The following is a 56,796-nucleotide window of genomic DNA, read 5'->3' on the forward strand; positions in this document are numbered from 1 at the left end:
AATCCTTTGCCGAGCCGATAAGTCGGCAAGGGATTGCCGACCTACGTTCTTCCCGCCCGACACGAAGCCGTACACCGGGATGAAAAACGCTCTAGGATGCCTCCGGAGCACCAGCAAGCTCGCATCGAGCCCTCGTTTCACCCGGACTGTTCAACCGCCAATGCCTTACGAGCGAGATGATAAACGAGCAGAGGCAAAGGCATGCGCAGCCAATGGCCCCGAACATAAAGCATCCACCGGGCAATCCCCGTGAAACGGTCGGCGACTGTGGAATGCTTCGGCCGAAGCGCCCGTAAGAACAGCGCATCCATCAGGCTGAGCAATGGCCGCGCCGGCGATCCCACCGCAGCCTTGGCCTGAATCCGCGGAGGAATTCGCGTCCCCAGTATCTTCTCCGTATAACGAAAAGCGTAAAACAAAGGCCTGGCAAGACCGACCTCCACGGCTCGTTCCATCAGACGCTCCCAAAAGCTGTCGTCAGCGGCTGCGAAGTGCGTAAGCAGGGTATCGATATCGGCGAGGTCTCTAAATCCCGAATCCAGTTCGCCTTCCAAAAAAAGATGAGTAGCACTGTGCAGCACCATATCTTCGGGCGCAAGCACAAACAGCCTGTCATGTCCCGGCAACGGCGCTGCCGCAGCGAGCATTTTTTTCGAATCGGCCCGAATCCTGGAAGTAATCGGTGTAATAGCATGATGTACATCGATAACCGTACCACGCTTAATGTGCTGCATCGGTGGGATTTCGTGCATCCATTGGCGATAGTAGCGCTGGTCATAAGCATCATGATGCGTGCTTATCCAGCCATGCAGCATCAGCGCCGCTTCGACATCGGCCAATCGCTCGCGCGGCACCAGTATGTCGATGTCAGCAAACACACGCCCCCGTGCTGCCGGTAGGCCGGCCATTGCGTAGGCCGCCCCCTTGAGCAGGACGATTGGAGCCTGAGTTCTAGCCAGGGCCTTTCGGATTTGCTCGACCTCAATTTCCACGGCCTGGTTTTGCCGGCGTGCAACCAGGTGCGCAGAGATCAGATGTCTGCGGGGAGCCTCCGGGATTAGATCGAGCAAGCCATGGTCTTCGAGTCGGGCCGCTAACTTGGCGAGTACCTTTGCCGCCCTGCACTGGCGGATAACGATGTCCCAGTCGCCGAGAGAACAATCGATTAGAGTCTCGGTGCATGTCAGCGCCTTGGCGGCGGCGACATTCATCGGGCCTGACATAGCGGAGGCGCCTTCAAATCAGCAAATATCGAGATGGCATCATCCAGCTTACTATAGGTAAATTCATAACATTCAGCCTGATCGACTATGCCTATCAAAGCATCAAAGCCTATTGCACCCAGTAAGGTGTAATTAAATGAGTTTTCGGCGAGACGCACGACTGTCCGAGCCTTGGAGTGAGGCCGCAACCGAACGGCAGCATCGCGCTCGTAACGAGGAAAGATGACCCACGCAGGACAAGCCGTTTCGCGAGAACGGAGAATGCTGCCGACCGGCGCTTTCATGTGAGTTACTGTCCCTTTGCGGGTATCTTTTACTACCGGCCCAATCACTGCCGAAGGATTGAAATGGCGGATAATTTCGATCGAATCATTCTTGAGCCCGATCGGGCGGGGAATAGGCGTTATCCGAAGCGTTGCCGGATCGATAAGAGCCAATTCATCGGAAAGCAGCCTCCATCCGCGACTGACCAAAGCGGCGCAGAGTGTACTCTTGCCCGAACCCGGGGGAGCCGCCAAAATTGCCGCACATCCCTCCCGCTCAACGACCGCTGCATGAATCATCAGAAACCGATGGCAATGGTTCGCTATACACCAATTAAGCCCCCATTCGAACATGGGATAAGCTTGCTCGTAAGGCAAAGGCTTAAATGGAACCGTGCCGTCGAATTCAAAGCTGACCTGAGGGCGGAACCAGCGATACGCCGATCGAGGTCGCCGCAACGATACGTGGAAATCTGCAAACGCGCTTGAACCTGGTACCGGGTACTCGCTGTAGTAAAGCTGTAAGCCGGCTAAAACGCTAGGAATATCGGTATAGATTCGGACAACAAACGGAGCAAGTTCTAGAGTTACGCCCTTGTCCGAAAATTGCGCGGACAGGGTCTCGTCGAAGGAGTTAAAAGAGCTCAACTGGCAATTATTTCAATTAGGCCAAGACGCTGAAATTCTTCTAATGTGATGTCAAGAACTCGAATCAACTCCTGTTCGTCGAGATCACCTTTTGCGTTTATTCTGGCAAGAATGGTTGAAGTCTTAAGCGCCTTCTCAGCCTGCAGCATTTCTAGAATCTGAGCACTCAATTTCGGCACTGCGTAAGTGTTACAGCTGGCTGCATCGAATACCACGCATTCGTCCTGCCAAAGCGGCGACATCTTCAGGCGGACCGCCGAACAAAGAGTGACCACGCGTAAGGTCATGAAGATTAAAAGCAGTTTATACCAAACCCATCTAATCCTTAGACAAACCCCATGGTGCTTTGTAGATAAAAAATGATTTCCGCTACTCCCCATTTAACACCATTCGTGGGCTGATACTCCGTTAAAGGACCTTTCGCAAACATCTCTTTTGCTTGATCTACCGAAACTGGATACTTCGAATCGGCATTTGCGTTATAAATCGCCGCAATAATGAATTGGGCGAACTGGGCGGCTTGCGGATCGGGCTGCTTTTCCGGAAACGCCAAAAGTTCCCATACAGACGCAAGCCGAGTTTGATCTACAGTCCCGGCACCGTTTGTTGGTAAAACTGGTATAAAAGTAGTAGTGGCGCCAACATACACATCCACGGTTGTACCAAAACTGGATATCTTTGAAGCGGGAGGATTCGAGTCCGATGAAAAAAATGTGTCAAACGAAGGGACACCGCTCCCGGTACAGCCGATCGGATTTCCACTGCCGTCTTGTATCTGCAGTTGCGGTGCATCCAATCCACCTAGAGGCCATGAACCGAACGAAGCACACATCACCAAATAGGAAGGCGGTTTTCCATTGCAGGAATAAACCGGCTCCTCTGTTTGGGGACTGGTGTTTCCAGATGCATGCCGGGATGGAGTGGCACAAGCATTAGCCAACGGCGAATAACCAGAAAAGCTCATCAGGACAGGCGTGGTCAGACCAATTCTCGTCAAATTGCGCCGCGTTTGATCAATTTCCTTTTGCTGCGTTGATGACCGCAACTCAGACTGTTCTTCATGAAGCATATCTTTAGCCATTGTTAGTGCGAATTTGGGATTATCAAAAACTCTATTGCAACTTACGCGCCGATCACCCTAATAAATTGATTTCTTGGCAAAATTTGCTCACATACGCAACAATTTTGGCACATTTGTAAAACTTTCTGACATTTGCCAAGATTTGGAGCGAAAGTCAATCAAACTTTACTTCCCGGTAATCTAGTTTAACAGCTGAGTATCCGCCACCCGGACATATTTGCAACTTTCGATCAGAAGCGTGCGTTCGCGATTTAGCCAGGCTTGGAGAACAGCCGGTACGAAGATTTTATTCAACAGCGTCCTGCTACCCTATAACTCTCCCGACTTCGACACACAGAACGACCTTGCTTTCACATGTTTACGTAGTTCGGTCCCCCGCCCCCTTCTGGAGGCACCCAGTTGATGTTCTGTGCCGGATCCTTGATGTCGCACACTTTGCAGTGAACGCAGTTCTGCGCGTTGATCTGGAATCGGGCCGGCTGTCCCGGCGCCTCCACGATTTCATAAACCGCCGCCGGGCAATAACGCTGCGCCGGCTCGTCGTACAGCGGCAGATTCCGCTCGATCGGGATGGCCGGATCGGTCAGAACGAGATGGCAGGGCTGGTCTTCCTCGTGATTGGTGTTGGATAGATAGACCGAGGATAGTCTATCGAAGCTCAGCACGCCGTCGGGCTTCGAATAATCGATCTTACGACTGTCCGCGGCTCGATCCAACGAGGCGTGATCCGGAACGCGATTGTGCAGGGTAAACGGCAGCTTTCCCCGGAAAACATTCTGATCGATCCAAATGAACGCGCTTCCAACAAGCGTTCCGAATTTCGCCAACGCGGGACCGAAGTTCCGGCCCCGGAACAGCTCCTGATCGACCCACGATTGGCGATAACGGCCGCCCATATCCGGAATTCCGCCCGTTTCCAGCGCCTCGAACACCGCCTCCGCCGCCAGCATGCCGGTCTTCATGGCGGTATGATTGCCCTTGATCTTCACCGGGTTGAGAAAACCGGCATCGCAACCCGCCATCACGCCGCCCGGAAAAGACAGCTTCGGCACCGACTGCCAGCCGCCCTTGTTCACCGCGCGGGCGCCGTAGCCGATCCGGGTTCCGCCTTCGAGGAACCGGCGCACCACCGGATGGTGCTTCCAACGCTGCATTTCGCTGAAAGGATTCAAATAAGGATTACGGTAATTCAAGGCCACAATCAAACCGAGCGAAACCAATCCGTCCTCGCCGTGGTAAACGAAGCCGCCACCTTCGGTTTCGTTGTCCAAAGGCCAGCCTAAGGTGTGAACGACCCATCCGGGCCGATGACGCGACGGATCGATGCGCCAGATTTCCTTGATGCCGATGCCGTAATGCTGCGGATCGACGTCCCGCCGCAATTCGAAGCGCTCCATCAGCCGCTTGCCCAAATGCCCGCGGCAGCCTTCGGCAAAAATCGTGTAGGGCGCTCGCAGCTCCACGCCCGGCTGATAGTTCGGCTTCTTCGAACCGTCCCTGGCAATGCCCATGTCGCCCGTGACGACGCCGGCTACTGCGCCCGCGTCGTCATAAAGCACATCGGCCGCGGCGAACCCCGTGAATATCTCGGCGCCAAGGGCCTCGGCTTTTTCCGCCAGCCATCGGCACAAGCGGCCCAGGCTGATCACGTAATTGCCCTCGTTACGCATCGGCTTCGGCATCAGAAAGCCGGGCGCTTTGAACGAGCGCTTTTCGCTAAGGAGGTAATGCAATTCATCGTGTTCGACGGCCACGGTGACGGGCGCGCCCTGCCCTTTCCAGTCCGGGAAAAGTTCGTTCAGGGCGGTCGGCTCGAACACGGCGCCGGAAATGATGTGGGCGCCGACCTCCGCACCCTTTTCGACGACGCAGACCCGGAGCGACTTTCCGGCTTCATTGGCCAGCTGCATCAATCGGCAGGCGGCGGACAGTCCCGCGGGGCCGGCCCCCACGATGACGACATCGAACTCCAGACTCTCCCGATTCACGACTTATCCTTGGGCAGAGCATCGGCCAATGCCGGCAGCACCTCGAACAAGTCGCCCACCAGGCCGATATCCGCCACTTCGAAGATTGGCGCATCGGGGTCCTTATTGACGGCGACGATGGTCCCCGCATCCTTGATTCCCGCCAGATGCTGTATTGCGCCCGAAATACCGAAGGCGAGATAAAGCTCCGGCGCGATGATCTTGCCGGTCTGCCCCACCTGCAAGTCGTTCGGAACGAATCCGGCATCCACCGCCGCGCGGGAAGCGCTGACCGCCGCGCCCAGCCGATCCGCCAGGGCGTAGATCAAGTCGAAGTTTTCCTTGCTTGCCAGGCCGCGCCCGCCGGACACCACCACGCGGGCCGACTGGAGATCGGGACGCCCGCCGCCGGACGAACCTTCGACCCGGAGAAAACGCGTGTGGGTCGGGCAGTCGAAATCGAGGCTGATTTTTTCCACAGGCGCCGATCCTGTCTCGGCAACCGCCTTGAACGAAGCCGTACGCACGGTCGCGACGACGATGCCCGGCGGCGTTTCGATCGTTTCCAGCGCATTGCCCGCATAAATCGGCCGCTCGAAGACATTTCGGCCGAGCACCCGCATGATGTCGCTCACTTGCGGAACACCGAGCAGCGCCGCCGCGCGTGGCAGAACATCCTTGCCGAAGGTGGTCGCCGGCGCCAGCACATGGGTGTAGTCCTTGGCCAGCGCGGAAACTTGCGGCGCCAGAACCGCCGCCACGGGGTTCCGGTTGGCGGCATGTTCGACCAGCAACACCCGTGTCACGCCATTCAGCCGGGCCGCGGCTTCAGCCGGTTTGTTCTCCGCCTCGGCGAACACTGCCACATCGATCGTCTCCGGACCGAGAGCCAGCGCGCAGGCCACGGTTCTCGAAGTCGAAAGATTCAAGGTTTCGCCGTCGTGCTCGGCAATAACCAATACCTTGCTCATGACAACAGCCCTCGCTCGCGCAGCGCCGCTACCAGCTCGTCGACCGAAGCCACTTTCCGGCCGGCCTGGCGCTTTGGTGGCGGCGCGACTTTGAGCAGCCTGGCCTCCGGTACGAACTCGACGCCCAGGTCTTCCGGCGTAACCGTTTCGATCGGCAGGCGGCGCGCCTTCATGATATCCGGCAACTTGGGATAACGGGGAATATTGAGGCGAAGATCGGCGGAAATCACCGCGGGAAGGTCGACGGACAGATATTCGAGCCCGGCATCCACCTCGCGGGCGACGGTGGCGGACTTGTCATTCAACTCGATTTTGGAAGCAAAGGTCGCTTGGGGCCAGCCGAGCAGAGCCGCCAGCATCTGCGGAGTCTGGTTGCAGTCGTCGTCGATGGCCTGCTTGCCCATGAGGATCAAATCGGGATTTTCGCGCCGGGCAAGCCCGGCCAGGGCGCGTGCGGCATTGACGGGTTGAGGCGCTGCATCCAGGGGTATATGAATCGCCCGGTCCACACCGAGCGCCAAAGCGCTCCGCAGCTGCTCCTGGACCGCCTGCGGCCCGATCGAAACGGCCACGATTTGCGTCGCCTTGCCGGCCTCCTTAAGGCGAATCGCCTCTTCCAGGGCGATCTCGTCGAAGGGATTCATGCTCATCTTCACCCCATCCAGCATGACACCCGAGCCGTCCGGCTTCACCTGGATGCGCACGTTGTAATCCACCACGCGCTTTACACTCACCAATACCTTCATGCGCCACCTCGGATCGTCGGCGGGAGCGTATTCTTCGTCCCTAAGCCATATAATAACTTTATGACTCGAAAAAGCACTCTCTTCGACATGACGCCTCTCTCCCAAATCAGCTATATCGATTCGCCCAGCCAACTCCAAGATTTCTGCCGCGCCGTCAAGAACTCTCCATGGCTCGCCGTGGACACCGAGTTCCTGCGCGAGAAAACCTACTTTCCCAAATTCTGCCTGCTCCAGATCGCGACCGCCGACAAGGTCGCCTGCATCGATCCGCTCGCGCTCGAATCCTTGGAGCCGGTAGCGGATTTACTGTTCGATCCGGCCATCACCAAGGTTTTTCATGCCGGGCGACAGGATTTGGAAATCTTCTTTCATTTGTGGGGACGTTTGCCGACACCGATCTTCGATACCCAGATCGCGGCTCCCCTGATCGGCTTGCCCGAACAAATCAGCTATGCCGGACTGATTTCGGAACTGCTCGGAATAACCTTGGGCAAAGGACATGCGCGCACCGACTGGTCGCTCCGGCCCCTGGCCGATGCGCAATTGCGCTATGCGGCCGACGACGTCATCCATCTCGGAACCGCTTACCTGAAACTGTGCCAGCGACTGGAAGCCTTGGGCCGCCTGGACTGGCCGAAAGGCGATTTCGGCGCCCTGCTCGATCCGAAGCTTTACGAGAATGCGTCCGATCAAGCCTGGCAGCGTATCAGCGGACATTATCAGCTGAATGCGTCCCAGCTCGCCGTGCTGCAGGCGCTCGCGGCCTGGCGCGAGGACGACGCGCGCCAGCAGGATATTCCACGCAGTTGGCTGGTCAAGGACGAGGTTTTGTTCGATCTCGCACGGCTTCAGCCGACGAATGCCGACAAGTTCAAGCTGATCCGGGGACTGGAGGAACGGACGCTCAAGCGTTACGGCAGCCAATTGTGCCGGATCATCGACGAGGCGAAACATCGTCCGCCGCCGGCGGTTTCTCTCAGGCCGCGGCAGGCCAAAAAGACGCCCGAACAGGAAGCGCTGCTCGACGTATTGACCGCCGTAGTGCGTCTTCGGGCCGCCCAGCACACCCTGAACCCGGCGGTGCTCGCAGGCCGCAAGGACCTGGAACAACTGATGGATGACCCGGAGCAATCGAAACTGCTTCAGGGCTGGCGCAAGGCGATGGCCGGAGCGGAACTGGAAGCGCTCCTTCAGGGCGAACGGCAACTCAGAGTGATCAACGGCCGTTTACGGATGGAACCGCATGGATGACGCCCGCTATCCCGAACTGATCTCGGCGCTGCGGAACCCCGCCGCCTACGATCATCCCACGGAAGCCATCGAAATCCGGGAGACCCATATCTCCTGGGTTTTGCTGACCGCTCCACACGCCTACAAAATCAAGAAGCCGGTGGATTTCGGCTTCCTCGACTTCACCACCCTGGACAAGCGCCGCCGGTTTTGCGAAGAGGAACTCCGCCTCAATCGCCGGCTCGCGCCGGACTTGTATCTGGCCGTCGTCCCCATCGCCGGAGATCCCCGAAATCCGCGAATCGGCGGCAGCGGCACCCCCATCGAATTCGCCATCAAGATGCGCCGCTTCGACGAAGCGGCACTATTCGATCGTCTGTGTCAGGACGATCGCCTGTCGGCCGAACACATGGACAAGCTGGCCGAGACGCTGGCCCGATTCCACGCGAGCGTAAATCGCAGCACCATCGAAGACGCCCACGGACTCCCGGAACACATCTACGACGCCGCCGAACATAATTTCACCCACATCGAGCCCTTGCAGGACGATCCGGTCGACGTCGCCAAGCTGGAAGCCGTGCGCGCCTGGACGTCCGAGGCGTATTCGCGCTGCCGGGAGACCATGCTCGCCCGAAAAGCCGCCGGCTTCGTTCGCGAATGCCACGGCGATCTCCACCTCGGAAACATCGTGCTCATCGGCGACGAGCCCACGCCGTTCGACTGCATCGAATTCAGCGAAGACTTGCGCTGGATCGATGTGATGAGTGAGCTGGCCTTTCTGGTCATGGATCTGGAAGTCAAAGGCAAGCGGGATTTGGCTTTCCGGCTTCTAAACCGCTACCTGGAAGTTACCGGAGACTACCGTGGTCTCTCGCTCTTCCATTATTACCGCGTCTACCGCGCCATGGTTCGGGCCAAGATCGCCCAACTGACCCGCGCCTCTACCGGCGACACCGCGAAGCAGCAGGAGTTATTGGACCTGTACCGGCGCTATCTCGATTACGCATCCGGCCTCATCCGGCCTCAAAAACCGGCATTGCTCATCACCCACGGTTTCTCGGGCAGCGGCAAGTCCCACATCGCGGGCCAAATCGCCGAGCGCCTCCCGGCCATACGCCTGCGCTCCGACCTGGAACGAAAACGCCTGGCCGGCTTCGCCGAACACGCCAGCACCGCATCGACCCTCGACGCCGGCATCTACACCGCGGACATGACGCGCAGAACCTATAGCTATCTGCTGGATACCGCCGAAGATATCCTGAAATCCGGCCTCTCCGTCATCGTCGACGCCACGTTCCTAAAACACGAGCAGCGGGAAAGCCAGAAAATGCTGGCCGAACGGCTCGGCGCATCATTCCTGATCCTCGACTGCCAGGCACCGATCGCCACACTGAAAAGCCGCATCGAATCCCGCGCTCTGCTGGGCCGCGACCCCTCTGAAGCCGATCTGTCGGTACTAGACCGTCAGCTTGCGGCGCATGATGAATTAACCGAAGAAGAGCAGCGCGATGCGCTGATGATCGAGACCAGCGGAGCGGTTTCTGTTGACGAACTCGTTAAGAAGATCAGCCTGAGCACGAGTCGGCCCGCCAGTTAAGGACTTTCTAACGAAACGGAATGGTTCGATTGGCAGCGACGGACGAAAGCTAACAGTGTCGCCCGGCTTGCTGCCCCTCTGTCGTCCGGATAAAGCAAGGTGCATTTGCTATTCTGTTTCGGGTGCTTTTGAACGGCTGAATTCGTTTATTTGCAGCTATTCGCGAGTACCTTTTCGGGTTGAGTCCGTCAAGGTGGTGTAAATTCCGAGGGTGAACTCCGGCTCAGGAATCGTTGTTTAGGCAGCAGGGAGTGAAGTCAACTCCTCTGTGGCTGCTGGGTTATCCGCCATCGTATGCTGGGGCAGATAACGGTGTTGCAGCTGCCATTCTTCGTTCTGTTCCATGAGCACCGCGCCGATCAGGCGGCGGATGCTGGCCTCATTCGGGAAAATGCCCACCCCATTGGCCCGCCGTTTCACTTCCTTATTCAACCGCTCCAGAGTATTCGTGGAGTGGATTTTCACCCGGTGAGCCGCCGGGAAGTTCAGGTGCGCCAGCACATCGGTTTCCGCTTGATCCATCAGTTCCGCCGCTTTCGGGAAGCGCGGCCGGAGTTGATCCGCGACCTGTCGCCACGCCTTCTGGGCACTCTCGACGGCGGGCTGGACGAAGACCTGCCGCACCAGGGTACCAACCAACGATTGGCTGGTCTTGGGCACACAGGCTAGGAGATTGCGCAGGAAGTGAACCCGGCACCGCTGCCAACTGGCCGAGAACACCTGCTCAATGGCCGCCTTCAACCCCTCTTAGGGCTAGGAGATGACCAGTTGGACCCCGGCCAAGCCCCGTCGCCTAAGACTCCTGAGGAAGTCCACCCAGAACACCCGGGCCTCCGACTCGCCCAGGCCCAACCCGAGAATCTCGCGCCGTCCGTCCTGGTTCACGCCACAGGCGATTATGGCCGCCACCGACACCACCCGACCACCTTGCCGAACCTTGAGGTAAGTCGCATCCAGCCACAGATACCGCCACTCGCCCTCAATGGGCCGGGTCAGAAAGGACTCCACCCGCGCGTCGATGTCCCGGCACAAAGCCGAGACTTGGCTCTTGGAGATGCCCGTCATGCCCAGCGCCTGCACCAAATCATCCACCTTGCGGGTCGATATCCCGCCAATCCACGCCTCCTGAATCACCGCTACCAGGGCCTGCTCGGTCAGTCGTCGCGGCTCCAGAAATGACGGAAAATAGGTTCCACTCCGGAGTTTCGGCACCTTCAACTCCAGCGTGCCCAGGCGCGTATGCAGCGATCGCTCCCGATAGCCATTGCGATAGGCTTGCCGGTCTTCGGTCCGCTCGTGCCGCTCGGCCTGAATGCGATTCGACACCTCGAAGTCCATCAACCGCTCCAGAATCCGTTCCGTCAGAGTGCGCAAAAAATCCTCTCCGCCCTGTTGCCCCAACCACTCCACCAATGCCATACTCTCTTTGGCCATCGCCTGCTCCAAGGTTTCGGTTGTTACTCGTCATCTCAACCTTACCGGAGTTCGCGATGGCCTCCCATCTCTTTCCCTCGATTTACACCACTTCCGTGGACTCTACCACTCACTACCAACGCTTGAGCAATCTATCAATGCTGTATGCCCCGGAACGACACGAGCCGTTGCACCATCTCGCATGGGATGAAAGCGTTGCGTTGTCTGCTATCGAGCGCATTGTGCGAGACGTCGAGGCGCGGTACTCGGAGGATATGTACTGGCAACTGCATCCAGCAGATCGACAAGGGGATAGAGATACCCGGGCGTACGAGACTGCGCTATACGACGGCGCATGCGGGGTTTTCTGGGCATTGGAGTACCTGCAGACGGTTGGTGCGGTTCGTCTGTCCAGAAATTATTTAACCGGGCTGCCTGAACTCTTGTCGCGAAACCGCAAGCAGCTTGGAGATGCCGCGGAGCGCAATCGAGCTTCCTTTCTCCTCGGTGACACGCCGATTCAAATGCTTGCCTTCGGTCAGCAGCCAACACACGAACTTGGAACGGTCCTTGACGCGTTGGTTGCGAGCAACACCGAACATCCTGCACGCGAGTTGATGATGGGCTCCCCGGGTACGATGCTTGCGGCCTTGTTCCTGCACGAACGCACTGGCGAGCAGCGTTGGTCGAATTTGTTCCAAGTCACCGCAGAACGACTATGGGCACAACTTGAGTGGTCTCCGCAGTATCAGTGCTCCTATTGGGCGCAACACTTTGACCGCAATCCATCGACGTACCTTGGTGCTATCCATGGCTTCGTAGCCACAGCTCTGCCTTTGATTCGCGGGAGACATCTTCTTGGTACGGAGAGGTGGGACGCATGGGAGGCCTGCATCACCAACACCGTCCAGCACACCGTCGATCGCGATGGGGACCATGCCAACTGGCGCCCGCAGCTTGATCACACGCCGGATGCGAGCAAGAAGCTGTTGCAGTTCTGTCACGGCGCTCCAGGCTTTGTCATCTGTCTTGCCGGCATGCCAAGCTCTGCGCTTGATGAATTGTTGCTCGCTGCCGGTGAGACAATCTGGTCTGCTGGTCCACTAGTGAAGGGTTCGAATCTGTGCCACGGCACGGCAGGGAACGCCTATGCGTTCCTGAAGCTGTATCGGCGAACCCAAGACTTGATTTGGCTACAGCGTGCACGCGCATTCGCGATGCACGGCATCACTCAAGCAAGGGAAGAAGCCGCGCGCTACCGTCAGCATCGCTACTCCCTTTGGACAGGCGATCTGGGGCTGGCAGTCTTTCTCTGGGATTGCATTGTTGCTGAGGCAAGGTTCCCTACCCTGGATGTGTTCTATGCCCAGCACGGCGAGGCCTAACGAGTCAATTTGATCCCGTTCGTGCGCCTTCGACAGGCTCAGGAGAACACTCGACAGGCCGGTCCCGAGCCTGTCGAAGGACTTAATCAGAGCTTGCTTGATGTCGTTGGGACGCGTGGCTTACCTCCGTGTACAGGCGTCTTGCAGTCACGAGCGTCAGCGGCTCGACCCCGGCACGACGTAGTTCCGCTGAATGATCTTGATTGCGTCGCCTCGGGGACCATGTCCTCGGAGCCGCTGGGCCAACGGGCTCGTCGGCAAAGGATTGCCGACCTACATGCTGACCCCGTTGAAATCACCGTCTACGAAGGGGTCATCTACGAAGGGGTCAGGCTTTTCTACGAAGGGGTCAGGCTTTTTTTGTTTACTTTCGATTCCAACACGCCCCGACTATTCCACCCCGTATCCCCCGACGGTTCGCAATCCCAAATGCTCGACAAACGGAATGAAGTCTCGATCGGAAAACAGCTGGGCGTGTCCCTTTTCGATGCGGAATGTAGCGATGATGACGTCGGCGGTTTTGCGGGTGGTGATGCCCCGTTTTCTGAGTGCCCGATAATTCTCCACGTTTTTGTGCGCCTGTTCGGTGCCGAGCAAGTCATAAACGGTTAGCGACATCAGCAACCGTTTAGCCGTTCGGAAATGCCATCCTGGCGAAATCCTTGCAAGACCTCGGTTGGATCAAGTCGCCGATCGCCAGCGGTTCCACGCCGAGCAGTTCGTCGAGTATGGCAGTTTGGGGCGTGTCGATGCCGTTGAAGGAGGGCACACCGGGGTCAGATCTCACATTCCAACATTTCAGCACTATGGGATGGTCGGACACCGACTTCAGGGGCGCTATAAGGCGATATTGGTTCAGAAGGACACCTACTTGATACGGGTTGGCTGCTCAGCCAGTTTGGGCGGGAACGCAAGAGCGCGATCAAGTCCTGCCGTCGATTCGTAATGGACGGCAGAGGGCTGCCCAGTCCACTGGATCAGACCCACCATCAATTGCTATTGGGCGATAATGCGTTCGTCGAGCGATACCGGCAGAACAAAAGCCCGAAGAACTCCGGGCTCCAAAGCGCATCGGCGGTTTATCGCCCTGCCCCTTGACGACTATCGGCAACGCTATCCGGACAGGAATGAGGCATTGGCGCGGGCCTATCTATCCGGCGCTTACACTATGTCGGAGATCGGCACTCATCCAGGCGTTCACTGTAGGAAGCTCTGAACAAGTGGATTCCGTTCATGCCCTTCGACTTAGCTCAGGACAGGCCTGTCGACGGACTTAATCAGAGCTTCCTTAACTGGATTCAGGAGAAAACCGGTATCGATGCGGCCAGCGAGGTCCACTCCTCTCGGGGGCTCCTCGTTCACGTCTTCGGTCGCCTAGCGGCCGCCATCTTCTTATTGAACGTCTTACCGCAAAGCGCTTAATTTGCATTAAAGCGCGACCCGCCGGGACGCTGGCCGTTTACAGGTATTGCTTTACATTCGGCTCCGGCGCTTTGCTCAGGTTCTGTTGTCCGGTGCGCCGCTTAGCTAGACGTTGGGCATCTTGCAGCGGTGTCCTCGCGCCATTGACATTATGTAGCCGAGCGGCTACGGTTAGCCCATGATCGAAATCCGCAAGACAGACGTCTTCGCTCAGTGGCTCGATGGCCTGCGAGACATCCAAGCGAGAGCGCGTGTTCAAGCCAGAATTGAACGGCTCGCCGCCGGTAACTCTGGCGACGTTGAGCCCGTCGGCGAAGGTGTGTCGGAGTTGCGGATTAACTACGGTCCCGGTTACCGGGTCTATTTCAAAAAGCGGGGGCGAGAGCTCATCATTCTCTTGGCCGGTGGTGATAAGAGCACCCAAGCCAAGGACATCAAGGCCGCATTGCGTCTCGCTCGTAATCTTTCGGAGTAATTGCTATGGCCAAGACTACTACCACTCGCTATGACGTTGCTGAACACCTCAGAACCCCAGAGGAAATGGCCGCCTACCTTGAAGCTTGTCTGCAAGAAGCGAACGGAGACGCCGCCTTCATCGCAAAGGCCCTTGGCGACATCGCCCGTGCCAAAGGTATGGCGCAAGTTGCTCGGGATGCGGGACTTTCTCGGGAAAGCCTCTACAAGGCTCTCTCCGGCGAACGTAGCCCAGGTTTCGATACCATCCTCAAGGTCATTAGCGCCCTCGGGCTTAAGCTCCATGCCGAAGCCAACCATAGTTGAAAAGGTATCCAACCCATCGTTCGGGCAGTGAAAGGGTTAGGCTTTTGTTATTTGCTTCCGACTTCAATACGCCCCAGCTATTCGACCCCGTATCTCCCGACCGTTCGCAATCCCAAGTGCTCGACAAACGAAACGAAATCTCGATCGGAAAACAGCAGGGCGTGTCCGTTTATCTATGCAAAATGTAGCGATGATGACGTCGGCGGTTTTGCGAATGGTGATGCCCCGTTTTTTGAGTACCTGTTCGGTGCCGAGCAACTCATAGACGGTTAGCGACATCAGCAGCCGCTTAGCCGTTCGGAAATCGCCATCTTTGCGGAAGCCCTGCAAGACCTCGGTTAGAATCAAGCCGCCGATGGCCAGCGGTTCCACGCCGAGCAGTTCGTCGAGTATGGCGGTTTGGGGCGTGTCGCTGCCGTTGAAATAATCGATCCAGACGCTGGAATCGACCACGATCACCCGTCGGTTCTCATAGCGTCAAGGTCGCCTTCCCATTTGAGCTTTCCTTTGAACGCTTTGATCTGTTCCTGTTTTTCAAGCGGACGAGTGTCTTGAATCCAAGCTCTACCACCTCCCGTTTGGTTTTAAAGGCCGGTGGATTTCAGAGCTTCGTTCATTAGCTCGTCATCGATGACGATATTGGTTCGCATGCCTGATTCCGATGTGTGTCAAATATGGTCATTTTACACATTTCAAAGCTGCCCAATTCGGCAGGCAAGCCAAAGATGTGGGATAGGCATCTATCGCGGTCAGTCTTCACATTCCAACATTTAAAGAACCGTTCTCGTCGGGATCACCGTCTAGACCATTTTCATACCTGCTGTACGGGCACTCGCGAGTAGGTCGGGAATCCTTTCCAATCGCAAACGGTCGCTTTAGTCGCGACCCTTCCAATCGCAAACGGCCGTCCTGGGAGCGCCAGGACGCCCCTTCCAATCGCAAACGGCCGTCCTGGGATGACCGTTTGCGATTGGAGCGCCGAAGCCGCCCTTCCCGACGGTGCACAGTTGGGCCAACGTTTTCGTCGGCAAAGGATTGCCGACCTACAAATGCTGAGCCCGTTGAAATCACCGTCTATCGCCTGCCAAGGCCAGCCTTGATATCTATCCCGAGAGAGAAGGCACTCGGCGCGTCAGCCGTATAGTCGGGCGTGATCGGCACGATGGTGATGTACCCTCGCGTATACCACGTGGTGTCGGCGCCGGGCACCTCGGGCGTTTCGTCGGGGACAATCTTCGTGATCCCGCCCCGGAGCGTGGTTCCGACCGGTACATCGGCGCAGGGCTCACGACAGCCGATGTTGATGGTGACCGTATCGGCGCCATAGCTCACCACCAGATCGTCCGCAAAGGTGACCGTGCGACCCTGCCGTGTAACGACGACGCCGGCGGGCTCGGGTAACGGCGGGTAGTTGATGTTGAGACCTATCCCCCGTGGCAGCAGGCCCTTTTCGCCCTCCAGAGAGCCGGCCTTGCGTTCGAGGCGGGCAATGACGGCAACGAGAAAGTCCGCCACCTGCGCGAAATGGGCCTCGTTCGCTGTCTTGCAATCCGGTGTGGACTCGCCGCACAACGGATCGGTGCTGATCGCGATGGCGGGGACAGCGCCGTTGAGCATGGGGGATAGCGCGGCAATGGCGGCACCGACCGTACCCGAAAACTGGGTGGCGGCGCCGATATTGGCGCCCACGTTGATGCCGGACACCAGCAAGTCGGGCAACCGGCCGGTGCTTTGCCGGGCGATGTCGATGGCAACGAGCGCGCTGGTCGCCGGTTCGGCTCCTTCCGTCCCGTCGCCGATCGCAACGGAATACTCGAGCGCGCCCTCGTCGTCGCGTCGCTTGGTAATCCGGAGGTCAGTCAGGTTGATCGCCGCACTGCTGCCGCTTTGCTCATTGAGCGGGCCGGCGAGGATCACGGTGTGACCGGCGGCCGCCAGCGCCCGCTTGGCGGCTTGGATCCCGATGGCGTCCCAGCCGTCGTCGTCGCTGAGGGCGATGGTGAGTGCCCGGACGCCGGGCGAGGATACGAGCAACAAGGCGGCGAGTGCCGCGGCGACGATGCCTCGGTGCTTGAGGAAGCTCTGATCAAGTGGATTCCGTTCGTGGCTCGACAAGCCTGTCCTGAGCCTGTCGAAGGACTTAATCAGAGCTTCCTTGAGGTCGTTGGGACGCATGGTTTACCTCCGTGTATGGGCATCTTGCAGCCACAAGCGTCCACGGGGCCTTTCTGCGTTTCCGCGGGCGCTCGCAGCGGCACACTTCCTCAGCGGCTCGACGGCCGCGCCTTGCCATCGAAGATGATGACCAATGGCGTCAGCGTCTGCCTGGAATCGGCGCCGCGGGCCGTACCCGGAACAACGTAGTTCCGCTCGATGAACGCGACTGTCTCGCCTTTCGGAATCATCTCCTCCGTGATTTCAAAGCAGTGGGAGAGCCCCGAGCAGTCGCGCGCGAAGTACTGGACGTAAAACCGGTCGGTGTTGTCGACCGTTCCAGAAAACGCCGACGCGCTCCCCGCGAGATCTTCGTCGAAAACGTTCCCGATGCCCTGGAGAACCGACGAACGATTGAGTGCGATGGCCGAGTACGTCGCGTTTCCCGTAGCCGTTTTGAGAGTCCCCACGACGGCCAGCACCTGGCCCGAATCGATGCTCGAACGAGGACTGAGCCGCCAGTCTTCGTCCTGGTTATCGCCGAGGCAGTTCATGGGGCGTTCGAGGCAGTGTTGCCCGATGAGATCCACGGTCAGTTCCAGAGCCTGGAACGGCTGTTCGGGAGCGGAAGTCTGCCCCCAGTGCTTCTTGACCGCCTCGATCAGAGCCGCGAATTCACTTTGGAGCCCCAGCTCGGAGCGGGCGGTCCGCTCATCGTAATCGGGTTTGGGATAGGGTTCGGTCGGACGCGCCGTGTTCGTGTCCCTCACCCGGAGCACGGCCAGGGGAAGCTGCCGACGCCACTCATCACCCGCCTCCTCGTCCTCCGGACGCGTATAGCGGATCGTGATCCACAGGTCGTCCGCCTCGGGCCCGAGCCCTGCTCGGAAAATCTCCGTTGACACGGGGGTAGTAAACACCTGATTGCGATCGGGGACGCCCGCCCGCAGGAGCGCCTCGGTCACTTCCCGCTCCATCACCGCGTCCGGCGTGACGATGAAGAAGCGCTGCTGGTTAAAGGCCGCGCCGGACTGCCGCTCGATGACGACGTTATTAATGCTGTTGCCGAAGGTCGCGGACATCACCGAGCGGGAAGGGTTCGGCGACGGGGCGAAGAGCAGTTCCCCCAGGAAGGGGTCCGTGACCGACTGGAAGACTATATTCGCGGGGTCGATGCGCCCTTCGCGCGTGAAAACGTAGGTGTGCATCCCGAAGTATTTCGCGGGCGGCGGAAGCTGCGCCAGCACGACCAGCGCCTCGCGCTCATCGAGGCGGTATGTCCACCAGGTGTCGTCCGGCGTCGGCCCGAGCAGATCCTTGATGTGTTCGTCCACGAACTCGTCCGGCCAGAGCGGAACGGCGGGAATAACGTACGGTGACGCCGGATTGTTCCCGAGGCAGTTTCCAATCACGGCGATCGTGAACTGGCAATCCTCGATCGTGAACAGGTCCCAGAAGCCGCGTGTGACCTCGTAGCCTTTCGCCTCGAGGTCGGCTTGAAGATTCTGGACCTTCCGCTCCAGCGACTCGGGGAGCTGATTGTCGTTGCTCGAACCGTTGTTCCAGCCGTTCGCCGCGGACGCAAATCCGATCATCGCCGCGAGCGTGAAGTAAAGCGTGTGGGTTCTCATAAGTCCTCCTGACCGACCATCCTGTTGTCCTTAAGGAAGCTCGGATTAAGTCCTTCGACAGGCCTGTCCTGAGCCTGTCGAAGGGTCATGAACGGAATCCGCTTGCTCAGAGGCCCCTTTAACGGCTCGACGGCCGTTTCGCCCCGTCGAAGACGATGAGCGTCGGGTTCACGAGCTGCTTGGGGTCAGGACCTCGGGTCGACCCCGGCACGACGTAGTTCCGCTGAATGATTTTGATTGCGTCGCCTGGGGGGACCATTTCCTCGGTGATTTCGCGGCAATTCGGAAGGTTCCCGCAGTCGCGTGCGAAGTAGTAGACGTAGAGCTTGTCGGTGTTGCCGACCGTCTCCGAGAAGGCGGACGCGCTCCCCTTGAGATCGGGATCCGAGACGTTCGTGACGCCCACCAGAGCCGGGATCCGGTTGGGCGCCAGACTCGTGTACGTGGCGTTGCCGGTGGCGGTGCCGAGGGTGCCCGCGACGGCGAGGACTTCGCCCGAGTCGATGCTCTCCGTCGGGCTGATCTGGTAGTCTGCGTCCTGGGTATCGCCGAGGCAGTTCATGGGGCGCCGAACGCAATGCTCGCCGATAAGGTCCACCTTGAGCAGCAGGCTTTCGAACGGCCCGTCCTTGGCGTCGGGCTGTCCCCAGTGCTGCTTGACCGCCTCGACCAGATTCTCGACATTACCCTCGAACCCGAGCTCGGACTTGGCGATCCTCTCGTCCCGGACAGGTTTTGGGTAGGGCTCGGTCGGACGCGCCGTGTTCGTGTCCCTCACGCGGAGAATGGCGAGCGGGCGCTTCTGGCGCCACTCATCGCCGGCCGCCTCGTCTTCCGGCAGCGAATAACGCATCACGGTCATCAGGTCGTCCGCCTTTGAGCCGAACCCCAGCCGGCCGAGGTCCGTCGACACGGGCTCGACGAACACCTGGTTGCGATCCGGTACGCCCGCCCGCAGCAGCGCCTCGGTGAGCGCACGCTCCATCACCGCGTCCGGTGTGATGATGAAGAAGCGCTGCTGGTTGAACGCCGCGTCGGATTGCCGCTCGATGACGACGTTGTTGTTGCTGTTGCCGATGCTGGAGAACACCAGCGCACGGGACGGATTCGGCGACATCATGAAGAGGATGCTCTGCATGAAAGGATCATCGGCCACGGACTGGTAGATTTCATCCGTGGTGTCGATCTCCCCTTCGCGCGTAAAGATGTACGTCTGTATCCCGAAGTACCTTCCGGGCGGCGGAAGCTGCGCCAGCACGACCAGCGCCTCGCGCTGGTCAAGCCGGTACGTCCACCAGGTGTCGCCCGGCGTCGGCCCGAGCAAGTCCCTCATGTTCTGGTCCACGAACTCGTCCGGCCAGAGCGGAACGGAAGGGATGAGATAGGGCGCCGCCGGGTTGTTGCCGAGGCAGTTTCCGATGGTCTCGAGCGCGAACTTGCAGTCTTCGATCCTGAACAGGTTCCAGGCTCCCCGAGCGACCTCGTAGCCTTTCGCCTCCAGGTCGGTCCGGAGATTCCGGACCTTCTGCTCCAGCGACTCGGGGAGCTGATTGTCGTTACTCGATCCGTTGTTCTCACTGTTCGCCGCGGACGCAAATGCAATCATCGCCGCGAACGCGAAGCAAAGCATGTGGGTTCTCATGAGTCCTCCTGACCGACCTAGTGTCCTGAGTGAAACGAATGCGGCAAAGCGCCCCATGTTGCGGAAATGGATCAGAGCAGAAGCGCCTTGCATCAAAAAATTTTCATGCCGTCATAATCTGCTAGATTGCAAGGCTCGGCATTTGTTCCGCTTCCATGGATGAGGTCGGGTCTTGCAATCATGCCTCGACCTGACAAAAACGGAGGACTGCGTCAGTTCTTTACGTCATAGCCGAGATACACGGGCTAACAGGCAATGCCGTTACGTTAAGCCGAAGAACGCCCCCCGGCACGGAACCGTTTATGCGATTGGAATGCCGGGGTCCAGAGGACATGGATGGCAGCGCACCAATCGCGAATGATGCGCTTCACCTTCGTTCAGCACATCCTACGAGCCCGTAGGATGCGCTGAGGTACGACAAATCGGCAGGAAAGCCGATTTGCACGCAAAGCGCCCGAAGGGGACGGCACATGAACGTGCCGTATGACAAATTGGCCGGAAAGCCGATTTATACGGCGGAGCCGCCCGCAGGTCATGCGCACAGCCCGGCGTCCCGCCGGCGTCGTCATAACGACTTCAGATACTCGACTAGATCGCGTTTTTCCTGATTGCTCAGTCCTAAATCGAAGCGTGCGTCGTAACTGTCCACCACGTCCAGCAAGGTTTTGAACCGACCGTCGTGGTAAAAACGCCCTTTGTTCTCCGGACGCATGAAAAGGCCGCGTTCACGCACGAAAATCCCGGCCAGGTTCATCGTCTTGTAAGCGTCTCCGGGAGCACGATTCGCCTGAAAACCGTCGATCCTCATCTCGTCGGGTGTATGCAGGTTCCAGCCCGGCTCGGTCCACAGCGGCTCGACATGGCAACTCCCGCACTTGGCTTTGCCGCCGAACAGTTCGCTCCCCCGTTCGGCCGCCCCTGCATCGAAGTCCACGCCGGCTTTCGGCTTGGGTGCGGGCAGAGCCAGCTGAAAGAAATGGAGCGCCGGCAGCTTGGGAGTAACCTGATCCTCTTTCGGATCGACGGATATGTGGCCGAATTCTTTCGCGGCAGCGATCGGAAACTTATCGGCGTCATCCAGCCGGGGATCGAAGAAGGTACCGACCCCGCGCAGTTCCAATACCGCCACGAATGCATTCCAGTAGGTCACCGTACCCCAGTCGCCGGTCCAGGCGTGCTGATTGTAGCCGGCAAGCCCAAAGGCGTCGGGAATGAGCGTGGCAGCCGGCTTGCCTTCCGGGGTGAACGCCTTGCCGTCGAGGAGGAGTTGCGCATCGAACTTGCCGGGTCCCCAACTCTGTAGCACGTCGCGGACTTGGGAGTCGGTAATGTCGGGGTGAACGATTCTCAGCAAATCGACGATTGGTTGCAGGTTCGGAGCGAGGGCGATGATGGCCCCGACGTTGAGATCGTGATTCGCCCAGCCGTCCAAGCGCTCGCCGACGCCCGGAGCGAGCGAGTCATTCACGGTGGAGTGACAAAGGGCGCAGGTGAGACCCACGGATTTGAGCGAACCGTCGGAATTGAACGTGCCTTTGACGCCCAATACGGCGTCCTGCTTGATCAGGGCCAGCGTAACCGCGACGTCGCTCAAATCGACCGCCCCCTGCTCGAGTTGCTGGACGACTGATCCCGGCAGCGCCTCTACGTCGACCTTTAGCCCCAAGTCCAGGGCTTGTTGCGGTGTCAGTCCATTACCGATTCCGCCGAAGCGTTCCCCTTCGATGGCTTTATGCAATTGAAGCGCATCACTCCAGAATTGCTCGTCGCCAAAACTATCGAAGCGAAAAATTTCCCGTCCTTGGGTAACCATCTGCGCGGCATTTTGGACAATTCGGTCGCGCTCCAATTGGGAAGCCGTGTTGGCCTCTGTTGATTTGCCGGTTCTGTGGGAATCATTGGCAAACGCCGCCAAGCTGAGCAAAAACCCCGCAAGTGACAGAAATAACGGGGTGATTGTCCGGGTGATAAGGCTGACTCTATCCATAAGTCTTTCCTCACTATTCCAGTATGAGTTTCCTGCTCATGAACGCGGCGGGCGTTTGTTATCGCTTCGGCACGAGGAGCGATTTTCGACAAACGCCCCTGGCTCTCGTGAAACGCTTAAGTAGCGAACCCGATGCCGCCATGGGTTTGGAGCGGGGGAGGCAGAAAAGCCCGATTACCCGATTCGGGCCTGTATAAAAGGAGACTCGGAATAGGTCGATTTTGTTCACAACTAGACACGCCCGGCACAAACGGCAGCGACGCCTGACCATCCGCCCGGCCCTGTCGCGAAGTTTCGAGGGCCGCCGGGATAGGCACCCTGTCGTGATCGAAAGGTTGGCGGATTGATGCAATACCGATCGGGAGTGTACGGATTGATGTGCGAACGCTTCTTATGGCGAGCGGGGCATGGCACGGGATTGATTCACGACAAGCGACCGATCGCTTGAAGAGATGCGCACCAAGACCTTCGAGAAACTCAAGGGGAAGGGGCCGCTTGTCATTTATGGCCGATGTATAGCCATCGCATGACCGTGCTCAGCCAGCGACAGGCCGCTTGTGCCCCGCATCGCCTCAATGCCAGCCGCCGTAGCGTTTTGTCGGATCGCCGCGGAAGCCGGAGGTGGTCTTGTCTTCCTCGGGAACGGTACTGCTCATCATCGCGGCCGCCATCAGGTTTTTCCGGGTATAGCCGCCCAGCGACTTGGCTTTTTCGGCGATGGCCGTGGTCTTGGGATTGATGTTGTATTGGCTCTCGAACGAGTCCACGATGGCCACTATGAGCGGCTCCGATCCTTCACGATACGCTTTCAGCAGGATCGGCAATGCGGTGCCGGCCGGAATGACGATGGAAAAGCGGTTGCTGCCTTCCAAGGATGTTTCCGCAATGGTGTTGCCTTTTTCGTCGGTGGCCACCACTTTTCCTTGGATGACGGGTTCCTTCTCGTCGTTTACCGTACCTCGCAGGGTCTGCTCTTTTTCGAATTTCTGCTCTTCCTGGAATTTTTGCGGCAGCCCCTGGAACATTTCAGCGGGTTTGTCCGACTCCCCGCATCCCGCTAGGAACACCGCCCCCGCAAGCACAATTGACGCGGTTTTGGGAAGTCTCTTCATCTTTGAAACCAGTTCATGCACAGCCATGGAAACCTCGGATCTTGCATGTGAATGAATAGAGCTATTGCTCGGACAGCTCAATCGGAATGGTATTTTTCAACCATTCTCTAGTTTTCTCTTATTAATCAAACGGTTGCCTGACTCGTCCGACGACATGAATCGGCATTAGATTCAGAGGCCATAGCATACACCAGAATCCATAGCAAACGAGTCAGGAATTCATTCGCCTGCCCGGCTGAGTACGTCTTGGCGTCTTTGGAATCCCCGTCTTCGCAAAAGAGTCCACCCAGTCTCCCACCTGGTTTTCCGTTTAGCACATTACGCTAAAGCCAATGCGTCCTATACGAATCGTCGCAGGCGCTGGATAGTGCTCCCTATCCGGCGACTCATTGTTTCCGAAAATGATTCGATACGGCTGCAGGCCTTGAAATTGCGGTGTTCAAGCCTCTGCACGGTGAATCCCGCGAAGTTTTCCGGCGCGCCTTCCTGTTTCCAACAGCCTGGGCAATGGCGAAAATGGAAAACATCAATACTTGCTCTTTGGAGGTCCCTGAGCATGGACATCATTCTGGACGGGCCGAGTCAACCGCCGCTTTCCTGCGGAAAACCCAAGTACCTCGTGATCCTGCTGCATGGTGCGGCATCGAATGGCGATGAGATCATCGAACTGGCGCTTGATTGGGCTCCCACCTTGAACAAAGCGGAATTCCTGGCGCCCAACGCACCCTGGCTTAGCGATGGGGAAAGCAATCGGCGCCAGTGGACTTGCCCGACCGACAACGCTCAACACTCGGGCGCTGGGCTGGACGAAGCCGCTGAACGTCTTCAGGTGTTTCTCGACGCTGTCCTCGCCAAACGGCGGCTGGAAGACAGCCAGCTCGCGTTGGTCGGTTTTGCCCAAGGCGCGGCTCTCGCGCTTCGCGCCGGCCTGATGCGGGCCAAGCCGCCGGGCGCGATCGTCGCTGTCGCCGGCGGCATCGATGAAGACCCTATCGAGCGCAATATGATTCGATCCAGTCCGCCGGTGTTATTGGTTGAGGCGGATGTGGAGGCCGGCGCCGGCGCGGTGGGCTTGAATCAGGCCCAGCACCAATTGGCCAAGTGGGGAATCCCTATACAAAGGTTGGCTAAACCCGGAAGTTATCACGGCCTCGACGATGACGGGGTGAGCATCATTGCCGATTACCTTCACCGAGCCTTGGTCAAGCCTAGCGCCGACTAGGCGCATATATCGATCTGCTCTTGGGATGGTAGCTCAAAGGATCTCGCGCCTCGGACTCCATGCGACTCGGCCTGCTAACAATGCAGCTGGTAAGCCCAAGGAGCCCCGAATCCATGACAGCCGAGAACCGGTAACCGCATGGGCCACCTCACTGCTTGTGTACTGGCGCGACGTAGCACGGGCATTCACTTTTGATTAATCGAAAAGCCAGGAGATTCAACGTGTCGCAATCGCAATCCGTAATCCTTAACCGCCCCGACGTGCCCACGCGCGAAGCGCTTCAGGAGGCCATCAAGGGGCTCAAGTTCAAGCTCTCCGTCGATGAGTCCTACGCTCCGTTCGAAAGCTCTGGCTATTTGCCCTGTACCATCAATGGCGAAGACAGTGGAGTCAATATCCGTTTCGATGCTTTGGAGCCTTATCTGGCCCGATTCCCCAACCTGCAGGCGCAGGCCGGCCAGCGCGACACCCTAATCACCTTGCGCTCGGAAGGCGATCCCCGTGAGGACGTGTGCGTGCTTATGATCGCAGCCGCCTTGGCGCAGAACTTTGATGCCATCGTCCATAATCCGAAGAAGGATGTACTATCCCCTGCGGAGAAGCTTATCAGTCAGGCGCGCAGCCAGTTCGCCGATCTGGATTAGTCGAGTGGGCCTTCAAGCGTGATAGCGGAGCCTGCTGGCGGCTCACGACCAGTGACGCCGATCGATCATGATATGCGCGCCTTCGCGCCGGCTGAACTTGGATGTTGAGGGTGTAGAAAACCTTAAACTCGAAAAAACCACGGCATGAAAAATCGGTCGATAGCGGACTTAATTTGGCGTGAAAATGAGACTTTTCCACAGCTTCGTCAGGCATTCACAGGAGAGGCGGCATTGAATCTGAGAATCGCAACAGACGAGGACATCTCTCAGCTGTCTCGTCTCCTTGAGATCCTGTTCGCGCAAGAAGAAGAATTCACGCCCAACGTCGCGCTGCAGGAGGCCGGTTTAAGAACGATCATCTCAAACCCTCAGGTTGGAGAGATCATGCTTGCAGAAGCGGACGGCAAGATCATTGGGATGGTGAGTCTCCTCTATACCGTCTCAACGGCGCTCGGAGCTCGGGCGGCGATCTTGGAGGACATGGTCGTTGATCCCATCAAGAGAGGCGACGGGGTTGGCAGCAAGCTGCTTGAATATGCGTTGCAGATTTCCCGCGAACGAGGATGTGCACGAATCACGCTCCTAACGGACGCCGGCAATCTTGGCGCTCAAAGATTCTACGAGCGGTTCGGCTTTACCAAATCGACGATGATCCCCTTGCGGCGCTCGCAACAATGCGACTGGCTGAAGTCCGAACAATGAATCGCGACGCCTACAACGCCATCGCCGAGTCATGGGATCGAGCGCGCAATGCCTTTTATGGCCGCGAGAAGGCGTACCTGGACACTTTTCTCCGCGATATGGCCGCGCGGTCCCCTATTTTGGACCTGGGCTGCGGCACTGGACGTCCGATGGCCGAGTGCATTTTGAACCAGGGGCATAAGGTCACCGGTATCGATCAGGCAGTCGAGCTACTCGAGCGCGCCAGAACGCGCATGCCGTCAGGGACCTGGATCGAATCGACGATCGAGGGATTCGAGACCGACGATCGTTTCGCCGGCGTTGTCTGTTGGGACGCCCTCTTCCACATTCCGCGCGAGCGTCACCCGGCTATCCTGGCCCGCATTGCCAAAATGCTTATCCCGAAAGGCCGACTGATGTTGACCGTGGGAGGGTCGGAGCATCCGGCGTTCACGGATACGATGTTCGGCGAGACGTTCTTCTACGACTCGTTTCCTCCGGAGAAGGTAATGTCTATGCTCGGCGAGCTGGGTTTCAGGCCACTCGTCGCCGAGTTCATGAACGAACCAAGCTCCGGCCGGGACAAGGGCCGCTACGCTATCGTCGCACACTTCGCTTAACGTCTCGATACGGCTGCCGTTTCCGGTTTGCCAGGGAGTAGACGCCCATACAAACGCGTCGAAAAACCCTCGACTCGAAAATTCAGCTTTTCGATCATCGACGAACCACAGACCCTAAGCTGTTCAAACCTTGGGGGATTCTAAGCCCGTTAGGGCGGCAAATTAATGATTGATTTAAAGGATTTACCCGATCGATGGCGCCCACTTTTTCGAGCCTGACTCATACTCATCAGGGGCAGGAAGCAGGGACTGTGTTACTCCAAAAACGATTAGTGAGATCGTTCGGATCCGGCCGGCCATCGTTTGCCGAAAAATTGATTATGATGCCGGAAAGACAAGGGATAGGGAGATCAGCGGCAATTTCCCCATCGGCATTGGCCGTCGTCGTCCAATAATACTCGGAGATTTCGTCTTGGCCGATGCGCACCCCGCGGATAGTCGTCTGTGTATTGGGGAGGAAGCCCGAGCCCGTTACGTGGAAGGCCGTTTCCAGGCCAGCTCCGGTGGTCGAGACGCCGAGGTTGGGCTCCGGTTGGGACGGCGGCGGCGGAGATGGTGACTGCGGCGGTGGTGGTGGAGGTGGCGCCGCGGGAGGAGGCGCTTCGGAGGGTTGCCAAGCCCATAACGTGCCGTCGGCCTTTACCGCCCAATGATCAAGATACCTTCCAGCGGAGATGCTGCTAAACCCTTCCCCTGGGATCTTTTGATATCCGATTCCATCGGTTGTAAACCAGACGGTCCCATCGGCAGCGACGAGCCAGGCTGTGCCATCATGGCTGACCGAGACATCTTCCCATTGCATTTCGCTGCCGATTCCCTCGGCAGGAAACCAGGCTTCATCGGGCGTCCCCACGTTGCCGCGCCACCAAAGAGCACCGTAGTTCGCTATACCCCACATTTGACTACGGTTGTTGCCGGCGAGTCGCTTAAAGCCGATCAAGGCACTTCGGTCCTCGAAATCGATACCGTTCCTCGTCATCCAGACAGACCCATCGGCGCGCGCGACCCATACGGTTCCATTAAACACCGTGACGTCCACCAATGGCCCGGCCAAGTTCTGCGGTACCTGCTTCCACGTTTCATCATTGCGCCGATGCCACAAAAAGCCGCTAGAAGTGATGCACCATACCGTGCCGTCGTACGCCACATCCACGCGTGCAAGTCCGCCGGGGCTTGCGACTTGACCGGCGATTCGGGGGGGCCAGGGGCCGCCGCCATGCCGCCAGAGGGTTCCGTCCTTGGCGATGAGCCAGACATCTGTTGCACCTGTATCCAGTTGCTTGGCGACGTCGCGCAGCTGAGGAAAAGAAACTTGCCCTGACTCGGTGGTGTCGATCACGGACCTCGGATACCAAACCCGTTCGTCAACTGCTCTTACGGTGCCGACGAACACGGTCAGCACTAAGACAGCCATGACACTGACAAGCTTGATTGTCCGCTTTGAAGGTGCTGGCATATCCGTGCCTTCTCCCGTGGTTATCGTGACGGGGCTCTAGTGATAAGGTCGGGGTTTGGGTTCGGTCATACTTCCCTATGACCGGCCTCCCGAAAAAAGTTCATAAGAGGCTCTATTTACGGGAGTTGATCGATGACGGTTCAGACGTACGATCTTGTTTATCCGATGCTAACACTGTTCTGCTGGACGTTTCTGATCATGCTCAGGAATGTACAGGTCAGAGTCCGGGCGGTTTTGAAGGGAGAGCTTACAAACGAATACTTCGAACTCTTCCGCGGCCCCGAACCTCCGGAAGAGGTATTGAAGACCGGGAACAATCTGAGAAATCTCTCAGAGTTTCCACCCTTGTTCTATGTCGCCGCCCTCGCAATTATGGTAACAGCGCGTACAGACGCTGTTTTCATTGCTCTCGCGTGGAGCTACGTAGCATTAAGGATCGGGCACAGCATGGTGCACCTGACGTTCAACAAAGTTCCCGTCCGCTTCTTTTTATTCATCCTGAGCAATGCCGTTCTGCTCGTAATATGGATACGGCTCGGTGTTCTGGTGTGAAACGGAACGAAGTCCCAATCGGAAAACGGCAGAGCGTCCATGCGTCAAACACGACACTGAAACTAGTGCGGATTCGCCTCAACCGCCTGTGCCACAAACTCGCCGAAGGCCCGACTGCCGTCACCGGTGGGAATGGTCTTTTCCAGTTGCAAGGTGTCCGCATTGATCACGGAAACGGAGTTGCTGAACCAATTGGCGACATAGATATGCTTGCCGTCGGGATGGGCGGCTATGCCTTCGGGGTATTCGCCCACCTTGATCGTGGCGATGACTTCGCCCCGGTCGGCCGCGATGACCGATACGGTGTTGTCGTATTGGTTCGTCACGAACAGACGACTACCGCCGGCGCCCAAAGCCACCGCATAGGGTCTGTCGCCGACCGGAATGGTTTTCAGTAGCGCCATGCTCTCCGCATCGACCACGGAGACGTCGTTGCTTTCCACGTTGGCGACGTACAGACGGCTGGCTCTTGAGTCCAGTGTGACGCCGAAGGGGTGCTTGCCGACGGTGACCGTTTTCTTGACTTCCAGCTCGGCGGCATCGATGAGCGAAACCGTGTCGTCGTCCCGGTTCGACACGTAAATTTTCGCTCCGTCCGGACTCACAGCGACACCGGAAGGAGAATGCCCAACCGGAATTCGCTTCAGTACTTTCGAGCTATCGAGATCGACCACGGAAAGATAGTGTCCGTACCAATCCGCCACATAGGCCCTCGTCCCGGCCGGATCGACCGCAATGCCCAACGGTCCCTCGCCCATGGGCAAGGTGGCGATCACGTTTTGGGTGCGTCCATCCAGAACCGTAACGTCTTTACTGCCGGGGTTGGTGACGCAAATCCTGGCGCCGTTTCGGCTGACGGCGACGCCGGCCGGCTCCGACCCGACTTTGACAGCCTTGACGACGGTTCCGCTCGCCGTATCGATCACGGATACGCTGTTGTCCTTTTGGTTAGTGACATAAGCATAGGGTTCGGCGGAAACGTCACCGACCGAGGAAAACAGGAGAGCGGTGGCGTACGCCACCGCTTTCGCCCGATTTACCGAATCGTAAACGCCAAACATGTCGTTATTTCTTCTCGGCAACGGCTTTCAGATTCGCCAATCCTTCCTTGTATAGTTCGGTAACCGCTTTGAGGGCGGCTTCATCGCTCTGCCCCGGCGGAGGATTGTTATTCATGAAGCTGCGATAAAAGGCGCCGTTCCATTCCACCTTGGAACCACCGGCCGGGTTCGGTTCGACTTTGATATTCGACGAATAATTGGCTACCGGCAGATCCTTGGGATCGACTTCGGTGATCTTGTATTGCATGGTCATTTTGGAGGCATCGTAGCTCTTGAGTTCTTCCTTGATCACGCCGCCGCTTTTCAGCTTGAGTTCCCGCGTCGCGCCTTTCTCGGTACCGCCTTGCGCCGTGGTGCTTTCAACCGGCGGCAACCATTTCTGCGGATTCGCCCAGTCGCCGACAAGGGCCCAAACCGCGTCCGGCGTGGCGTTGATGTCGACTGTTTCGGTAACCTTCTGACGGCTCGGACCGTGGGCATTCGCAAACCCCGCCCACAGCAACGACAGGACGGCGACTAATGACAAGAGCTTTTTCATTATTTTCTCCTGGTGTGAACGAACAAAGCCGAAAGTATAAGGCAAATTGCTTATGGGTTAGGAGATAATTTCCTGAGCGTAACGCCGCAGACTCGCGAGGATTTCCAGATCCTTGGCGGATAAGCCGGGAGATGTTTCCAGCGCATCGATTCTTGCTTGATATTCGCTCAGAACTATACTTCCGCCACATCCCTGAACCGTCAAGCGCCGGATGCGATACGCTTCCCAGCGGGCGGCTTCTTCCGCCGACAAAGTCTCGGAAAAGTTTCGAGCACGATAGCGGAAAACCAGCTCCGGCAGACGTGCATCCTTAAATGTTGGTTGCGCGCGGCTTAATTCATCGGGAGACAAACCGCGTAGCCATTTTAGAGTCGCGCGATCGGCATCGCCGATGAATCCGTCATACAGCATGAGATCGGGATCATCCATAACCATCTCGACACCGTTGAATTCCATCACTTCCTGGATCTTCTTCGCCAAGGTCCATTCCCGCTTGAGTAAATCGAGGTGGCGGTTACAGCGAGCAAGGTCGATTTGCAGCCGTTCCGCATCTTCGGGACGCAGAGCCGATAACGGCGCGATAACGGGGCATTTGTTGACGTGGACCGTTTTCAGCGGAACACGCTCGACGCCCGGCGGCAGTTTCGCAACCGGAGTGAACAGGCGTTCCCGAAGCTCTTCAGCACTCAGGGTGACGAGTGGCGTGGGATCGACGGAAAGATCGTAAACAACTATCCCGTTCGGATTTCGCGGATGCTTGACGAGCGCAACCACGACGGCAATACAGTGCCGCTCTGCGGCGAATTTTTCCGAAACGTGCAAGACCGGCTGCATTGCGCCGAACCGCAGCAATTCGAAGGCCTCTCTCTTCCCGCGATTAGAAAAAACGAAGTTGAAAAGCTTGGGCTGGCGCTCGCGAACCAAACGCGCTATGGCGATGGTCGCCCAGACGTCGGCCAAGGCGTCGTGCGCATTCTCGTGTTGTATTCCGTTAGCGACCGTCAGCGCGTCCAATCGTAGGCTCGGCCTGCCGGAATCGTCCGTGGGCCATTCGATGCCCTCGGGCCGGAGCGCCCGAGTCAGTCGCAGCATGTCGATGATGTCCCATCGGGAATTGCCGTTGCGCCATTCCCGTTCATACGGATCGAACAGGTTGCGGTAAAGACAGTTTCGGGTGACTTCGTCGTCGAACCGAATATTGTTATAGCCGGCTACGCAGGTTCCCGGCACCAAGAACTGATCATGAATCCTGGCGATAAATTCCGCTTCCGTGACGCCCCGCTCCGCAGCCAACTGAGGCGTTATGCCGGTAATCAGACAAGCTTCGGGTACCGGCAATACATCACGCGCGGGCTTGCAGAACAGCGTTACGGGTTCGCCGATCGGATTGAGTTCCAGATCGGTTCGAATGCCTCCGAACTGCGCAGGACGGTCGCGCCTGGGATCGGTCCCGAAGGTTTCGTAATCGTACCAATATAAGGAAGAGCAGGCGGACATGTGCCGGAAGTACCTAGGGTTTACGTGTCCAAGCGAGGAACGTAAACCGCCACGGTACTGTCTTCATCCGGCACATGGGTTGTTTGCGGGAAAAAATCGTTAATGTATTAGCGCCTATCCGCTGGCGACTGTGGGAATTAAAGCGCCTGTTGATCAGGAGTTTTCGGCCATAGCTTCGAGCTTTCGCCGCTTCTCGCATTTCTGAACGCAAACGCATTCGCCGTTGTTTACGCCTCCACAGGTGCCTTTGATGGCGCCTCGCCCGAACATGACGCCTATCGCCATAAAGAAGATAACGGCGGCTATCACCGCAAAAGTAATCAGAAACAGTGTCATCGTTCGCCTCGACTAATCCAATAAGGATGATCTTAAGGCAAGCCCCCATCGCGGGTTATTCCATTCGGCATTCGAGTGAACACTCATCGTAGGGTGGGTTAGCGGAGCGTAACCCACCGATTCGAGGTCACTCGGTGGGTTACGGCCTCGCGGCCTAACCCACCCTATAAAAATTAATGCCTTGTTGAAAGCGGTTTGGAATTACACCGAAACGGGTATGCCTTCAAAAAATGTTGTCGACTTTACTACGTTTTCCAAAAAAGAAAAGCGGGAGGCGCCCGAAAACCCCTCCCGCTTTCTCGGCCGGACGAACCGGGCGGACTAGCCGCCGAAATCGTCCAGCATGATGTTTTCCCTTTCCACGCCGATGTCTTCCAGCATTTTGATCACGGCGGTGTTCATCATCGGCGGACCGCAAAGGTAGTATTCACAATCCTCCGGCGCCGGGTGGTCCTTCAGATAGTTCTCGTACAGAACGTTATGAATGAAGCCGACGTAGCCGGTCCAATTGTCCTCCGGTTTCGGTTCGGAAAGACCGATGAACCACTTGAAGTTCGGATTTTCTTCCTGCAGCTTGTTGAAATCGTCCACGTAGAACATTTCCCGCAAGCTACGAGCGCCGTACCAGAAGGTCATCTTCCGCTTGCTCTTCAACCTGCGAAGCTGGTCGAAGATGTGCGAGCGCATCGGCGCCATACCGGCGCCACCGCCGATGAAGACCATCTCGTTGTCGGTGTCGCGGGCAAAGAACTCGCCGAACGGCCCGGAAATCGTCACCTTGTCGCCCGGCTTCAGATTGAAGATATAGGACGACATGACCCCCGGCGGAATGCCATTGGCTCCCGGCGGCGGCGTGGCGATACGGACGTTGAGCATGATGATATCGCTCTCTTCCGGATAGTTCGCCATGGAGTAAGCGCGAATGGCCGGCTCCTTGACGACGGATTCGTACTGCCACAGATTGTACTTGTCCCAATCGTCACGGAAGCGTTCTTCGACATCAAAATCCGAGAACTTCGCATGATAGGGCGGGCACTCGATCTGGATGTAGCCGCCGGCGCGGAAATTGACATGCTCGCCCTTGGGCAGTTCCAGCACCAACTCCTTGATAAAGGTCGCGACGTTATGGTTCGAGCGAACCGTGGTCACCCATTTCTTCACGCCGAAGACTTCGTCATGAACATGGATCTTCATGTTCTGCTTGACGGTGACCTGGCAGGCCAGACGATCCCCATCCGCCGCCTCTCGCTTGGTGATGTGCGAAAGTTCGGTGGGCAGAATGTCGCCGCCGCCTTCGTGCACTTTTACCCGGCACTGGGCGCAGGTACCGCCGCCGCCGCAAGCCGAGGATACGAACAGATTGTTGTCCGCAAGCGCAGTCAACAGCTTGGCACCGATGGGAACGTGGATGGTCTTTTCGTCGTTGATCAGGATATCGACGTTGCCGGATGCGACCAGCTTCGATTTCGCGCCGAGAATCACGAAGACCAGGGCAATGACGATCAGGGTGAAAAACAATACGCCTAGGATGATTTCCAACATTGTCTTATGCCCTGCCCCTTACAGTTGAATGCCCGAAAACGCCATGAAGCCCAGCGCCATCAGGCCTGCCGTGATGAACGTGATGCCCAGGCCGCGAAGTCCCGGCGGCACGTCGCTGTATTTCAGCTTCTCGCGAACGCCCGCCATGGCGGTGATCGCAAGAGCCCAGCCGAAGCCGCTGCCGACGCCGTAAACCACGCTTTCGTTGAAGTTGTAATCGCGCTCGATCATGAACAGGCTGCCGGCGAGGATGGCGCAGTTCACGGTGATGAGCGGCAGGAAGATGCCGAGAGCGTTATAAAGTGCAGGGAAAAAGCGATCCAGCACCATTTCCAGGATCTGCACGATCGCCGCGATCACGCCGATACACGCCATCAAAGCGATGAAGCTCAGGTCGACGTTTTCCAAACCCGCCCAAGACAGTGCGCCTTCTTTCAACAGATAGGTATAGATCAGGTTGTTGGCAGGAACCGTGAGCGTCTGCACGATGACAACGGCGATGCCGAGGCCGACTGCGGTTTCGATCTTCTTCGAGACGGCAATGAACGTGCACATCCCCAAGAAGAAGGCCAGCGCCATGTTCTCGATAAAGACCGACTTAATAAATAGGTTGATATAGGCTTCCATCAGTGTGCCTCCCCGTGAGCCGGCATGATGGCGAAGTCAGCCTTCTCGACTTGTTGCGGCTTCCAGGTACGCACCGCCCAGATCAGCAATCCGATCAGGAAGAAAGCGCTCGGCGGGAGCAACAGCAAGCCGTTCGGGACATACCAGCCGCCGTCCTTCAAAAGAGGCAGCACGTCGATGCCGAGCAGTTTGCCGGAACCGAACAGTTCGCGGATGACGGCGACGGTGATCAGAATCAGGCTGTAGCCGAGGCCATTGCCTATGCCGTCGAGAAAACTTTCCCACGGCGGATTCTTCATCGCATAGGCTTCCGCGCGTCCCATGACGATGCAGTTGGTGATGATCAGACCTACGAACACCGACAATTGCTTGCTGATTTCGTAAGCGAACGCTTTGAGAATCTGATCCACCACGATCACCAGCGAGGCAATAATCACCATTTGAGCGATGATACGAATGCTGCTCGGAACGTGATTGCGGATGAATGCGATACCGGCGCTCGAGCAGGCGGTGACCGAGGTCAACGCGAGGCTCATGATCAGCGCGGTCGATAGCTGCGAAGTCACCGCCAGAGCGGAACAGATCCCTAACACCTGCAGAGTGATGGGGTTGTTATCGACTAACGGTTCGACAAGAACTTTCTTGTGTTCTTCATTAAGGTTCATCGGCTTAACCCCTCTGAGATCTAAGCTTTGCCAGATAAAGTCCGAAGCCTTCCCTGCTCATCCAGTAGCTCACCAGGTTGCTGACGCCGCGGCTCGTGAGCGTAGCGCCCGCGAGCGCATCCACTTGGTATTCCGAGCCCGGCTTGGACGGATCGACGGAGCCCTTTACGAGGCCCAATGCGACTTCGCCGATCTCGATCTGCTGTCCCTTCTCGGTCAAGTTGCTCTCGTGCAATTCCTTGCCGGTGAAGTTGTACACTTTCTTTCCTTTCCAAAGCGCCTTCCATTTCGGATTCACCACCTCGCCGCCCAGGCCGGGAGTTTCCGCCTGATCGTAAAGATTGAGGCCAATAACCGTCTGCGCATCGGCTTGCAGCGCCATAAAACCGTACATGGTGGACCACAACCCGTAACCGCTGACCGGCAGGATCACCGACTTCAATTGGCCGCCCTCCTTGACCAAGTAGACCTTGGCGTATTTGGGCTTGCGCTTGATATTGGCGATATCCTTTTCCGGCGGTATGGCCTCGCTCATCGCCGGATCCTTGGCTGCCTTGCGCTGATCGAAGGTTTTCGGATCGATCGAATCGACGTAATCGCCCGTTGCCAAGTCGACGACTTTCGGCTCGATATTCTTGAAGGCCTCGTCGACCTTGGTTCCTTCATCCAACAGGCCCGCCACCTCGAGAATGTTGACTTTTTCGTCCTTGGACTTATTGCTTTCCTGCAGCGGCTTGAGCGCAACGGCCGAACCCGATACCAATACCGCTCCGACCAGGCACAATGCGAAAGCGACGGCGAGCGTTTTCTGGAAACTGTCGTTCGGCAGCACCAGAATCTTCTGCGCGTACTCGTTCGCTTTTTCGATGAAGCCGGCGATCTTATCGGACACCTGCGTTCCCGCTGTGTTGGGATTTGCTGAATCAGGCATGACGTCTAACCCTTCTCGTGATATTCGCTTTAATTACGGCGTAGTCGATCAGCGGCGCGAAAATGTTGGCGAACAGGATGGCCAGCATGATGCCCTCCGGGAAAGCCGGATTGACGACGCGGATCAGCACGGTCATGAAACCGATCAAGGCGCCGAAAACCCAACGCCCGGCATTGGTATGCGCCGCGCTGACCGGATCGGTGGCCATATACACCGTGCCGAAAGCGAAGCCGCCCAGAGTCAAATGCCAGTACCAGGGCATCGCGAACATGGCATTGGAATCGCTGCCGACGATGTTGAACAAGGTGGACGTTGCGACCATGCCGACCAGGACGCCGGCCATGATCCGCCACGAGGCGATGCGCGTGTAGATCAGGAATGCGGCGCCGATCAGACAGGCCAGGGTCGAGGTCTCGCCCAGCGAGCCTTGCTCGAAACCGACGAAGGTCTGCCACCAAGAGATGCCGCCCGCCGTGATCGCGTCGACGCCTCCCAAGGCTCCGAAGCCCAGAGCGGTCGCGCCGCTGAATCCGTCTACCGCGGTCCATACCGCGTCGCCCGACATGGAAGCCGGATAGGCGAAATACAGAAATGCGCGGCCGGTGAGCGCCGGATTCAGGAAGTTCTTGCCGGTGCCGCCGAAAATTTCCTTGCCGATCACGACGCCGAACGAAATGCCGATGGCCACCTGCCACAAAGGCGTATTGGGCGGCAGCGTCAACGCGAACAGGATGGACGATACGAAGAAACCTTCGTTTACATCATGCTTCCGGACGACGGCGAACAAGACTTCCCATATACCGCCCGCCACGAGCGTGACGATATAGATCGGGAAAAAATACAAGGCGCCGTGCATCACGACGGAAATCGGATTGACCGGGTTGTAGCCGAAAACGTCCATGATGGCACCGCGCCAGCCGGGTGCCGAGGCGATACCCATGCTCTCCATGGCCGAGTTGGCCTGATAGCCGGTGTTGAACAGCGCCATCAGCAAACACGGCAGAGCCGCGATCCAGACGTAGGTCATGACCCGCTTCAAATCGACTGCGTCGCGGACGTGAACCCCGCCAGCCGTCACATCGGGAGGGCTATAGAGAAAGGTGTCGACCATCTCATAGATCGGATAGAGCTTCTCCAGCCGACCGCCATGCGCGAAGTACGGATGTATCTTGTCTAAGAATTGCCTAGTACGAGACATTAGCCTTCCTTCTCAATTTGGGTAAGATTCTTGCGAAGCACCGGGCCGAAATCGTGCTTGCCCGGATCGACGAAGGTGCAAAGCGCCAGGTCTTCTTCGTCCAGTTCGAGACAACCCAAGGCCTGCGCCGTATCGGTGTCGCCCACGATCAGCGAGCGCAGCAATTGCGTCGGCAGAATGTCCATGGGCATGACCTCTTCGTAGACGCCGACCGGCACGATAGCTCTCGCGCTGCCATATTTGGCGCTGGTGAAAGCGAACTTGCGCCCCTGTTCTTTGGGAAGACTGGATAAAAGCACGTTCAGGAAAGAGTACTTGTCGCGATCCGGTACTACCCACCCCATGAACTCTCTTTGCCGCCCTTCCTCGATGACGCTGACCTGATTGTGATAGCGCCCGAGATAGTCCGACCATCCTTCCGCCTTCTGGCCGCACAGTATGGACCCCGAAATCACGCGTGCTTCCTTATCCGCAACGGTTTCATTTCGAACCAAATCGCTCAGATTGGCGCCCAGCCGAGTGCGGATCAAACGGGGGCGCTCGACCATCGGCCCGGCGAGAGAAACGACTCGCTCCACGTTCAATCGGCCGGTGGTGAACAGGCTACCGATCGCCATGACGGCTTGATAGTCGAGATGCCAGACTATCTTGGTAGCGCTGACGGGATCGAGATAATGGATATGGGTACCCACGAGACCGGCGGGGTGCGGCCCGTCGAACTCCGCGATCTCGATCTTGTTACTGTCTCCGGAAGGCAGGGAATGATTCGGCGCCGTGCAGAGATAAACCTTCCCCTCGGTCAGCTTGGAAACGACAGTCAGTCCGTTTTTGAAGTCTTGAACCCGTTCCTGAATGATGACATCCGGCCGAGCGGCCAATGGGTTGGTGTCGATCGCCGTCACAAAAATGGAATGGGGCGCCGTATCGGGATCGGGAACCTTGCTGTAGGGGCGGGTTCGAAGAGAGGTCCACAAGCCGGAAGCCAGCAGGTTCTCTTTTACTTGCTCGACAGTCAGATCGGCGAGTTTGGATTGGTCGTATGATTGAAACTGAACGCTGTCATCGCCGTCCAACTCGATGACCACGGATTGAAGCACGCGTTTGGCGCCGCGATTGATCGCCTTGACCACGCCGCTCCCGGGCGAGGTGAACAAAACCTTGGGATACTGTTTATCCGAAAACAGCGCGTCACCGAGCCTGACCCGGTCTCCCTCCGAAACATTCATGGAGGGCTTCAATCCGACATAATCCAAGCCCAGTAACGCTACGGATTTAACAACGTTACCGTCGTCGTGTATCGTTTGCTCGGGCTCCCCAGTGATCGGCAGATTCAAGCCTTTCTTTGTTCTGATTAGCATATATACGCCTGTGGATCGCACAAATTGACGGCCAAACCACCCCTCTCGCATTCCTGCAACAGGTTCGAAGAAGACGGTAGAGGGAGTGCTAAGATGTATTCGGCTTAAGGCGCGCCGAGAGAGTGCCACGAGTTTATTCAAAACGTCGCGCCTCAAATCGAAGCTGCGCGTAGCGAGAGGTATGCTCGGCGTTTCCCTAAGACTTAGGTAAACCGTCTGGTATTAGAACACAAATACCCGAGGGGCTCAACGCGCGGAGTTCTTGAATCAGAAGGAAAAACGGGGGCCGAGACTCTAATTTTGGTTACAGGACTGTTTCAAAATTCAGCACAAAAAAAAGGGCCTTAGCAAAGCTTCGGCCCTGACAACATCCCAGAGGATTAAGAGGTCTTAAACGCAATGTCGCTAACCCGGAGAATGCTATAACAAGTTCCAAAGAGGAGATGGAGGTAAATCAACTTAGCGTTCTCGCGTGGTCAAAATACTAGCCTCAACCGGACGGTACGATTTTGACTTAAATCAACAAACGCCCGCTTTTCTGTCGTTTCGACAAAAGATTCGAAACAGTGGCGTAACCGCTCGGTTACTAGCCACTCGACCGATCTCTTAATACAATACCTTCGGGAGTTGGCCAGACAGTCGCTGCCCACGTCGTCGACGCGGGGAGAGGAAAGTCCGGGCTCCACAGGGCAAGGCGCCAGGTAATGCCTGGGAGGCGCAAGCCTACGGAAAGTGCCACAGAAAATATACCGCCACGGTCCTCCGGGACCGCGGTAAGGGTGAAATGGTGCGGTAAGAGCGCACCGCGCTTCCGGTAACGGAAGTGGCAGGGCAAACCCCGCCCGGAGCAAGACCAAATAGGGGGGCATTGGAGGCAACTCCTGACGTGCGGCCCGCACGGCTCCCGGGTAGGTCGCTCGAGGCGCACGGTGACGCGCGCCCTAGATGAATGACTGTCCACGACTGAACCCGGCTTATCGGCCGACTCCCCATGAATCATCGGCGTCGTTTCACGCCATATTCCCGAGCGCCTATTCCGAGATTCGGGATAGGTGCTCCTCTCAATCTATCCAGTCAAGCTAACGAACAGCGAAGGCAGGCGCTCCGGCAATCGTTGCACGTGATCCACGACGGTGTAGCGGTTGGGACCGAAGATTCTGGACACGTACTCGTCTGCCTCGGGATCGAGCGTAAGACAGTAGCTCATGACTCCGACGGTAGCCAGTTCTTCCACCGCCTTTTTGGTATCGAACCGAAGGTACTGCGGATCGCGCTCGTCGATGTCCGCGGGTTCCCCATCGGAAACCAAAAGCAGCAGTTTTTTCTGCTGCGGCTGACGCAGCAGAAACTTTCCGGCGTGGCGCAGCGCCGCCCCCATCCGGGTCGAAAGCCCTCCCTGCATGCCCGCCAATCTCGCCTTTGCCTGATCGTCGAAGGGCTGATCGAAATCCTTGAAACGGTAATACTGCACGTCGTGCCGCCCGTCCGAAGCAAACCCGTGGATGGCGAAGGGATCGCCAATACCGTCGATAGCCCAGGCCAGCAGGGTCGTCGCCTCCCGCGCAAGCTGAATCACGGCGCGATCCGATCCCGGCAGGGTCTCGTTGGTCGACTCCGATAGATCCAGCAGTACCAGCACCGCCAGATCCCGCGTCTTGCGGATATAGCGGATATTGATGCGCGGGTCCGGCATCTCACCCATGCGGATGTCGATCATGGCGCGAATGGCGGCGTTGAGATCGATCTCGTCGCCGTCCTCCTGCCGCCGCTGGCGGACCAAACCCCGCGGCTGCAAGGCATCGATGATGTGCTTGAGGCGGCTGGCGACGGGCTTGTACTCCACCAGGATCTGCTCGATCAGTTCCTGCTCCCCCCTGGGCTGCCGTTTTTCCAAAACGGTCGCCCAATTGGGGCGGTGCAACTGTACCTGGTAGTCCCACTCGGGGTAATGATAAGGATCGCTGACCGGCTCCTTGCCTTCCAGTTCATTGATGGTGCAGCCTTCCTGATCCAAATGGAACGGCGTCTCCAGGGTCCAGACCTCCTGGGCATCGTCCCCCGCCAGTTCGCAGTCCACCTCGTTGACCATCTCCATGACCGAAACCTTCCTGCGGACCTGGCGCTCGCTGGCCGGTGCGTATTCCGCCTGTTCCCAGAACTGCTCGGCGAACGCCCAGATGAACCGGTTGTCGTCGCGGTACGGGATAGCTATGCCCTCCAGGATGCGCAACGACGGGAGCGCGAGTCGATCCTTGACCTTGTTATATAGCGTTACACCCAGATCCCAGCTGATTTGGTTGTCATCAGGACGAGCCGCAAAGACTTCCCGGAAGGCCGCTACCGTCTCCCGAATCAGGCTATCCTCGGTTTCGAGTTCCGCATCGAGCAGCGCATGGGCCAAGCGCTCCAAGAAAGACAGAGCGGGATCGCGGCTTTCCCGACCTTCGGCATCCGCCTCATGCAACGGAAGCCAGAGCTGCCGGAGCCCTGGAAACTGCCGGATGGCCAGATGCTCGACACGGGCATCCTCGATCAGACCGATCATGAACATCTGCACCGGATTCAACGCTTCCGCCGAGATCGGCTTCTTGGTGTAGGCGAGATGCGCGGCGGCGTGGGCGCAGGCAGCACGGTACAGCTCCTTGCCGGAAATGCCGCCGTAATCGTCGAAAGCATCGGGCAGGTAGATGACCGGAAACTCGATGAAAGGCTTGAGTCCTTCGCGCGTTTCATAATCGCCGGCCGTCGGGCGCAAATGGAAATCGCGGCCCCACAACGCGCGCAGATAGAAGTTCAGCTTGCGCTGGGTATCGACGAACAGCGTGCCGCGGCGTTCCTTCTGGAGCACCGCGAGGCTGTCCGCCGTTTCGAGACCGAAATATTTGGCCAGGTTTTCGAAATCGCGCCCGTGCGCCTGTGCGCCCCAGAGCGCCCAGCGGCGCAGCCCGCCCAGCGTCAACTTATCGAATAGCTGGTCGAGGTGCTGAAGCATCGGGCGCAATCCGCGTGGTGCTTTCGCCGAAAGCTGATGGACCAGGGCCAGATACTGGCGCAGCAAGTCGGCATCGCCCAGCCGGCTGGCCGCCGTGGGCAGGCTGTCGAACAGCGCGGCGATCACGCCCCCGCTGACCATGGAGGCCAGCTTCATCACCGAGGTCACCACATCGGGAATGATTTCGTCGCCCACTTCCTTGGCGACCAGGGGCATTTCCTGGATATAGGACACCACCAGTTCGGACCCGCGTCCCAGTTCCGAAAGCACGCGGGCACCCTCGATATAATTGCGCAAGCCGCCCGGCGACATCACCCGCCCCGCTTCGTGGAAGCTGGCCTCTAGGGTGTCCTTGATATGCGGCTCGACCCGCTCCAGGTATTCGCGGTAGTCTTCCAGGTTGATGCTCATGGCTCGCCTCGTCTTGCCCCGCAGCGGCTTAGTCCTTTTTTAGAAAAACGTAGCAACCGCTGCGTCCAGAGTATCCCGCATGTCCGGATCATCGGTCAGGGGGCGAACCAAGGTCATCTGACATGCCGCCCTCGGTTCGACGCCCTTCGCGATCAGCTGCCCCGCATACACTAGAAGACGCGTCGAAATTCCCTCGTCCAAACCATGGCCCTTGAGATTGCGGGCTCGATGAGCAATCTGCACCAGCTTCTCTGCGGTTTTCGGGTCGACGCCGGTTTCGTGGGAAATCACTTCGGTTTCCACTTCGGTCTTCGGGTAATTGAAATCCAGGGCGCCGAAGCGTTGCTTGGTGGATTGCTTCAAGTCCTTCAAAAGGTTTTGATAGCCGGGATTGTAGGAAATGACCAACTGGAAATCGGGATGCGCATGCACCAACTCGCCTTTCTTGTCGAGCGGCATGGTCCGGCGATGATCGGTCAAAGGGTGTATGACCACCGTCGTGTCCTGGCGCGCTTCGACCACCTCGTCCAGGTAACAAATCGCACCGATCCTGGCCGCCGTGGTCAATGGCCCGTCCTGCCAGCGCGTGCCGGTGGCGTCGAGCAGGAAACGTCCAATCAGGTCGGAGGCCGTCATGTCCTCGTTGCAGGCGACGGTAATCAACGGCCGCTTCAGCTTCCAAGCCATGAACTCGATGAAACGGGTCTTGCCGCAACCGGTCGGGCCTTTCAGCATGACCGGCATCCGCGCGGCATAGGCGGCCTCGAATAACTCGATCTCGTTAGAGACCGGCCGGTAATAGGGTTGTTCTTCGATAAAATACTGTTCGGAGATGGTCATCGCTCAATCCTCTTCACGGATTTCCACGTTTTATCGACTCGATTAACGTTTTGATAATTTCGTCCGCACGGTTTATCGGCAGAGAAAAATGGCCCTCGCCCGGAAATGTAAAAACCTGAGCGTGGGGAAGTCGTTCGGCGAGCGCCAGCGTGTGGGATAACGGCACGGTAACATCCGCTTCGCCGTGCCAGAACGTAGTCGGCATTCGGATCTGCGCGAGGTCAATCCCCCAGTCGTGAGCATACAAAATCATGTCCTGTACTGCTCCCTCCCCGCCCGAACGCAAGGCCTCCCGCACCGAGGCGCAGAGGGCCGCTTTAATCTCCGGGCGCGTCAAGGTCGACCGGTCGGAAGCCGGACTGCCTAAAGCCAGTAGAGACAGCGCCACTTCGGGGCTTCGGAAAATCAGGCGTCCGAGGAACTCTCCGTAAATCAAACGCAGCATCCGGGGTGCGCTACGGGCCGCGCCGAATCCGAACCGTGCCGGCCAATGCATAGCCTGCGTCGCTTCCGGATCTTCCAATAGCCCGAGACCGCAGATGATCCCGACCGCCTGTACCCGGTCCGGCAGCTGCGCGGCGAGGGCCAGCCCGTAAGGTCCCCCGCCGGACGTGCCCAGCACTGAGAACCGTTCGATGCCGAGAGAATCAGCCAATTGAGCGACGTCGTCAGCCCAACTCCCGATAGTGCGCGCCGGCTTCAAATCCGACAGTCCGTAGCCGGGACGATCGGGGGCGATAATGCGTGCCCGCTGACGTTCGGCCGCCTGCGCAATGAGGACGCTCTCCAGCCGGGAGGCGGGGAACCCGTGGCAGTAGACGACCGGTAACCCGGCGGAATAGCCGACCTCGGCGAAGCCGAGCCTGCGCCCGTCCTCGAGCGTCATGGTCTGATCGAGCTGCTTGCTTGAATCCATGCTTTCTTGAACCATCAAGCCAGAACACCCCTTTCATAAAAAAGCCCCGGACTGTATTCGCAGACCGGGGCTTTCGAACCTGAGCCTCGTAAGGCCTAGGCTTTGATCGGCCCCCGGTAAATCACCATGGCAGCGCCTTGCGACTGCTTGAAGTTGTCGTAGCCGACCAACCGCACATGGTTGTTCGGATGCGCCTTATGACAGGCCTCCGCTTCCGCCAGAATACGGTCCACATCGGTTTCGCCGAACATCGGCAACTTCCACATATACCAGTAGTGGTCGAAGGCGTTCTCCGGTTCGGTATGCTCGATGGCCGGATTCCAGCCCTTGCTGACGATGTATTCCACCTGTTTTCGGATATTGGCGGCGTCCATCGGCGGCAAATAGGAGAAAGTTTCGAATTTTCGGCTCGAAACATCGGTCAGGCTGGATTTGTAATCTTGCATTTCACTCATGATTGTTCCAATCCTCGTTCATTGATCGCTTGAGCAATCCCTTCCCGTTTCAGAGGGGACTGCTTTCTAGCGACGTTCGGTTCTTCAACGGTATCGCTTCAAATCAGTCGGACTGTCCGGGCGATTACTTGTGCGCCACGTCGAGTTTGTCAACCGTATCGAACTCGAACTTGATTTCCTTCCAGGTTTCCAATGCAGCCTTGAGCTCGGGGCTGTCCTTGGCCGCGGATGTCAGAATCTCCTTGCCTTCTTTCTCGAGCTGACGGCCCTGGTTGCGGGCTTCGACGCAAGCTTCCAGAGCAACGCGGTTGGCTGCGGCGCCCGCCGCGTTGCCCCACGGATGGCCGAGAGTACCGCCGCCGAACTGGAACACGGCGTCATCGCCGAAAATCGACAACAGCGCCGGCATGTGCCAGACATGGATACCGCCCGAAGCGACGGCGAACGCTCCCGGCATGGCGCCCCAATCCTGATCGAAGAAGATGCCTCTAGAGCGGTCCTCCTTGATGTAGCGCTCGCGAAGCAGATCGATCCAGCCCAAGGTGGACGCCCGATCGCCTTCCAGCTTGCCGACGACGGTGCCGGTGTGCAGGTGATCGCCGCCCGATAGTCTCAGAATCTTGGTCAACACACGGAAATGGATGCCATGATTCGGGTTGCGGTCGATCACGGCGTGCATGGCACGGTGGATATGCAGGAGAACGCCGTTGTCGCGGCACCAGTTGGCAAGACCCGTATTGGCGCAGAACCCTCCGGTAATGTAGTCGTGCATGATGATGGGCGCACCGATTTCCTTGGCGTATTCCGCACGCTTGTACATTTCTTCCGGGGTCGGCGCGGTCACGTTCAGGTAATGGCCCTTGCGTTCCCCCGTTTCGCGCTCCGCCTTATGGATGGCTTCCATGACGAAATCGAAGCGTTGCTTCCAGCGCATGAACGGCTGGCTGTTTACGTTCTCGTCATCCTTGGTGAAGTCCAGGCCGCCGCGCAGGCACTCGTAAACCGCGCGTCCGTAGTTCTTCGCGGACAGCCCCAGTTTCGGCTTGATGGTGCAGCCCAAGAGCGGGCGGCCGTACTTGTTCATGATGTCGCGCTCGACCTGAATGCCGTGGGGCGGACCGCCGCAGGTCATCACATAAGCGATTGGGAAGCGCACGTCTTCCAGGCGCAATCCGCGGACGGCCTTGAAGCCGAACACGTTGCCGACCAGAGAAGTGAAAACGTTTACCACCGACCCTTCCTCGAACAGATCGATCGGATAAGCGATGAAGGCATAGAACTGCTCGTCGCTGCCCGGAACGTCTTCGATGCGGTAGGCGCGGCCTTTGTAATAGTCGAGATCGGTCAGAAGGTCGGTCCAAACCGTAGTCCAGGTGCCGGTGGACGATTCTGCGGCGACTGCCGCTGCCGCTTCCTCGCGAGGCACGCCAGGCTGAGGCGTAATTTTGAATACGGCCAAGATATCGGTATCCGCCGGGGTGTAATCCGGCATCCAGTAGGTCTCGCGGTATTCTTTTACGCCCGCGCTATAGGTCTTTACAGCCATACTTTCCTCCTACCACATCTGTGGATTGTTCTCAGGAATGTTTTTCTGGTCCTACTTGGACCGCAAATCGTATTGTCCTTTCACAGCGAGGAACTATAAGCCGTTCCGTTCATAAAAAAAATTCAGTTGTTATGATTACTGTAATAAGACTTACTTATACTAAATGACCAACGTTTGGAGCCCTGACACAAAGGAATGCCCCACGGTCGCCGGATAGAATAAGCCAAGAACTTTCGGCGCTCCAAGGAAGACTTGCCCGATTCGGACGCGAATCGGCTGTTGTCTCAAACGGCGCACACCGCCCAATCGCTTCGCCTTCGTTCCGTCGCCTCCTCCCTCGGAATACAACTTCAACCGTCGAAACCGGCTTCCCGCTCTCTCAAATGCTTCGAAGGCATCCGTCGCAAACGTGAGACGGAACGTAAAACCTTGCTCACAATCGGGAACTCTGGCGATTCAAGTGCGTCAACACCGTTACGGGCTCACGCTCGTAACCGGGATCAGGGATAGTCCGGATAGACCCGGTTTGTATCCGCCCACCGAATTGGCCAAACTGGATTTTCAAGGAGAGAATCATGAGACTCGCACCGCTTTATTTGGGAGCGGCATTGGCCGTGACGGGCCAATCCCAGGCAGCATCCTATTTCCTGGACCAAACGAACATCGACCAAGCCCCCTTTACCGACGGAACGAATTACTTGACGGTGAATGTGGGCACATCGGGGAACGATGTTACCTTTGACGTCGATGCACTGAATGATCCGGGCCAGCCATTTGCGGACAAGGAATTATCCAATTTCGGCATCCAATCGTTCGGGTTCAATCTGGCAAACGGAACCAGCTTGGAATCGGACAATATCACCGGTTTACCCGCCGGCTGGAACGTCGATTTCAACCGGACACTAAACGGATTCGGCAGATTCGACGTAGTCGTGTCGGGCACCGGGAGTAACCGCCAGGAGCCGCTCAGCTTTAGCATCACCGACATCAACGGCGATACGCCCGACTCCTACCACGCCCCCTCTACCGGAACTGCGGACCAAGGAAACGCTTGGTACGCCGCCCACGTGACGGACTTTTCAGGCCCCGAACCGGCCATGAACGGCAACCAGAACGGCGAGATCACGAGCGGCTATTTCGGCGGCGGCGACGGCCCGGGAGTAGCGCCGGCACCCGTTCCGGTTCCCGGCGCGGTCTGGCTGTTCGGCTCGGCCATCGCCGGGCTGGGCCTGATCTCAAGACGTTCCCGCAAAATCTAAAGACTCGGGCTCGCATTCCGAGGTCCGTGTTTCAAGAGGATGCTAGCCAAGCGGCTGAAATAAGCCCATTTAATGCCGCCTGCCCGAAATTTAGCGGGGTGCCGATTTCTTTTCATTTCCAGGCAGGCGGCCTCGCCCATCAACAGCAAGGCTCGGGCTCGACTCACCCGTTTGCCTGTGCGCATTCTTGCAGCTGATTTGACGTCCGATAGCTATTTCGCTATCGGAAAGCATGAAAGACCCGGATCAGAGCAGTTCGAACGTGAAGCCGCCCACGTCGTTAGTGGGTTTGGCCAATAGCAAGCGAATTTCAAACGGTTTGCCGACAGGCATCAGCGAGGTTTTTTCCCCTTCGGGAAGATATTCCGCAGGCGTGAATATCCGCTCCGCCACCGGGCTTCCGTTGAGTTCGGTGAGAACCAGCTTCAGATTGGGGAGCATTTGCGGCAAGTTGGACTGATTCGCAAAGACGAGTTGGAATTCCAGTGCGTCATCGCGGGTCGAGTCCGGCCGCAAGGCGCGATCGAAAATCTGGATGCGGCGCACGTCTTTATAGGGCGGCAAAGAACAGTCGATCGTCTTGCAGGCCATGTCCAGCCAGGGACGCAGTCGTGCGCTCTGTACTATTCTGTCTCCTTCGAAAATGACCAGTTGAGCAATCAGGAGACCCAGCAGCCCGAACACGCCCAGCCCCCACAAAGCACCCGGCGTTACCGAGGACGGACCGGACTTTCCTTTGCCATGGCCTGCCCGAGCTTCCCCGTCAAACGCCTTGCTTTTGTGCTCGGTCCCCGATTGCTCGCCACCCGACTCCTCGGACAGCTCCCGCTCGAATTTTCGGAGGAGGACCGCTTCTCGATCTCCCAAAACCGGAGGTCTGGCTTGAGGCGTGTCCTCCGGAACCGCATCCTTCACGGCTTGCCCCAAGGATACTAAGACGTTGAAAACGATATGGCAGCGGTCGCAAAGCGCTTCTCCGCGTCCAGCCCGTAATTGGCCGACGCTGATGCGGTATGCGGTCTTACACTCGGGACAGCGGGTAAACACGATTCAACCTCGAAGCTTGGCGCCGGTAAGCAATGCCCATTCCTCGCGAACCACGGGGGGAGAGAAATCGAACTGCGACGCGTAGGCCGCGCGGACGTTTTCGACCTGCGTCGCCAAAATACCGGACAATGCCAAACTCCCGCCGGGCCGGACTTTTTCGCTGATTTCCGCCGCCAGTTCGATCAAAGGCGTAGCCAAAATGTTGGCGACCAGCACATCAGCGCGGACAGCGGCAAGCTCGCGCGGATACCCGAGGGCCAACCTGTCCTCCACGCCGTTCTTGCGCGCGTTTTCGTCCGAGGCGGTGAGCGCCTGGGGATCGATATCCACGCCATAGGCTTTCGCCGCACCCAGCTTCAATGCAGCCACAGCCAGAACTCCCGATCCGCAGCCGTAATCGATCACGGTCTTGCCTGCGAGATCCTGGCCGTCCAGCCATTCGAGGCAAAGCGCTGTCGTGGGATGAGTGCCGGTTCCGAAAGCCAAGCCGGGATCGAGCACTATGTTGACGGCCTCGGGTTCCGGCGGCTCGAAGCCGGTCGGACAAATCCAGAGCCTCTGGCCGAAGCGCATCGGCTGAAAATGATCCAGCCACGCTCTCTCCCATACACGGTCTTCCAAATCCTCGAGCTGATATTGAAGTACTCGCTCGCCGAATTGGTTCGCGACCGAGTTCCGTATGCGATTGGTATTGGCGTCGGCATCGAATAACCCGATCACTTTAGTCTGCCGCCAAACCGGCGTCTCCCCCGGCTTGGGTTCGAACAGAGGCTGGTCGCCGGCATCTTCGAAGCTGACGGAAACGGCGCCGAGATTCGACAAAAGATCGGAAACCGGCTCCGCCAAAGATTCATCGACCGTAATCGCCAGCTGACGCCACATCAGTGTTTCAATCCGAGCTTCTGCTCCAAATAATGGATATTCTGCCCGCCGGCATTAAAAGCCGCATCGTTGATGATATCGAGCAACAAAGGAATATTGCACTTGATACCGCCGATGACCATTTCCTGAAGCGCCATGCGGGCACGCGCGATAGCCCCGCTCCGGGTCTCGCCGTGGGCGATGAGCTTGCCGATCATCGAGTCGTAATAAGGCGGTACCCGATAGCCGTTATAGATATGCGTTTCGACCCGGATTCCAGGACCTCCGGGCATATGGAACTGCTCGATCACGCCGGGGCTCGGGATAAAACTTTGCGGATCCTCGGCGTTGATCCGGCACTCAATGGCATGGCCCCGCATCTGAACATCCTCCTGCCTGATCGCCAATACCTCGCCGGCGGCAATGCGAAGCTGCTCCTTGACGATATCGAAGCCCGTCACCATTTCCGTCACCGGATGTTCCACCTGTACCCGGGTATTCATCTCGATGAAATAAAACTGGCCGTCCTGGTAAAGAAACTCGAAGGTTCCGGCGCCCAGATAGCCGATTTCCTGACAGGCTCTGACGCAACGCTCACCAATTTGGCGACGCTGCTCCTCGGTAATGCCGGGCGCCGGCGCCTCTTCGACGACTTTCTGATGCCGACGCTGAGTGGAGCAATCGCGCTCGCCCAGATGAACCACATTCCCGTGTCCGTCGGCAATCACTTGGACCTCGATATGCCGCGGATTTTCCAGGAACTTCTCCATATAGACCATGTCGTTGCCGAATGCCGCCGCGGCCTCTCCTCGAGTCAGCGTGATGGCGCTCGGGAGATTCGCCTCGCTGTGGACGACCCGCATGCCGCGTCCTCCACCGCCGCCCGCCGCCTTGATGATGACCGGAAAACCGATTCGGCGGGCGACTTTCAGGTTTTCGTCGTGATTTTCGCTCAAAGGGCCATCCGAGCCGGGCAAACACGGGATACCCGCTTTTTTCATGGCCTCGATGGCAGACACCTTGTCTCCCATGAGCCGGATGGTCTCCGGACGAGGGCCGATGAAAATGAAACCGCTTTGGATCACTTTTTCCGCGAAGTCGGCGTTCTCCGACAAAAACCCGTAACCGGGATGGATAGCCACCGAATCGGTGACTTCGGCGGAGCTGATGATAGCCGGAATGTTGAGATAGCTTTCCTTCGACGGCGCAGGACCGATGCACACGGACTCGTCGGCGAGCCGCACGTGCTTTAGGTCGCGATCGGCCTCGGAATGCACGGCCACGGCTTTGATACCGAGTTCGCGGCAAGCACGAAGAATGCGCAGGGCGATCTCGCCCCTGTTGGCGATGAGAACTTTACCGAGCATGAACTGACACCTGGTGGATGGGCCGAATTAGAAGCAACAGCGATAAGCCGTTACTCGATGACGAACAAGGGCTGGTTGTATTCCACCGGTTGGGCGTTTTCCACCAGCACCTTTGCGATCACACCGGCTTTGTCCGCCTCGATCTGATTCAGAATCTTCATCGCCTCGATGATGCAGAGCGTATCGCCTACTTCCACGCGCTGGCCGACCTCGACGAAAGCCTTCGCTCCTGGCGAGGGCGAACGGTAAAAGGTTCCCACCATGGGCGATCGGACGATGTGCCCGGTCAGTTTATCCGCCGTCGCCTCGGCCGACTGAGGCGCTGCGGTCGGCTGTGGCGCAACGGCCGGCGCAGCAGCCTGCAATACCTGCACCGGTTGCGGCGCCGTACTGCTGTACCGACTAATGCGTACCGATTCCTCCCCTTCGCGAATCTCGATTTCGGCAATGCCCGACTCTTCGATCATTTCGATGAGCTTTTTTATTTTTCTAATATCCATGTTTTAGCCTGTTTTTAGGATGTGTATGGCGGCAGTCAAGGCGAGCTCATAACCGAGCGCGCCGAATCCGCAAATAACGCCTTTGGCGATATCGGATAAATATGAGTGTTTGCGGAAAGGCTCCCGCGCGTGAACGTTGGATAAATGGACTTCAATGAAAGGAATGCGGGTTGCAAGAAACGCATCTCGAAGCGCGATACTGGTATGCGTGTAAGCTCCCGGATTGATGAGTATGAAGTCGATGGATTCCCTGAACGCCTGGTGGATACGGTCTATAAGCTCGTGCTCGGCATTGCTCTGGAAAAAATCCAGATGGCAACCCAGCGCTTGCGCCTTGGAGTCCAGTGCAGACTCGATGTCGCCAAGCGTTTGACTGCCGTATAACCCCGGCTCGCGAAACCCAAGCAAATTGAGATTCGGGCCGTTGAGCACAAGGATGTTTGCCATATTACGAGAGCAGCCCCGTTTCCGATTACCGCAGAAGCCGAAAAACCGCGGCTATTTTGCCGAAATGCGCAAAATCTGTCCACAAATGAAGGATTTCGCTTACATTCGACGCAGTTAGCGCGTTTTGGCGGAAAGGTCAATGAAGCAGCGCTTCGAGAACCTTCATGAGCTGCTCTCTCGAGAATGGCCCCGTATGGGCGTCCACCTGCTGGCCGGCACGGTCGAAAACGGCGGAGAACGGCAAGACGTTAAGCCGGTTTCCGAGACTCTCCGCCCAGGCGGCGGCACGTTCGTCACCCAGCCATATCGGATAGTTGACCGGCGTCTCTCTTAAGAAGTCCTGCACGGCTTCCGATTCGTCTATGGCAATGCCGACGAACTGGACGCCCTTGTCGCCCAATTCCGTCTGCAATCGGACGAACTCCGGCATCTCCTCCCGGCAGGGGGCGCACCAGGTCGCCCAGAAGTTGAGTACGACGATCTTGCCTTTCAATTCGGCGATATCGTGCGGATTGCCATCGAGATCCCTGAGCGTCACAGGCTCCGGAGGCGCCCCATTCCTCGGGGCTGTCGACTCTCCGCTCAGCCAGCTTTGGGCGAGAATGCCGAGAAGAAGCGCGGCCAATGCGAGCAATCCGTAGAGAAACTTTGTCGATTTCACTGCAACGCCCTTTGCAAATGTCCCAAAAATTCATCCGCATTCATATAGCCGACCACGCGGAACGATTTCCGCTCCTCCCGATCAGGTCCGAAGAACAGCGTCGCCGGCGGACCGATGAGACCAAAGCGTTGCAAGAGCGCCTGATCGTCCGCGGAATTTTGCGTGACATCGGCCTGCAGCAATACCACGTTGCTGAGCGCATTCTGTACTTTGGGATCGGCGAAGGTATAGCGCTCCATTTCCTTACAGGAGATGCACCAATCGGCATAGAAATCCAGCATGACCCACTTTCCGGCGACCTCGGCCGCCGCCACCTGCTGATTCAGGTCGTCAATGGTCCTGACCTTTCGGAACGCGATCGACTGCGGCGACGCCTTGGCGGTCGTCGCATAGATCCCGCGCAACGGCTGTAGCGGGTCGGTACTGTCCGAGGCAACGCCGATCAACAGCAGCACCCCGTACGTGAGCATGACGATGCCTACGCCCTTCCACAGTCTGCGCCATCCGGAGGCCGGATGAGGCAAGGCATCCAGGGCGCCGAGGTAAATGGCCGGAATGATCAGCAGCAGTGCCCAAAGGAACATGGATACGGCGGCGGGCAGAATACGTTCGAGCAGCCAAACCGCGATCGCCAAAAGACCCACGCCGAAAGCGGCCTTTACCGCGTTCATCCAGGTCCCGGCCTTGGGCAGCAACTTGCCTGCCGATGCGCCGATGGCCAGCAAGGGGATCCCCATGCCCAAACCCAGCGCGAACAAAGCCAGCCCGCCGAGCACGGCGTCGCCGGTCTGGCCGATATAGATTAGCGCGCCGGCCAGGGGCGCCGCCACGCACGGCCCGACGATCAAGGCGGAAAGTGCGCCCATGATCGCCGCTCCAGTCAGAGTGCCGCCGCGTTGCTGATTGCTGATGGAAACCACGCGGGATTGGATAAATTCGGGCATTTGCAGCGTATAAACGCCGAACATCGACAAGGCCAGCAGCACGAACAAAGCGCTGAATGCCACGATGACTTCGGGCTTTTGAAACAGAATCTGAAGATTGCTGCCGAACAGCCCGGCCAAAACGCCGAAGACGGTATAAGCAAACGCCGAAGCCAATACGTAGCTGAGGGACAACATGAAAGCCCGGCCGGTCGTGATCGTGTGGCCATTCCCGACGATGATGCCCGACAGAATCGGGATCATCGGAAAAATACAGGGCGTGAACGCCAGCAGCAGCCCGAACCCGAGAAAACTGAGAACCGTCGCCCAGGGGGAATCGCTTTGCAGCGCGAAGGCGATTCGGTCCTGCTCCGATACCGGCTCGGCAGGATTTGCTACCGACGCGATTTTTCCGGTACCACCGGCCGGCAAATCCAGGCTCGCGGTTTTCTGCATCGGCGGGTAGCACACACCCTTCTCCGCGCAGCCCTGATAATTCGCCTGCAACTGAATATTGACCGGCTTGCCATCGGCACGCGACAGCGGAACGGCAAAACCGACTTCCCGATGGAATACCTCCACCGCCCCGAACTCTTCGTCGTGCTTGGGTTCGCCGTGCGGAATCTCATAGCTCCCGAGCTTTACCCCGCTCTCGCCGAGCAAGGCCAGCTTGAATTTTTCCCGGTAAAGATAATACCCGTCGGCAATCTGCCAGCTGACCCACAGCGTACCGGCATCCTTGACCTCGGCGAAGAAACGGAACGCCTCGTCCGGGGGCAGCAAATCGACGGGCTGGGTTTTCACGCCCAGCGATTTGAAGGCTTCGGCCAATTTTCCGAGCGAATCGGTCTTGGCACCGCCTGCGCCAGTCGGAGGCCACGCCACGTTCACCGTCCGCTTGTACGGCGGATAGCATACTCCGGCATCGGCACAGCCCTGCGAGGTTACGTCGAGAGCCAGTGCATCGGCGGTGCCGCCGCTCCGCATCAACGGAAGACGGATATCGACGTGCCCGCGATAAATCTCCATCTCGCCGAAAAATTCGTCGTGTTTGGTTTCTCCCTTCGGAAAAACCGGCTCGCCCAAATCGACGCCCGAAGTCTTGGACGCGAACTTGAATTTTTGCCGGTACAGATAATAGCCGTCCGCGATGTCGAATCCGACCAAGGCCTCATCGCCCTCGATCTTTGCCGATGCCCGGAAAGCCTGTTCGGGTGGCAGAAGCTCTTCGCTGCTGATGGCCCAAACCGTACCTGTCCAGGCCGGCAAAAAGACAAACAACAACCCAAAAACCCACTCGCGGAACCAAAGGTATATGCACACGTTTGCAAAGCCGTCATTCCGGCATGGATTGCCGGAATCCAGAACACAGGGATGTGAAAGGCCTTTGCCATCCTTGGCGCCTGGACCCCGGCACTCCCTGCCGGGGTGACGATCTGTGTAGATACCTTTGTCGGGGAACTGCGGCATAACAAAATCACTCAGTAGGAAGAAGGTCGGGGATGCGGACTCTGTCCGGAAGCAATCTGTCCGGACGGTCCATCAATTTTCGGGGGGCAGCCATCTGCTGATCCAATCGAGGTACGCGGTCGAACCATGCAGTATGGAGACCGCAATGAATTCGGGAAGTTCGTACGGGTGTTTCTCGCGCACAAAGACTTCCAATGCTTCCAAAGAAGCCGTTTCGGTCTTCATCAGGAGGAGATGCTCCTGAGCCGTTTCTATCTTGCCTTCCCAAGGATAAACGGATGTCAGTCCGGGAACGATGTTGGCGCAGGTGACCAGGCGTTCGGCGACCGCCGCCCTAGCCAACGTCTCCGCGGTGTTCGCATCCGGACAAGTGCACAAAACTAGACAGTATTGGGTAGACATGGCAAAAAGCACTGGATTAATCGGAATTCTAAACGTATGAGGGCTTAATGAACATCGGTCAATGGTTATTGCTCGCGCTGTTGAGCTTGCCGGTCTTGGAGATTTATTTACTGATCAAACTCGTCGGTTCTCTGGGTTTTTTCCCCACTTTATTCCTGTTGCTGGGTGCTGCGGCGCTAGGCAGCTTTTTATTGAGAATACAGGGTTGGACCACCTGGTTCCGGGTTCAGCAAGCCTTGGCGCGTGGCGAATTGCCGGCCCGCGAGATGATCGAAGGCGGCTTGATAGCCGCCGGGGGTTTGCTGTTGCTGATACCCGGCTTCATCAGCGATATGCTGGCATTGTTCTGCCTGCTGCCGGCCACCCGGAAACGAATCGCGCAACGTATTCTCGAAAGCGGCATTTCCCACCCTCCCGGAAAGACGACACGCGAAACCCGGCACACGATAGAAGGCGAATTTAAGCGTGAAGACTGACTCATAACGCCTTTCGCGGTTTCCCGCCAACTATTATCCGAGCCGTGCTTTGAACACGCTTCATCGAGAGGCGTAGTTTTTGCAGCCATTCATCCTTGCCGAAAACGAGAAACGCCATCATTACCGCGGTTCCTTGTTTCAAGGCTCCTCATTCGCCCGAAAACGATACATTGATGAAACACTCTTGTAACGTCATCATTAAAATCCGCTAATATAATTCACCCCTACTGAGCTCCGCGGGTAACGGGCTGAAATTTCCCAGCAGGTACTATTGGATGGCGATGATAACCCGGAAATTCCGCGTCGACGGCATGCACTGCCAGGGATGCGAAACGACGATCGAGCAAGCGGTGGCCCAACTTTCCGGGGTCCAAGATATCAAGGCCGATTTTGCGGCCGGGACCGCCACCGTCAGCTTCGACCCCGCTCGAACCGATCCCCGAAAAATCATCGAAGCCATCGATAGCCAGGGTTATCAATGCTCACCGGCGCCGGCCGGCGGTTCTTCGCGGCTCCGCGCCTTCGGACGATTGCTGGTCGCCCTGCTCTCACTAACCGTTATTGCCGCACTCCTGATCCAAGGCGATCAGCTCGCCGAGCGCATGCACCTGCCAGAGTTCGATCGTAGCATGAGCTATGGCCTCTTGTTTCTGATCGGCTTCGTCACCGGTTTTCACTGCGTGGGAATGTGCGGCGGTTTCGTTGTCGGCTATACCGCGAGCGCCGCCGCGACCGGCAAACGTTCCTTGGTGCTCTCCCACGTCCTTTACGGGGTCGGCAAGACCTTATCGTATACCCTGATCGGCGGCCTATTCGGGCTGCTCGGTTCGTTCATAGCCTTTACCCCGGAAATCCGTGGCATCGCCGCGATCGCGGCCGGCATCTTCCTGATCGTGTTCGGCCTCAACATGCTGGACTGGTTCAAGAGCCTCCGGCGCGTTCACATTCGCATACCGACATTCTTGAACCGCTTCGTATACGGCAGGACGCAAAAAAGCAAAAGTCCATTCCTGATCGGCCTGCTGAACGGTCTGATGATCGCCTGCGGTCCGCTCCAGGCCATGTACATCATGGCCGCCGGCACCGGCAGCTTTATCGAAGGCTCCAAGCTCCTTTTCGTCTTCGGGCTGGGCACATTGCCGATATTGTTCGGCTTCGGGGTGCTGACCAGCCTGATTTCCGCCCAGGCGACCCGAGGACTCTTGAAAGCATCCGCCTTTCTGGTGATGGCCCTCGGACTCATCATGCTGAATCGAGGCCTGATCATGAGCGGCTCCGGCTACGACTTTCGGACCTTGGCGACCTTGGCCGCAACCCGCCTGGAAAATTTGACCAAGAAAGAGGACTCCACGGCTCCCGCCGGCGATTACCAGGTGATCCGCATGGAGGTCAATAAGCGGGGTTTTAAACCGGACACGTTCGTACTGAAAAAAGGCGTTCCCGTGAAGTGGATCATCGAGGGAAAGGAACTGAACTACTGCAACCACCGGATCATTGTCCCGTCTCTGGGGCTCGAATTCGACGTGGTAAAAGGCGAGCAAATCATCGAGTTCACGCCGCAACAGGCCGGCGTGATTCCCTGGAGTTGCTGGATGGGCATGATTCCCGGCAGCTTCATCGTGCAAGAAGACGCCGCCGGCCCAGAACAGGGGAAGAGCGACGAACAACCCGGCCGTCGCCCGCCCGAATGAGCGAAGTTGTCGAGCGGTCGACGTATCGCCGAAAACTGTGGGATTTACACTACCGATGCGGGATTTCCCACACTTCCGCCGCAATCAACGCACATGAACATCGGAAAACTCCGATCAAAAAAAGGTCTCAAATTCAGGCATACCTGTTGCATGGCGGTCACACTCTTCTCTTCGCCCCCCGCCAGCGGCAGAGCATAGTTTGAGGAAAGACGCGCCGCAGACCGAAACACAAGACAATTCACAAGAACAATGACCAGGAAATCGAGCGTTTTTTTATCGGCGATCGCAGCGCAATCGGCCATCCTCGGTTTGTTGCTCCTGCACGCCGCAATCTCCACTCGGACGCATCCAC

54 protein-coding genes, 1 other RNA gene and 1 pseudogene (1 of these 56 only partly in view) are annotated in these 56,796 nt (G+C 57.8%); 15 read left to right on the forward strand and 41 right to left on the reverse strand.

The annotated features are described in order from the left end of the window. Window positions 1-137 precede the first annotated feature (137 nt). From JOD69_RS18415 to JOD69_RS18445, 7 genes are all read right to left on the reverse strand, one after another. Entirely contained in the window at window positions 138-1,223 is a 1,086-nt protein-coding gene (locus JOD69_RS18415; protein WP_077728840.1) for a nucleotidyltransferase family protein, read from the reverse strand. After that, window positions 1,208-2,134: an HprK-related kinase A gene (locus JOD69_RS18420; protein WP_077728839.1), complete on the reverse strand. Its 927-nt coding sequence runs from the start codon at window positions 2,132-2,134 to the stop codon at window positions 1,208-1,210. The genes JOD69_RS18415 and JOD69_RS18420 overlap by 16 nt, the downstream gene beginning before the upstream one ends. Further along, entirely contained in the window at window positions 2,131-2,421 is a 291-nt protein-coding gene (locus JOD69_RS18425; RefSeq protein ID WP_168183832.1) for an HPr-rel-A system PqqD family peptide chaperone, read from the reverse strand. Before JOD69_RS18425 ends, JOD69_RS18420 begins: the two co-directional genes overlap by 4 nt. A gap of 38 nt (window positions 2,422-2,459) precedes the next feature. Continuing rightward, window positions 2,460-3,215, reverse strand: coding sequence for a hypothetical protein (locus JOD69_RS18430; protein WP_139841087.1), 756 nt, complete (start codon window positions 3,213-3,215; stop codon window positions 2,460-2,462). A 350-nt stretch (window positions 3,216-3,565) separates the two neighbouring features. Then, window positions 3,566-5,203 (reverse strand): electron transfer flavoprotein-ubiquinone oxidoreductase, encoded by a 1,638-nt coding sequence (locus tag JOD69_RS18435; protein WP_210024147.1) that lies wholly within the window; start codon window positions 5,201-5,203, stop codon window positions 3,566-3,568. Continuing rightward, complete coding sequence (locus tag JOD69_RS18440; protein ID WP_210024148.1) at window positions 5,200-6,153, reverse strand: FAD-binding protein; 954 nt, start codon at window positions 6,151-6,153, stop codon at window positions 5,200-5,202. Before JOD69_RS18440 ends, JOD69_RS18435 begins: the two co-directional genes overlap by 4 nt. Next, complete coding sequence (locus tag JOD69_RS18445; RefSeq protein WP_210024149.1) at window positions 6,150-6,899, reverse strand: electron transfer flavoprotein subunit beta/FixA family protein; 750 nt, start codon at window positions 6,897-6,899, stop codon at window positions 6,150-6,152. Before JOD69_RS18445 ends, JOD69_RS18440 begins: the two co-directional genes overlap by 4 nt. Before the next feature lie 87 nt (window positions 6,900-6,986). On the opposite strand from JOD69_RS18445, the gene rnd reads away from it, so the two are divergent. Continuing rightward, window positions 6,987-8,150, forward strand: coding sequence for a ribonuclease D (rnd, locus tag JOD69_RS18450; protein ID WP_086134348.1), 1,164 nt, complete (start codon window positions 6,987-6,989; stop codon window positions 8,148-8,150). Continuing rightward, a complete protein-coding gene (locus JOD69_RS18455; RefSeq protein WP_086134347.1) occupies window positions 8,143-9,726 on the forward strand; it encodes a bifunctional aminoglycoside phosphotransferase/ATP-binding protein in 1,584 nt (527 codons plus the stop codon). The genes rnd and JOD69_RS18455 overlap by 8 nt, the downstream gene beginning before the upstream one ends. Window positions 9,727-9,963: 237 nt before the next feature. Here the strand turns inward: JOD69_RS18455 and JOD69_RS18460 are convergent. Further along, window positions 9,964-11,160 (reverse strand): annotated as a pseudogene (locus JOD69_RS18460) (IS256 family transposase). 56 nt (window positions 11,161-11,216) lie between these two features. Here JOD69_RS18460 and JOD69_RS18465 point away from each other — a divergent pair. Further along, window positions 11,217-12,524, forward strand: coding sequence for a LanC-like protein (locus tag JOD69_RS18465; protein WP_168183831.1), 1,308 nt, complete (start codon window positions 11,217-11,219; stop codon window positions 12,522-12,524). Between the two features lie 390 nt (window positions 12,525-12,914). Here JOD69_RS18465 and JOD69_RS24810 read toward each other — a convergent pair whose 3' ends face one another. Together JOD69_RS24810 and JOD69_RS24815 are read right to left on the reverse strand one after the other, a co-directional pair. Further along, on the reverse strand, window positions 12,915-13,142 hold the full coding sequence (locus tag JOD69_RS24810; protein WP_119631954.1) for a twitching motility protein PilT: 228 nt from the start codon (window positions 13,140-13,142) through the stop codon (window positions 12,915-12,917). 10 nt (window positions 13,143-13,152) lie between these two features. Further along, complete coding sequence (locus JOD69_RS24815; RefSeq protein ID WP_240506981.1) at window positions 13,153-13,311, reverse strand: hypothetical protein; 159 nt, start codon at window positions 13,309-13,311, stop codon at window positions 13,153-13,155. An 813-nt stretch (window positions 13,312-14,124) separates the two neighbouring features. Here JOD69_RS24815 and JOD69_RS18475 point away from each other — a divergent pair. Continuing rightward, window positions 14,125-14,421, forward strand: a complete 297-nt coding sequence (locus JOD69_RS18475) for a type II toxin-antitoxin system RelE/ParE family toxin (RefSeq protein ID WP_077728826.1) — start codon at window positions 14,125-14,127, stop codon at window positions 14,419-14,421. A gap of 5 nt (window positions 14,422-14,426) precedes the next feature. Then, the gene (locus JOD69_RS18480) at window positions 14,427-14,726 is read left to right on the forward strand and encodes an addiction module antidote protein (RefSeq protein WP_077728825.1); all 300 of its coding nucleotides are present in this window, start codon (window positions 14,427-14,429) and stop codon (window positions 14,724-14,726) included. A 63-nt stretch (window positions 14,727-14,789) separates the two neighbouring features. Here the strand turns inward: JOD69_RS18480 and JOD69_RS18485 are convergent, their stop codons facing one another. The 7 genes from JOD69_RS18485 to JOD69_RS18515 form a co-directional block, all read right to left on the reverse strand. Then, complete coding sequence (locus tag JOD69_RS18485; protein ID WP_240506980.1) at window positions 14,790-15,185, reverse strand: VapC toxin family PIN domain ribonuclease; 396 nt, start codon at window positions 15,183-15,185, stop codon at window positions 14,790-14,792. A gap of 125 nt (window positions 15,186-15,310) precedes the next feature. Then, on the reverse strand, window positions 15,311-15,376 hold the full coding sequence (locus JOD69_RS25280; protein WP_240502414.1) for a type II toxin-antitoxin system VapB family antitoxin: 66 nt from the start codon (window positions 15,374-15,376) through the stop codon (window positions 15,311-15,313). 424 nt (window positions 15,377-15,800) lie between these two features. Beyond that, a complete protein-coding gene (locus JOD69_RS18495; RefSeq protein ID WP_086134346.1) occupies window positions 15,801-16,901 on the reverse strand; it encodes a 5'/3'-nucleotidase SurE in 1,101 nt (366 codons plus the stop codon). A gap of 89 nt (window positions 16,902-16,990) precedes the next feature. Further along, window positions 16,991-18,511 (reverse strand): hypothetical protein, encoded by a 1,521-nt coding sequence (locus JOD69_RS18500; RefSeq protein ID WP_086134345.1) that lies wholly within the window; start codon window positions 18,509-18,511, stop codon window positions 16,991-16,993. A 118-nt stretch (window positions 18,512-18,629) separates the two neighbouring features. Further along, the gene (locus JOD69_RS18505; protein WP_139841086.1) at window positions 18,630-20,153 is read right to left on the reverse strand and encodes a hypothetical protein; all 1,524 of its coding nucleotides are present in this window, start codon (window positions 20,151-20,153) and stop codon (window positions 18,630-18,632) included. A 565-nt stretch (window positions 20,154-20,718) separates the two neighbouring features. After that, window positions 20,719-22,140, reverse strand: coding sequence for a hypothetical protein (locus JOD69_RS18510; RefSeq protein ID WP_086134343.1), 1,422 nt, complete (start codon window positions 22,138-22,140; stop codon window positions 20,719-20,721). A gap of 572 nt (window positions 22,141-22,712) precedes the next feature. Then, entirely contained in the window at window positions 22,713-23,279 is a 567-nt protein-coding gene (locus tag JOD69_RS18515) for a hypothetical protein (RefSeq protein WP_240502403.1), read from the reverse strand. 529 nt (window positions 23,280-23,808) lie between these two features. Here JOD69_RS18515 and JOD69_RS18520 point away from each other — a divergent pair. The 4 genes from JOD69_RS18520 to JOD69_RS18535 all read left to right on the forward strand — a co-directional run bounded on the left by JOD69_RS18520 (window position 23,809) and on the right by JOD69_RS18535 (window position 26,419). After that, on the forward strand, window positions 23,809-24,474 hold the full coding sequence (locus JOD69_RS18520) for a hypothetical protein (protein WP_086134342.1): 666 nt from the start codon (window positions 23,809-23,811) through the stop codon (window positions 24,472-24,474). A 221-nt stretch (window positions 24,475-24,695) separates the two neighbouring features. Then, window positions 24,696-25,118: a hypothetical protein gene (locus tag JOD69_RS18525; RefSeq protein WP_086134341.1), complete on the forward strand. Its 423-nt coding sequence runs from the start codon at window positions 24,696-24,698 to the stop codon at window positions 25,116-25,118. 231 nt (window positions 25,119-25,349) lie between these two features. Beyond that, a complete protein-coding gene (locus JOD69_RS18530; RefSeq protein ID WP_077728921.1) occupies window positions 25,350-25,820 on the forward strand; it encodes a GNAT family N-acetyltransferase in 471 nt (156 codons plus the stop codon). Next, entirely contained in the window at window positions 25,817-26,419 is a 603-nt protein-coding gene (locus JOD69_RS18535) for a class I SAM-dependent methyltransferase (RefSeq protein ID WP_086134340.1), read from the forward strand. Before JOD69_RS18530 ends, JOD69_RS18535 begins: the two co-directional genes overlap by 4 nt. Window positions 26,420-26,648: 229 nt before the next feature. Here the strand turns inward: JOD69_RS18535 and JOD69_RS18540 are convergent, their stop codons facing one another. Next, window positions 26,649-27,875: a tectonin domain-containing protein gene (locus JOD69_RS18540; RefSeq protein WP_086134339.1), complete on the reverse strand. Its 1,227-nt coding sequence runs from the start codon at window positions 27,873-27,875 to the stop codon at window positions 26,649-26,651. Window positions 27,876-28,007: 132 nt separating this feature from the next. Between JOD69_RS18540 and JOD69_RS18545 the strand changes: the two genes are divergently transcribed. After that, entirely contained in the window at window positions 28,008-28,427 is a 420-nt protein-coding gene (locus JOD69_RS18545) for an MAPEG family protein (RefSeq protein ID WP_086134338.1), read from the forward strand. A 62-nt stretch (window positions 28,428-28,489) separates the two neighbouring features. On the opposite strand, the gene JOD69_RS18550 is transcribed toward JOD69_RS18545, so the two are convergent. The 10 genes from JOD69_RS18550 to JOD69_RS18595 form a co-directional block, all read right to left on the reverse strand. Continuing rightward, entirely contained in the window at window positions 28,490-29,488 is a 999-nt protein-coding gene (locus JOD69_RS18550) for a cytochrome D1 domain-containing protein (RefSeq protein ID WP_077728815.1), read from the reverse strand. Window positions 29,489-29,492: 4 nt separating this feature from the next. Next, complete coding sequence (locus tag JOD69_RS18555) at window positions 29,493-30,026, reverse strand: SRPBCC family protein (RefSeq protein ID WP_086134337.1); 534 nt, start codon at window positions 30,024-30,026, stop codon at window positions 29,493-29,495. A gap of 57 nt (window positions 30,027-30,083) precedes the next feature. Next, entirely contained in the window at window positions 30,084-31,523 is a 1,440-nt protein-coding gene (sbcB, locus tag JOD69_RS18560; protein WP_086134336.1) for an exodeoxyribonuclease I, read from the reverse strand. 153 nt (window positions 31,524-31,676) lie between these two features. Continuing rightward, entirely contained in the window at window positions 31,677-31,859 is a 183-nt protein-coding gene (locus JOD69_RS18565) for a DUF539 domain-containing protein (RefSeq protein WP_077728812.1), read from the reverse strand. A 321-nt stretch (window positions 31,860-32,180) separates the two neighbouring features. After that, window positions 32,181-33,401: an NADH:ubiquinone reductase (Na(+)-transporting) subunit F gene (gene nqrF / locus JOD69_RS18570; protein WP_077728811.1), complete on the reverse strand. Its 1,221-nt coding sequence runs from the start codon at window positions 33,399-33,401 to the stop codon at window positions 32,181-32,183. 18 nt (window positions 33,402-33,419) lie between these two features. Then, window positions 33,420-34,028 carry an NADH:ubiquinone reductase (Na(+)-transporting) subunit E gene (gene nqrE / locus JOD69_RS18575; RefSeq protein WP_077728810.1) on the reverse strand — a complete coding sequence of 203 codons (609 nt, stop codon included), beginning with the start codon at window positions 34,026-34,028 and terminating at the stop codon, window positions 33,420-33,422. Beyond that, on the reverse strand, window positions 34,028-34,693 hold the full coding sequence (locus tag JOD69_RS18580; RefSeq protein WP_086134335.1) for an NADH:ubiquinone reductase (Na(+)-transporting) subunit D: 666 nt from the start codon (window positions 34,691-34,693) through the stop codon (window positions 34,028-34,030). Before JOD69_RS18580 ends, nqrE begins: the two co-directional genes overlap by 1 nt. A gap of 4 nt (window positions 34,694-34,697) precedes the next feature. Then, window positions 34,698-35,624: a Na(+)-translocating NADH-quinone reductase subunit C gene (locus JOD69_RS18585; protein ID WP_077728808.1), complete on the reverse strand. Its 927-nt coding sequence runs from the start codon at window positions 35,622-35,624 to the stop codon at window positions 34,698-34,700. Beyond that, window positions 35,617-36,822, reverse strand: a complete 1,206-nt coding sequence (locus JOD69_RS18590) for an NADH:ubiquinone reductase (Na(+)-transporting) subunit B (RefSeq protein WP_086134334.1) — start codon at window positions 36,820-36,822, stop codon at window positions 35,617-35,619. Before JOD69_RS18590 ends, JOD69_RS18585 begins: the two co-directional genes overlap by 8 nt. Then, a complete protein-coding gene (locus JOD69_RS18595; protein WP_086134333.1) occupies window positions 36,822-38,180 on the reverse strand; it encodes a Na(+)-translocating NADH-quinone reductase subunit A in 1,359 nt (452 codons plus the stop codon). Before JOD69_RS18595 ends, JOD69_RS18590 begins: the two co-directional genes overlap by 1 nt. Before the next feature lie 623 nt (window positions 38,181-38,803). Between JOD69_RS18595 and rnpB the strand changes: the two genes are divergently transcribed. After that, an RNA gene (gene rnpB, locus JOD69_RS18600) (RNase P RNA component class A) lies at window positions 38,804-39,173 on the forward strand. 73 nt (window positions 39,174-39,246) lie between these two features. Here the strand turns inward: rnpB and JOD69_RS18605 are convergent. From JOD69_RS18605 to JOD69_RS18625, 5 genes are all read right to left on the reverse strand, one after another. Then, window positions 39,247-41,583: a nitric oxide reductase activation protein NorD gene (locus tag JOD69_RS18605; protein WP_210024150.1), complete on the reverse strand. Its 2,337-nt coding sequence runs from the start codon at window positions 41,581-41,583 to the stop codon at window positions 39,247-39,249. Between the two features lie 39 nt (window positions 41,584-41,622). After that, on the reverse strand, window positions 41,623-42,423 hold the full coding sequence (locus JOD69_RS18610; RefSeq protein ID WP_077728796.1) for a CbbQ/NirQ/NorQ/GpvN family protein: 801 nt from the start codon (window positions 42,421-42,423) through the stop codon (window positions 41,623-41,625). 13 nt (window positions 42,424-42,436) lie between these two features. After that, window positions 42,437-43,339 carry an alpha/beta hydrolase gene (locus tag JOD69_RS18615; RefSeq protein WP_210024151.1) on the reverse strand — a complete coding sequence of 301 codons (903 nt, stop codon included), beginning with the start codon at window positions 43,337-43,339 and terminating at the stop codon, window positions 42,437-42,439. A 95-nt stretch (window positions 43,340-43,434) separates the two neighbouring features. Next, window positions 43,435-43,794: a ribulose bisphosphate carboxylase small subunit gene (locus tag JOD69_RS18620; RefSeq protein WP_077728794.1), complete on the reverse strand. Its 360-nt coding sequence runs from the start codon at window positions 43,792-43,794 to the stop codon at window positions 43,435-43,437. Between the two features lie 124 nt (window positions 43,795-43,918). Further along, on the reverse strand, window positions 43,919-45,340 hold the full coding sequence (locus JOD69_RS18625; RefSeq protein WP_077728793.1) for a form I ribulose bisphosphate carboxylase large subunit: 1,422 nt from the start codon (window positions 45,338-45,340) through the stop codon (window positions 43,919-43,921). Between the two features lie 575 nt (window positions 45,341-45,915). On the opposite strand from JOD69_RS18625, the gene JOD69_RS18630 reads away from it, so the two are divergent. Beyond that, window positions 45,916-46,599: a VPLPA-CTERM sorting domain-containing protein gene (locus JOD69_RS18630; protein WP_086134330.1), complete on the forward strand. Its 684-nt coding sequence runs from the start codon at window positions 45,916-45,918 to the stop codon at window positions 46,597-46,599. 246 nt (window positions 46,600-46,845) lie between these two features. On the opposite strand, the gene JOD69_RS25285 is transcribed toward JOD69_RS18630, so the two are convergent. The 8 genes from JOD69_RS25285 to cutA form a co-directional block, all read right to left on the reverse strand. After that, window positions 46,846-47,646, reverse strand: coding sequence for a zinc-ribbon and DUF3426 domain-containing protein (locus JOD69_RS25285; protein WP_077728791.1), 801 nt, complete (start codon window positions 47,644-47,646; stop codon window positions 46,846-46,848). A 3-nt stretch (window positions 47,647-47,649) separates the two neighbouring features. Beyond that, window positions 47,650-48,528, reverse strand: a complete 879-nt coding sequence (gene prmA, locus JOD69_RS18640) for a 50S ribosomal protein L11 methyltransferase (RefSeq protein ID WP_086134329.1) — start codon at window positions 48,526-48,528, stop codon at window positions 47,650-47,652. Then, window positions 48,528-49,874: an acetyl-CoA carboxylase biotin carboxylase subunit gene (gene accC, locus JOD69_RS18645; protein WP_077728789.1), complete on the reverse strand. Its 1,347-nt coding sequence runs from the start codon at window positions 49,872-49,874 to the stop codon at window positions 48,528-48,530. The genes prmA and accC overlap by 1 nt, the downstream gene beginning before the upstream one ends. 50 nt (window positions 49,875-49,924) lie before the next feature. Then, window positions 49,925-50,374, reverse strand: a complete 450-nt coding sequence (accB, locus tag JOD69_RS18650) for an acetyl-CoA carboxylase biotin carboxyl carrier protein (RefSeq protein ID WP_077728788.1) — start codon at window positions 50,372-50,374, stop codon at window positions 49,925-49,927. Between the two features lie 3 nt (window positions 50,375-50,377). Next, entirely contained in the window at window positions 50,378-50,821 is a 444-nt protein-coding gene (gene aroQ / locus JOD69_RS18655; RefSeq protein ID WP_077728787.1) for a type II 3-dehydroquinate dehydratase, read from the reverse strand. A 136-nt stretch (window positions 50,822-50,957) separates the two neighbouring features. After that, the gene (locus tag JOD69_RS18660; RefSeq protein ID WP_156880356.1) at window positions 50,958-51,482 is read right to left on the reverse strand and encodes a TlpA disulfide reductase family protein; all 525 of its coding nucleotides are present in this window, start codon (window positions 51,480-51,482) and stop codon (window positions 50,958-50,960) included. Then, entirely contained in the window at window positions 51,479-53,875 is a 2,397-nt protein-coding gene (locus tag JOD69_RS18665; protein WP_086134328.1) for a protein-disulfide reductase DsbD, read from the reverse strand. The genes JOD69_RS18660 and JOD69_RS18665 overlap by 4 nt, the downstream gene beginning before the upstream one ends. Before the next feature lie 72 nt (window positions 53,876-53,947). Further along, window positions 53,948-54,277 (reverse strand): divalent-cation tolerance protein CutA, encoded by a 330-nt coding sequence (cutA, locus tag JOD69_RS18670; RefSeq protein WP_077728920.1) that lies wholly within the window; start codon window positions 54,275-54,277, stop codon window positions 53,948-53,950. 47 nt (window positions 54,278-54,324) lie between these two features. Here cutA and JOD69_RS18675 point away from each other — a divergent pair, with 47 nt between their 5' ends. From JOD69_RS18675 to JOD69_RS18685, 3 genes are all read left to right on the forward strand, one after another. Beyond that, window positions 54,325-54,753, forward strand: a complete 429-nt coding sequence (locus JOD69_RS18675) for an FxsA family protein (RefSeq protein WP_077728784.1) — start codon at window positions 54,325-54,327, stop codon at window positions 54,751-54,753. A gap of 275 nt (window positions 54,754-55,028) precedes the next feature. Then, a complete protein-coding gene (locus JOD69_RS18680; RefSeq protein ID WP_077728783.1) occupies window positions 55,029-56,444 on the forward strand; it encodes a sulfite exporter TauE/SafE family protein in 1,416 nt (471 codons plus the stop codon). A gap of 249 nt (window positions 56,445-56,693) precedes the next feature. Continuing rightward, window positions 56,694-56,796: the 5' portion of a hypothetical protein gene (locus JOD69_RS18685; protein ID WP_077728782.1), read on the forward strand. The gene runs 209 nt beyond the window's last position; 103 of the gene's 312 nt are visible here — the first part of the coding sequence; its start codon is at window positions 56,694-56,696; its stop codon lies beyond the right edge, outside the window.

Source organism: Methylocaldum sp. RMAD-M (assembly GCF_017832375.1).
GTDB lineage: Bacteria > Pseudomonadota > Gammaproteobacteria > Methylococcales > Methylococcaceae > Methylocaldum.

What these genes read in the sequence shown, in the direction of transcription:
- JOD69_RS18500 (WP_086134345.1), bottom strand. Translation starts at nt 18,511, where the DNA reads ATGAGAACCCACACGCTTTACTTCACGCTCGCGGCGATGATCGGATTT.
- JOD69_RS18520 (WP_086134342.1), top strand. Translation starts at nt 23,809, where the DNA reads ATGGACATCATTCTGGACGGGCCGAGTCAACCGCCGCTTTCCTGCGGA.
- JOD69_RS18440 (WP_210024148.1), bottom strand. Translation starts at nt 6,153, where the DNA reads ATGAGCAAGGTATTGGTTATTGCCGAGCACGACGGCGAAACCTTGAAT.
- JOD69_RS24810 (WP_119631954.1), bottom strand. Translation starts at nt 13,142, where the DNA reads ATGTCGCTAACCGTTTATGACTTGCTCGGCACCGAACAGGCGCACAAA.
- JOD69_RS18565 (WP_077728812.1), bottom strand. Translation starts at nt 31,859, where the DNA reads ATGACACTGTTTCTGATTACTTTTGCGGTGATAGCCGCCGTTATCTTC.
- JOD69_RS18480 (WP_077728825.1), top strand. Translation starts at nt 14,427, where the DNA reads ATGGCCAAGACTACTACCACTCGCTATGACGTTGCTGAACACCTCAGA.
- JOD69_RS18510 (WP_086134343.1), bottom strand. Translation starts at nt 22,140, where the DNA reads ATGGATAGAGTCAGCCTTATCACCCGGACAATCACCCCGTTATTTCTG.
- JOD69_RS18430 (WP_139841087.1), bottom strand. Translation starts at nt 3,215, where the DNA reads ATGGCTAAAGATATGCTTCATGAAGAACAGTCTGAGTTGCGGTCATCA.
- JOD69_RS18580 (WP_086134335.1), bottom strand. Translation starts at nt 34,693, where the DNA reads ATGAACCTTAATGAAGAACACAAGAAAGTTCTTGTCGAACCGTTAGTC.
- nqrE (WP_077728810.1), bottom strand. Translation starts at nt 34,028, where the DNA reads ATGGAAGCCTATATCAACCTATTTATTAAGTCGGTCTTTATCGAGAAC.
- JOD69_RS18455 (WP_086134347.1), top strand. Translation starts at nt 8,143, where the DNA reads ATGGATGACGCCCGCTATCCCGAACTGATCTCGGCGCTGCGGAACCCC.
- JOD69_RS18585 (WP_077728808.1), bottom strand. Translation starts at nt 35,624, where the DNA reads ATGCCTGATTCAGCAAATCCCAACACAGCGGGAACGCAGGTGTCCGAT.
- JOD69_RS18545 (WP_086134338.1), top strand. Translation starts at nt 28,008, where the DNA reads ATGACGGTTCAGACGTACGATCTTGTTTATCCGATGCTAACACTGTTC.
- JOD69_RS18535 (WP_086134340.1), top strand. Translation starts at nt 25,817, where the DNA reads ATGAATCGCGACGCCTACAACGCCATCGCCGAGTCATGGGATCGAGCG.
- JOD69_RS18605 (WP_210024150.1), bottom strand. Translation starts at nt 41,583, where the DNA reads ATGAGCATCAACCTGGAAGACTACCGCGAATACCTGGAGCGGGTCGAG.
- JOD69_RS18675 (WP_077728784.1), top strand. Translation starts at nt 54,325, where the DNA reads ATGAACATCGGTCAATGGTTATTGCTCGCGCTGTTGAGCTTGCCGGTC.
- JOD69_RS18590 (WP_086134334.1), bottom strand. Translation starts at nt 36,822, where the DNA reads ATGTCTCGTACTAGGCAATTCTTAGACAAGATACATCCGTACTTCGCG.
- sbcB (WP_086134336.1), bottom strand. Translation starts at nt 31,523, where the DNA reads ATGTCCGCCTGCTCTTCCTTATATTGGTACGATTACGAAACCTTCGGG.
- JOD69_RS18505 (WP_139841086.1), bottom strand. Translation starts at nt 20,153, where the DNA reads ATGAGAACCCACATGCTTTGCTTCGCGTTCGCGGCGATGATTGCATTT.
- accC (WP_077728789.1), bottom strand. Translation starts at nt 49,874, where the DNA reads ATGCTCGGTAAAGTTCTCATCGCCAACAGGGGCGAGATCGCCCTGCGC.
- cutA (WP_077728920.1), bottom strand. Translation starts at nt 54,277, where the DNA reads ATGTCTACCCAATACTGTCTAGTTTTGTGCACTTGTCCGGATGCGAAC.
- JOD69_RS18495 (WP_086134346.1), bottom strand. Translation starts at nt 16,901, where the DNA reads ATGCGTCCCAACGACCTCAAGGAAGCTCTGATTAAGTCCTTCGACAGG.
- JOD69_RS18465 (WP_168183831.1), top strand. Translation starts at nt 11,217, where the DNA reads ATGGCCTCCCATCTCTTTCCCTCGATTTACACCACTTCCGTGGACTCT.
- nqrF (WP_077728811.1), bottom strand. Translation starts at nt 33,401, where the DNA reads ATGTTGGAAATCATCCTAGGCGTATTGTTTTTCACCCTGATCGTCATT.
- JOD69_RS18630 (WP_086134330.1), top strand. Translation starts at nt 45,916, where the DNA reads ATGAGACTCGCACCGCTTTATTTGGGAGCGGCATTGGCCGTGACGGGC.
- JOD69_RS18615 (WP_210024151.1), bottom strand. Translation starts at nt 43,339, where the DNA reads ATGGATTCAAGCAAGCAGCTCGATCAGACCATGACGCTCGAGGACGGG.
- JOD69_RS18540 (WP_086134339.1), bottom strand. Translation starts at nt 27,875, where the DNA reads ATGCCAGCACCTTCAAAGCGGACAATCAAGCTTGTCAGTGTCATGGCT.
- JOD69_RS18515 (WP_240502403.1), bottom strand. Translation starts at nt 23,279, where the DNA reads ATGGCTGTGCATGAACTGGTTTCAAAGATGAAGAGACTTCCCAAAACC.
- JOD69_RS18620 (WP_077728794.1), bottom strand. Translation starts at nt 43,794, where the DNA reads ATGAGTGAAATGCAAGATTACAAATCCAGCCTGACCGATGTTTCGAGC.
- JOD69_RS18665 (WP_086134328.1), bottom strand. Translation starts at nt 53,875, where the DNA reads ATGCCGCAGTTCCCCGACAAAGGTATCTACACAGATCGTCACCCCGGC.
- JOD69_RS18625 (WP_077728793.1), bottom strand. Translation starts at nt 45,340, where the DNA reads ATGGCTGTAAAGACCTATAGCGCGGGCGTAAAAGAATACCGCGAGACC.
- JOD69_RS18550 (WP_077728815.1), bottom strand. Translation starts at nt 29,488, where the DNA reads ATGTTTGGCGTTTACGATTCGGTAAATCGGGCGAAAGCGGTGGCGTAC.
- JOD69_RS18595 (WP_086134333.1), bottom strand. Translation starts at nt 38,180, where the DNA reads ATGCTAATCAGAACAAAGAAAGGCTTGAATCTGCCGATCACTGGGGAG.
- accB (WP_077728788.1), bottom strand. Translation starts at nt 50,374, where the DNA reads ATGGATATTAGAAAAATAAAAAAGCTCATCGAAATGATCGAAGAGTCG.
- prmA (WP_086134329.1), bottom strand. Translation starts at nt 48,528, where the DNA reads ATGTGGCGTCAGCTGGCGATTACGGTCGATGAATCTTTGGCGGAGCCG.
- JOD69_RS18415 (WP_077728840.1), bottom strand. Translation starts at nt 1,223, where the DNA reads ATGTCAGGCCCGATGAATGTCGCCGCCGCCAAGGCGCTGACATGCACC.
- JOD69_RS18445 (WP_210024149.1), bottom strand. Translation starts at nt 6,899, where the DNA reads ATGAAGGTATTGGTGAGTGTAAAGCGCGTGGTGGATTACAACGTGCGC.
- JOD69_RS18475 (WP_077728826.1), top strand. Translation starts at nt 14,125, where the DNA reads ATGATCGAAATCCGCAAGACAGACGTCTTCGCTCAGTGGCTCGATGGC.
- aroQ (WP_077728787.1), bottom strand. Translation starts at nt 50,821, where the DNA reads ATGGCAAACATCCTTGTGCTCAACGGCCCGAATCTCAATTTGCTTGGG.
- JOD69_RS18555 (WP_086134337.1), bottom strand. Translation starts at nt 30,026, where the DNA reads ATGAAAAAGCTCTTGTCATTAGTCGCCGTCCTGTCGTTGCTGTGGGCG.
- JOD69_RS18425 (WP_168183832.1), bottom strand. Translation starts at nt 2,421, where the DNA reads ATGACCTTACGCGTGGTCACTCTTTGTTCGGCGGTCCGCCTGAAGATG.
- JOD69_RS18610 (WP_077728796.1), bottom strand. Translation starts at nt 42,423, where the DNA reads ATGACCATCTCCGAACAGTATTTTATCGAAGAACAACCCTATTACCGG.
- rnd (WP_086134348.1), top strand. Translation starts at nt 6,987, where the DNA reads ATGACGCCTCTCTCCCAAATCAGCTATATCGATTCGCCCAGCCAACTC.
- JOD69_RS18680 (WP_077728783.1), top strand. Translation starts at nt 55,029, where the DNA reads ATGGCGATGATAACCCGGAAATTCCGCGTCGACGGCATGCACTGCCAG.